The sequence below is a fragment of the Telluria sp. ZT3P39 genome, from assembly GCF_059685935.1.
This window is the reverse complement of sequence record NZ_JCASIH010000029.1, coordinates 1-43,581: the sequence shown is the minus strand read 5'-3', so window position 1 is coordinate 43,581 and position 43,581 is coordinate 1. Positions and strand designations below refer to the sequence as shown.

Annotated in this window: 39 protein-coding genes; 31 read left to right on the top strand and 8 right to left on the bottom strand. The window is 66.0% G+C overall.

Going from position 1 to position 43,581, the window contains the following annotated elements; translation table 11 throughout:
• Positions 1 to 157 precede the first annotated feature (157 nt).
• The 4 genes from moeA to AC56LR_RS19470 form a co-directional block, all read right to left on the bottom strand.
• Positions 158 to 2,029 carry a molybdopterin molybdotransferase MoeA gene (gene moeA / locus AC56LR_RS19485; RefSeq protein WP_497132810.1) on the bottom strand — a complete coding sequence of 624 codons (1,872 nt, stop codon included), beginning with the start codon at positions 2,027 to 2,029 and terminating at the stop codon, positions 158 to 160.
• 6 nt (positions 2,030 to 2,035) lie between these two features.
• Complete coding sequence (gene moaA, locus AC56LR_RS19480; RefSeq protein ID WP_497132808.1) at positions 2,036 to 3,145, bottom strand: GTP 3',8-cyclase MoaA; 1,110 nt, start codon at positions 3,143 to 3,145, stop codon at positions 2,036 to 2,038.
• Positions 3,138 to 4,457 carry a chromate efflux transporter gene (gene chrA, locus AC56LR_RS19475; RefSeq protein WP_497132807.1) on the bottom strand — a complete coding sequence of 440 codons (1,320 nt, stop codon included), beginning with the start codon at positions 4,455 to 4,457 and terminating at the stop codon, positions 3,138 to 3,140. The genes moaA and chrA overlap by 8 nt, the downstream gene beginning before the upstream one ends.
• Positions 4,458 to 4,553: 96 nt before the next feature.
• Positions 4,554 to 7,565, bottom strand: coding sequence for an Rne/Rng family ribonuclease (locus AC56LR_RS19470; RefSeq protein ID WP_497132805.1), 3,012 nt, complete (start codon positions 7,563 to 7,565; stop codon positions 4,554 to 4,556).
• Positions 7,566 to 8,260: 695 nt separating this feature from the next.
• Here AC56LR_RS19470 and AC56LR_RS19465 point away from each other — a divergent pair.
• The 4 genes from AC56LR_RS19465 to AC56LR_RS19450 are packed head-to-tail and all read left to right on the top strand — an operon-like array spanning position 8,261 to position 11,401.
• Entirely contained in the window at positions 8,261 to 9,244 is a 984-nt protein-coding gene (locus AC56LR_RS19465) for an RluA family pseudouridine synthase (RefSeq protein ID WP_497132803.1), read from the top strand.
• A gap of 59 nt (positions 9,245 to 9,303) precedes the next feature.
• A complete protein-coding gene (locus AC56LR_RS19460; protein ID WP_497132801.1) occupies positions 9,304 to 9,963 on the top strand; it encodes an HAD-IA family hydrolase in 660 nt (219 codons plus the stop codon).
• Positions 9,964 to 9,979: 16 nt separating this feature from the next.
• On the top strand, positions 9,980 to 10,363 hold the full coding sequence (locus AC56LR_RS19455) for a Rieske (2Fe-2S) protein (RefSeq protein WP_497132800.1): 384 nt from the start codon (positions 9,980 to 9,982) through the stop codon (positions 10,361 to 10,363).
• A 24-nt stretch (positions 10,364 to 10,387) separates the two neighbouring features.
• Complete coding sequence (locus tag AC56LR_RS19450; protein ID WP_497132798.1) at positions 10,388 to 11,401, top strand: S49 family peptidase; 1,014 nt, start codon at positions 10,388 to 10,390, stop codon at positions 11,399 to 11,401.
• Positions 11,402 to 11,544: 143 nt separating this feature from the next.
• On the opposite strand, the gene AC56LR_RS19445 is transcribed toward AC56LR_RS19450, so the two are convergent.
• Positions 11,545 to 11,913: a hypothetical protein gene (locus tag AC56LR_RS19445; RefSeq protein ID WP_497132796.1), complete on the bottom strand. Its 369-nt coding sequence runs from the start codon at positions 11,911 to 11,913 to the stop codon at positions 11,545 to 11,547.
• 246 nt (positions 11,914 to 12,159) lie between these two features.
• Between AC56LR_RS19445 and AC56LR_RS19440 the strand changes: the two genes are divergently transcribed.
• The gene (locus tag AC56LR_RS19440) at positions 12,160 to 12,873 is read left to right on the top strand and encodes a pseudouridine synthase (RefSeq protein ID WP_497132794.1); all 714 of its coding nucleotides are present in this window, start codon (positions 12,160 to 12,162) and stop codon (positions 12,871 to 12,873) included.
• Positions 12,874 to 12,945: 72 nt separating this feature from the next.
• Positions 12,946 to 13,941: a fumarylacetoacetate hydrolase family protein gene (locus AC56LR_RS19435; RefSeq protein WP_497132792.1), complete on the top strand. Its 996-nt coding sequence runs from the start codon at positions 12,946 to 12,948 to the stop codon at positions 13,939 to 13,941.
• A gap of 208 nt (positions 13,942 to 14,149) precedes the next feature.
• Here the strand turns inward: AC56LR_RS19435 and AC56LR_RS19430 are convergent, their stop codons facing one another.
• Positions 14,150 to 15,289: a hypothetical protein gene (locus AC56LR_RS19430; RefSeq protein WP_497132790.1), complete on the bottom strand. Its 1,140-nt coding sequence runs from the start codon at positions 15,287 to 15,289 to the stop codon at positions 14,150 to 14,152.
• A 280-nt stretch (positions 15,290 to 15,569) separates the two neighbouring features.
• On the opposite strand from AC56LR_RS19430, the gene AC56LR_RS19425 reads away from it, so the two are divergent.
• From AC56LR_RS19425 to flhA, 19 genes are all read left to right on the top strand, one after another.
• Entirely contained in the window at positions 15,570 to 16,721 is a 1,152-nt protein-coding gene (locus AC56LR_RS19425) for an MraY family glycosyltransferase (protein WP_497132788.1), read from the top strand.
• A 73-nt stretch (positions 16,722 to 16,794) separates the two neighbouring features.
• On the top strand, positions 16,795 to 17,856 hold the full coding sequence (rfbB, locus tag AC56LR_RS19420; protein ID WP_497132786.1) for a dTDP-glucose 4,6-dehydratase: 1,062 nt from the start codon (positions 16,795 to 16,797) through the stop codon (positions 17,854 to 17,856).
• Positions 17,853 to 18,758, top strand: coding sequence for a dTDP-4-dehydrorhamnose reductase (gene rfbD / locus AC56LR_RS19415; RefSeq protein ID WP_497132784.1), 906 nt, complete (start codon positions 17,853 to 17,855; stop codon positions 18,756 to 18,758). The genes rfbB and rfbD overlap by 4 nt, the downstream gene beginning before the upstream one ends.
• Positions 18,755 to 19,639 (top strand): glucose-1-phosphate thymidylyltransferase RfbA, encoded by an 885-nt coding sequence (gene rfbA / locus AC56LR_RS19410; protein ID WP_497132782.1) that lies wholly within the window; start codon positions 18,755 to 18,757, stop codon positions 19,637 to 19,639. The genes rfbD and rfbA overlap by 4 nt, the downstream gene beginning before the upstream one ends.
• Positions 19,636 to 20,178 (top strand): dTDP-4-dehydrorhamnose 3,5-epimerase, encoded by a 543-nt coding sequence (gene rfbC / locus AC56LR_RS19405; RefSeq protein ID WP_497132780.1) that lies wholly within the window; start codon positions 19,636 to 19,638, stop codon positions 20,176 to 20,178. The genes rfbA and rfbC overlap by 4 nt, the downstream gene beginning before the upstream one ends.
• A gap of 89 nt (positions 20,179 to 20,267) precedes the next feature.
• Positions 20,268 to 20,636: a hypothetical protein gene (locus AC56LR_RS19400; protein ID WP_497132778.1), complete on the top strand. Its 369-nt coding sequence runs from the start codon at positions 20,268 to 20,270 to the stop codon at positions 20,634 to 20,636.
• Between the two features lie 78 nt (positions 20,637 to 20,714).
• On the top strand, positions 20,715 to 22,685 hold the full coding sequence (locus AC56LR_RS19395) for a TonB-dependent receptor (RefSeq protein ID WP_497132776.1): 1,971 nt from the start codon (positions 20,715 to 20,717) through the stop codon (positions 22,683 to 22,685).
• A gap of 90 nt (positions 22,686 to 22,775) precedes the next feature.
• Complete coding sequence (locus tag AC56LR_RS19390; protein ID WP_497132774.1) at positions 22,776 to 23,159, top strand: hypothetical protein; 384 nt, start codon at positions 22,776 to 22,778, stop codon at positions 23,157 to 23,159.
• Between the two features lie 80 nt (positions 23,160 to 23,239).
• Positions 23,240 to 24,466, top strand: a complete 1,227-nt coding sequence (locus tag AC56LR_RS19385; protein ID WP_497132772.1) for a TolC family protein — start codon at positions 23,240 to 23,242, stop codon at positions 24,464 to 24,466.
• Entirely contained in the window at positions 24,463 to 25,020 is a 558-nt protein-coding gene (locus AC56LR_RS19380; RefSeq protein WP_497132770.1) for a hypothetical protein, read from the top strand. Before AC56LR_RS19385 ends, AC56LR_RS19380 begins: the two co-directional genes overlap by 4 nt.
• 2 nt (positions 25,021 to 25,022) lie before the next feature.
• Positions 25,023 to 26,138 (top strand): efflux RND transporter periplasmic adaptor subunit, encoded by a 1,116-nt coding sequence (locus AC56LR_RS19375; protein ID WP_497132768.1) that lies wholly within the window; start codon positions 25,023 to 25,025, stop codon positions 26,136 to 26,138.
• 6 nt (positions 26,139 to 26,144) lie between these two features.
• Positions 26,145 to 29,243 (top strand): efflux RND transporter permease subunit, encoded by a 3,099-nt coding sequence (locus AC56LR_RS19370; RefSeq protein WP_497132766.1) that lies wholly within the window; start codon positions 26,145 to 26,147, stop codon positions 29,241 to 29,243.
• A gap of 58 nt (positions 29,244 to 29,301) precedes the next feature.
• Entirely contained in the window at positions 29,302 to 29,676 is a 375-nt protein-coding gene (locus AC56LR_RS19365; RefSeq protein ID WP_497132764.1) for a hypothetical protein, read from the top strand.
• A 69-nt stretch (positions 29,677 to 29,745) separates the two neighbouring features.
• Positions 29,746 to 30,096: a DUF3147 family protein gene (locus AC56LR_RS19360; RefSeq protein ID WP_497132762.1), complete on the top strand. Its 351-nt coding sequence runs from the start codon at positions 29,746 to 29,748 to the stop codon at positions 30,094 to 30,096.
• Positions 30,097 to 30,385: 289 nt separating this feature from the next.
• Positions 30,386 to 31,654, top strand: coding sequence for a TIR domain-containing protein (locus AC56LR_RS19355; RefSeq protein ID WP_497132760.1), 1,269 nt, complete (start codon positions 30,386 to 30,388; stop codon positions 31,652 to 31,654).
• Positions 31,651 to 33,537 carry a hypothetical protein gene (locus tag AC56LR_RS19350; protein ID WP_497132759.1) on the top strand — a complete coding sequence of 629 codons (1,887 nt, stop codon included), beginning with the start codon at positions 31,651 to 31,653 and terminating at the stop codon, positions 33,535 to 33,537. The genes AC56LR_RS19355 and AC56LR_RS19350 overlap by 4 nt, the downstream gene beginning before the upstream one ends.
• Positions 33,534 to 34,010: a PGDYG domain-containing protein gene (locus AC56LR_RS19345; RefSeq protein ID WP_497132757.1), complete on the top strand. Its 477-nt coding sequence runs from the start codon at positions 33,534 to 33,536 to the stop codon at positions 34,008 to 34,010. The genes AC56LR_RS19350 and AC56LR_RS19345 overlap by 4 nt, the downstream gene beginning before the upstream one ends.
• Before the next feature lie 167 nt (positions 34,011 to 34,177).
• Positions 34,178 to 35,356, top strand: coding sequence for a flagellar biosynthesis protein FlhB (gene flhB, locus AC56LR_RS19340; protein WP_497132755.1), 1,179 nt, complete (start codon positions 34,178 to 34,180; stop codon positions 35,354 to 35,356).
• The gene (gene flhA, locus AC56LR_RS19335; RefSeq protein ID WP_497132753.1) at positions 35,356 to 37,473 is read left to right on the top strand and encodes a flagellar biosynthesis protein FlhA; all 2,118 of its coding nucleotides are present in this window, start codon (positions 35,356 to 35,358) and stop codon (positions 37,471 to 37,473) included. The genes flhB and flhA overlap by 1 nt, the downstream gene beginning before the upstream one ends.
• A gap of 24 nt (positions 37,474 to 37,497) precedes the next feature.
• On the opposite strand, the gene AC56LR_RS19330 is transcribed toward flhA, so the two are convergent.
• Both AC56LR_RS19330 and AC56LR_RS19325 read right to left on the bottom strand, forming a co-directional pair.
• Positions 37,498 to 37,761 (bottom strand): hypothetical protein, encoded by a 264-nt coding sequence (locus AC56LR_RS19330; RefSeq protein WP_497132751.1) that lies wholly within the window; start codon positions 37,759 to 37,761, stop codon positions 37,498 to 37,500.
• A complete protein-coding gene (locus AC56LR_RS19325) occupies positions 37,758 to 38,231 on the bottom strand; it encodes a DUF2778 domain-containing protein (protein ID WP_497132749.1) in 474 nt (157 codons plus the stop codon). Before AC56LR_RS19325 ends, AC56LR_RS19330 begins: the two co-directional genes overlap by 4 nt.
• A gap of 247 nt (positions 38,232 to 38,478) precedes the next feature.
• On the opposite strand from AC56LR_RS19325, the gene flhF reads away from it, so the two are divergent.
• The 6 genes from flhF to AC56LR_RS19295 are packed head-to-tail and all read left to right on the top strand — an operon-like array spanning position 38,479 to position 43,461.
• Positions 38,479 to 39,867 carry a flagellar biosynthesis GTPase FlhF gene (gene flhF / locus AC56LR_RS19320; RefSeq protein WP_497132747.1) on the top strand — a complete coding sequence of 463 codons (1,389 nt, stop codon included), beginning with the start codon at positions 38,479 to 38,481 and terminating at the stop codon, positions 39,865 to 39,867.
• Positions 39,860 to 40,669, top strand: a complete 810-nt coding sequence (locus tag AC56LR_RS19315) for a MinD/ParA family ATP-binding protein (protein WP_497132745.1) — start codon at positions 39,860 to 39,862, stop codon at positions 40,667 to 40,669. Before flhF ends, AC56LR_RS19315 begins: the two co-directional genes overlap by 8 nt.
• Before the next feature lie 32 nt (positions 40,670 to 40,701).
• Complete coding sequence (locus AC56LR_RS19310) at positions 40,702 to 41,439, top strand: RNA polymerase sigma factor FliA (protein WP_497132743.1); 738 nt, start codon at positions 40,702 to 40,704, stop codon at positions 41,437 to 41,439.
• Positions 41,421 to 42,164 carry a flagellar motor protein gene (locus AC56LR_RS19305; protein ID WP_497132742.1) on the top strand — a complete coding sequence of 248 codons (744 nt, stop codon included), beginning with the start codon at positions 41,421 to 41,423 and terminating at the stop codon, positions 42,162 to 42,164. The genes AC56LR_RS19310 and AC56LR_RS19305 overlap by 19 nt, the downstream gene beginning before the upstream one ends.
• Before the next feature lie 5 nt (positions 42,165 to 42,169).
• The gene (gene motD, locus AC56LR_RS19300) at positions 42,170 to 42,928 is read left to right on the top strand and encodes a flagellar motor protein MotD (RefSeq protein WP_497132740.1); all 759 of its coding nucleotides are present in this window, start codon (positions 42,170 to 42,172) and stop codon (positions 42,926 to 42,928) included.
• 47 nt (positions 42,929 to 42,975) lie between these two features.
• Positions 42,976 to 43,461: a hypothetical protein gene (locus AC56LR_RS19295; RefSeq protein ID WP_497132738.1), complete on the top strand. Its 486-nt coding sequence runs from the start codon at positions 42,976 to 42,978 to the stop codon at positions 43,459 to 43,461.
• Positions 43,462 to 43,581 lie beyond the last annotated feature (120 nt).

Sequence of the window (43,581 nt, the reverse complement as noted above, 5' to 3'; positions counted from 1 at the left end):
AAGAGAGGGCTAACACAGCCATGCATGCACCGCTTTTTTGACAGGGAAGCTAGCAGCAACCCGGCCCGCCTACAAGGAAAATATGTGGGGAAGGGTCAGGACCTGACCCCGATTTTGTTTGGAATGGTTAACGGGCGTGTCGAATGCCCGCCGCGGGTTACATCAAGCCTTCGAAGGGGATGATGTCGACCATGTCGCCCGACACGACATTGCCCTGCTCGTCGTGCAAGACGACCATGCAATTCGCCTCCGACATCGAGCGCAGGATGCCCGAGCCTTGCGAGCCGGTGATGCGCACTTCGGGCTGGCCGTCACTGCCTGCCGACAGGATGCCGCGCTGGTATTCGGTGCGGCCGGGCTTCTTGCGGATCGCCACGCTCGAGCGCGCGCGCAGCAGCGGCAGCGGGGCGTCGGCGCCCATCATGCGCAGCAGCGCCTCGCGCGCGAAGAAGTAGAAGGACACCATCACCGCGACCGGATTGCCGGGCAGGCCGAACAGGAAGGCGCTGCGGCCATTGGACTTGATGCGGCCGAAGGCCAGCGGGCGCCCGGGGCGCATGCCGATCTTCCAGAAGGTCACGTCGCCCAGTTTGCCCATCACCTGCTTGGTATAGTCGGCCGCGCCGACCGAGACGCCGCCCGAGGTGATGATGGCGTCCGCATTCTCGCAGGCGCTGCGCAAGGCGTCTTCCAGCGTTTTCGGGTCGTCGCGCACCACGCCCATGTCGATGAAGTCGCAGCCCAGGCGCTGCAGCATGCCGTAGATCGTGTAGCGGTTGCTGTCGTAGACGCAGCCCTCAATCAGCGGTTCGCCGACCGAACGCAGTTCGTCGCCGGTCGAAAAAAATGCGACGCGCAGGCGCCGCTGCACGGCGACCTCGGGCATGCCGAGCGACGCGAGCAGGCCCAGGTCGGCGGGACGCACGATGCGGCCGGCCTTGAGTGCCGGGCTGCCGGCCTTCAGGTCTTCGCCGGCGAAGCGGCGGTTATCGCCAGGGCGGATTACGCCGGCGGACAAGGTGATGCTGTCGCCATCCTGCTTGACGAATTCCTGCGGCACCACGCTGTCGCAGCCGACAGGCATGACACCGCCCGTCATGATGCGCACGCATTCGCCCGAGGCGGGAACAAGCCCGGATGGATTGCCGGCGAAGGCCGTACCGATCACGCGCAGCGTTACCGGCGCATCGGCCGGCAGGTCTTCGCCACGCAAGGCAAAGCCATCCATCGCCGAGTTATCGTGGGCAGGTACGTTTATCGGCGAGATGACGTCTGCTGCGAGCACGCGGCCCAGCGCAGCGCGCAGCGCGACCTTTTCCACTGAACGTACCGGCTGCACGAAGTCGCGAATGATGCGCTGGGCGTCGCGCACGGGTAGGGCGTCCGGGTCGTAGCCATCGAGGCAGCTGGTCACCTTCGCCAGCGTCGGCGGCAGCGTGTCGTCCAGCACGTGCAGCTCTTCGAGGGTATTGATGTTGCGGAAGGCGTCGGCGTCTTCGAACAGGACCTCCATTGCCTTGAGGTCCTTGTACCAGCCATCCATGCGCCGTCCACCCTCGGCAAGGTATTGCGACAGCACCGGCAGCCGGTTTGCCTTGACCAGGCAGAACACGGGATGCGCTTGCGGGCGCATGCCCGGCTCCTGGGTCACGGCGAAAGCCAGGTCGGCGTCCGCGTCTTCCACCGCGGCGGCCAGCCGGACGGCGAGATCATGCGGCAGGAAGGGCGAATCGCAGGGCACGGCCAGCAGCCAGGGCGTCACGCAGTGGCGCAGGCCCGCTTCCATTCCGGCCAGCGGACCCGCAAAACCGGGCGTCTCGTCGGCCCACACGGGCGCAGCCAGTTCCAGCCAGGCTTCCAGGTTGCGGTTGGCGTTGACCATGACCGAGCCGACCTGCGGCAGCAGGCGGTCGATCACGTGCTGGGCCATCGTGCTGCCGCGGAAAGGCTGCAGGCCCTTGTCCACATTGCCCATGCGCGAGCCGCGCCCGCCCGCCAGGACCAGTCCTGTGATGAGTTTTTTGTCCATGTTTTTTTAACCGCCGATGTAAGACATTTCAACCCGCTTGGCCCCCGGCGCCAGGCTGGACGTGTCGACCGTGCGCGTTTCCGAATAGCGGTCGGTGCGCCCGCGCCAGAGCTGGGCGACGGCGGCGGACAGCTCGGCATCGTCGCGGCCGGTGCGCAGCAGGGCGCGCAGGTCGTGGCCCCGGGTGGCGAACAGGCAGGTGTAGAGCTTGCCCTCGGTGGAGAGGCGCAGGCGCGAGCAGTCGTGGCAAAAGGCTTGCGTGACGCTGGAGATGACGCCGACTTCGCCGCTGCCGTCGAGGTAGCGCCAGCGCGCGGCCGTTTCGCCCGCATAGTTGGCCGAGGCGGGCGCCACCGGCAGCTCGGCCCCAATGCGCCGAATGACTTCTGCGGACGGAATCACCTCGTCCATGTTCCAGCCATTCGATGCGCCCACGTCCATGTATTCGATGAAGCGCAGGATGAAGGGCGAGCCCTTGAAGTGGCGCGCCATCGGCAGGATCTGGCCATCGTTGGTGCCGCCCTTGACCACCATGTTGACCTTGATCGGCCCGAGCCCGGCCGCGTGCGCGGCGTCCAGCCCGTGCAGCACGTCGGCCACCGAGAAGTCGACGTCGTTCATGCGCCGGAACATGGTTTCGTCCAGCGCGTCGAGCGACACCGTGACGCGGTCAAGGCCCGCATCTTTCAGGGCCTGCGCCTTGCGCGCCAGCAGCGAGCCATTGGTGGTGAGCGTCAGGTCGAGCGGACGACCGCTTGGGGTGGGCAGCGCGCGCAGCATGCCGACCAGGCGCTCGAGGTTCTTGCGCAGCAGCGGTTCGCCGCCCGTCAGGCGGATTTTCTCGACGCCGTGCGCAATGAAGATGCGCGCCACGCGCTGGATCTCTTCGAAGGAGAGCAGCTCGCTGTGCGGCAGGTAGGCGTAATCCTTGTCGAACACTTCCTTCGGCATGCAGTACACGCAGCGGAAATTGCAGCGGTCGGTGACCGAGATGCGCAGGTCGTGCAGCGGCCGGCCGAGCGCATCGAGCAGCTGTCCGATCGGTGCGTCGACCTGGCTTGGCACCGCCAGCATCGGCGAGCGCAAGTCGTTGATCATGATGATTTTTTCAGCCATGCCAATACGATAGCACGAGCCCCGCGAGCGCACAGGCGGCGATCAGGCGGATGGGCCCGAGCTTGAAGCGCAGCAGCGCGACGCTGGCGGCCGCGCCGATGAGCATCGCGGCCGGCTGGGCCGTGCCGCCTGCGAAGAACACGTGCTGCCCGAAGAACACGGCCAGGCTGGCGACCACCCCGACCACGGCGGCGGAGATGGCGGTCAGGGGCGCGGTCAGCCGCACGTTGCCGCGCCCGGACTCGACCAGCGGCCCGCCCGCCAGGATGAACACGAAGGAGGGCAGGAAGGTGAACAGCGCCGCCACCAGCGCGCCGGCGGCGCCGGCCAGGGGCAGCGCGTCGGGCCCGAACAGCGCATGGGTCCAGCCGCCGACGAAGCCGACAAAGGCCACGATCATGATCAGGGGCCCGGGCGTGGTCTCGCCCAGCGCCAGCCCGTCGATCATCTGGGCGGCGCTCAGCCAGCCGTATTGCTCGACCGCGCCCTGCACCACATAGGGCAGCACCGCGTAGGCGCCCCCAAAGGTCATCAAGGCCGCCTTGGTGAAGAACCAGCCCATCCGGGCCAGTGTGCCGTCCACGCCGTAGATCGCGGCCAGCACCAGCCAGGCGGCGAGCGCCAACCCGCTGCCGACCAGCGCCACCTTGAGCAGCCCGCGCAGCGAGAAGCGCGCGTGTTCGGGCGTCGGCGTATCGTCATCGATCAACGCCGGGCCGTAGTGCTTGCGCTCGAGGGGATGGCCGCCGCCGGGCTGGAAGCGGTGCGGCCAGATGCGTCCGCCGACAAGACCCGCCGTTGCCGCCAGCAGCACGATCAGCGGGAAGGGGACGTCGAACACGGCGATGCCGATGAAGGCCAGCGCGGCGATCGCGCACAGCAGGCCGTTGCGCAGGGTGCGGGTGCCGATGCGCCAGGCCGCGCCGATAACGATGGCGACCACGGCCGGCTTGATCCCGGCCATGATGCCCGCGACCGCCGGCAGATGGCCCCAGGCCAGGTACATCCACGACAGCCCGATGAGCAGCAGGAGCGAAGGCAGGATGAACAGCAGCCCGGCCATGATGCCGCCCAGCGTGCGGTGCAGCAGCCAGCCGATGTAGACGGCCAGCTGGGTCGCTTCCGGGCCGGGCAGCAGCATGCAGTAGTTCAGCGCGTGCAGGAAGCGCTGCTCCGAAATCCAGCGCCGCCGCTCGACCAGTTCGGCGTGCATCAGGGCGATCTGGCCGGCCGGGCCGCCGAAGCTGATGAAGCCGAGTTTGAGCCAGTAGAGCAGGGCTTGGCGGAAGGTGACGGGGGCGGGGGCTTGCATGAGAGTGATCGTAACCCATCCAGTTCGTGTACCCAGCACCCTGAAACGAGAAAGGGAAGCCGAAGCTTCCCTTTCTTACCTTCTATGCGACAAGGCTTACTGGCGGCTGGTATCCACCTGGATCAGCGGCTCGTCCACCGGTACGACCACCGGCTTGCGGGCGCGGCCGACGCGTTGGGTCGACGCGGCCTGGGCGGCGGCTTCCTGTGCGGCGCGCAGCTTTTCCGGATCGGTCGATGCCAGTTGCAGGCCGGCTTTGGACAGCACGTCGTCCATGTTGACCGGAGCCTGGACGGCGACAGGTGCAGGTGCAGGTGCAGGTGCGACCGGCGCCGGAGCAACTTCCACAGGCGCTGGCGCTGCAGCAACCGGAGCAGGAGCAGCAACAGGAGCAGCAACAGGAGCAGCAACCGGAGCAGGAGCAGCCTCGACAGCCGGAGCAGCCGCAGCTTGCGCAGCAGCCACCGACGCGGCGGTCGGGAAAGCCCATGCACCCGCTTCGCCGGCAGCGGTCGCCACCGGTGCGGCCGCAGGTGCAGCAGCCGGAGCAACAGCAGCAGGCGCCTCGGCTTGCGCCTTGGCAGCGGCGGCGGCAGCCACCGAGGCCGAGGTCGGGAAGACCCATGGCGCCGGCTCGGTCGATGCCGCAGCCTGCTTGGCCCGTGGCGGACGGCCCTGGGCAGCTACCTTGGCAGCTTCTTCGTCGGCAACCGGCGTGAACGCTGGTGCGCCTTCTGCGCCTTCCATGCCTTCGCTACCCTCCGCACCATCACGGTCGCGGCGGTTGCGGTTGCGGCCACCGCGGCGGCGGCGGCGGCGTGGCTCGTCGCCGTCGGCGTCGAGTTCCTCGCCGGCAGGACCGGTCGAGGCGACTTTCACTGCGTGCTCGAGCACGTCGCCGTGCGGCGTGCTGGTGGACAGTTCGGCTTCAACCGGCGCCGGGGTAGCGTGCAGTTTCAGTTCTTCCGCCTTGGCTTCGACCGGCTGGGCGGCGCGTTCGCCGCGCTCACGCGGCTGGCGCGGTGCGCGTTCCTTGCGCTCGCCCGGTTCCGGACGCTCGCCACGCTCGGCGCGTTCGCCACGCGGTGCGGCCTGTGCCGCCTCGGCGCCCTCACGCGGCTCGCGCGGTGGACGCGGTTCGCGTGGAGGACGCGGTGGACGTGCCGGCTTGCCTTCGAGCTCCGCGGCTTTCACGGTGTCGTCGGTTTTACCAGTTGCGTCACGCTCGCTGCGGTCACGGCCGCCCTTGGCGCCACGGCCGCTGCCGTTGCGGCCGCGCTGGCCGCGTTCGCCGCGCTCGCCCGTTGCCGCAGCAGCCGGCTTTTCAGCCACGACTGGAGCAGGAGCTGGCGCCGGTGGCACCGGCTCGCCCATGAAGAACTTGCGGATGCGGGCGAAGAAGCCGGTTTCGGCAGGCGCCGGGGCGACGACCGGGGCCGCTGCCGGAGCGGCGACCGGCTTGGCCGGCTTGGCTGCTTCGCTGCGGTCCACCACCGGGGCCGGCTGGGCCGGGGTGATGGTCTTGACCACGGCTTCCTGGCGCGGCTTGGCTTCTTCTTTCTGGCGCTTGGCGTAGGCCATGTCGGTGTCGGCCGATTCCGCCATGGTGTAGCTGGCGTGGGCGTCTTCCAGGCGCGGGTCGTCGTGCTTGATGCGCTCGAGCTTGTAGTGCGGCGTGTCCAGGTGCTTGTTCGGGATCAGGATCACGGTGATGCGGTGGCGGCTCTCGATCTTGAGCACTTCGCCGCGCTTCTCGTTGAGCAGGAAGGCGGCGACGTCCACCGGCACCTGCACGTGGATCGCGGCCGAGTTTTCCTTCATCGCCTCTTCCTGGATGATGCGCAGCACCTGCAGGGCGGACGATTCGGTATCGCGGATGTGGCCGGTGCCCGAGCAGCGCGGGCAGGTCACGTGCGAGCCTTCCGACAGCGACGGACGCAGGCGCTGGCGCGACAGTTCCATCAGGCCGAAGCGCGAGATCTTGCCCATCTGGACGCGGGCACGGTCGTGGTGCAGGGCGTCTTTCAGGCGGGTTTCTACTTCGCGCTGGTTCTTGGCCACTTCCATGTCGATGAAGTCGATCACGATCAGGCCGCCCAGGTCGCGCAGGCGCAGCTGGCGGGCGACTTCGTCGGCCGCTTCGCAGTTGGTGTTGAAGGCGGTGTTCTCGATGTCCGAACCGCGCGTGGCGCGGGCCGAGTTGACGTCGATGGAGACCAGCGCTTCGGTGTGGTCGATGACGATCGCGCCGCCCGATGGCAGCGGCACGGTGCGCGCGTAGGCGGTCTCGATCTGGTGTTCGATCTGGAAGCGCGAGAACAGCGGCACGTCGTCGCTGTAGCGCTTGACGCGGTGCGCCATGTCCGGCATCACGTGGCTCATGAACTGCTGGGCCTGGTCGAAGATGTCGTCGGTATCGATCAGGACTTCGCCGATGTCAGGCTGGAAGTAGTCGCGGATCGCGCGGATGACGAGCGAGGATTCCTGGTAAATCAGGAAGGCGCCGCCGGCCGACTTGCCGGCGCCTTCGATTGCGCGCCAGAGTTGCATCAGGTAGTTCAGGTCCCACTGCAGTTCTTCGACGTTGCGGCCGATGCCTGCGGTGCGGGCGATCACCGACATGCCCTGCGGCAGGTCGAGCTTGTCCATCGTCTCGCGCAGTTCCTGGCGTTCCTCGCCTTCGACGCGGCGCGACACGCCGCCGCCGCGCGGGTTGTTCGGCATCAGCACCAGGTAGCGGCCCGCCAGCGAGATGAACGAGGTCAGGGCGGCGCCCTTGTTGCCGCGTTCTTCCTTCTCGACCTGGACCATGATTTCCTGACCTTCGCGCAGCGCTTCCTTGATGGTGCAGTTGCGAACGTCGACGCCGTCACGGAAATACGTGCGGGCGACTTCTTTGAAGGGGAGGAAACCGTGGCGGTCTTCGCCATAGCTGACGAAGCAGGCTTCGAGGGAGGGTTCGATGCGGGTGATGACACCCTTGTAGATATTGGACTTGCGCTGTTCGCGTCCTGCAGTCTCAATGTCGATGTCGATCAGTTTCTGTCCATCGACGATCGCTACGCGCAGCTCTTCTTGCTGCGTAGCGTTAAACAACATACGTTTCATTTTTATTAACTCCGCGGCCCGGGGGCCGTGTCATGCCGCGTTTGTAAGACGCGGCGAAAGTACATGGGGGATGTACGCGGAGAAAGAATGTTGGAGGGGGGAATGCCCGGGCATGGGGCACGGCGACGCGTAGCGTCGCGGCCGCACAGGGCGCAAATGGAGCCGAACGTCATTGTCTACGCACGCCGCAACCTGCAACTGCTTCCGACTGCCACCACGTTGGGGTGGGCACGGCGGGAACAGCGAGGCGGTGTGCAAGAACGAGCCTGACCGCAGCAAGCGAAGAACCAGGATCTCGATAGCGGGCGATCAACCAGCCCGATTCATCAGTCCATCGTCTCAAGCCTTCAGGTGAAGCCACCATCGGGTCGGGCCACAACGACAAGCGTTATCGACACCATCAACCGGCGAGCCGCCAAACGGGGCGGCTTGCTGGTACTTATCCTTATAAATCCAAACAATCCAATCCTGCACTCACGCGCGCAACCCGATTACAACTGCAGGTGCAACCCTGATTCGCGCCTGAATGTGCGTACACGTTTTTTCCATCGATTTGCACTCTGGCGGGGCCGATGGAGCGCGCCCCTGTGTAAAATATCGTTTTAATTCTTACACCAGCAGAGGTTTGACCGCCGCCTGTCGATTATATATTCAAAATGAAGGACTTAGAGAGAATTTCTGGGAAGACAATGCGAATGGCGATACAAAACGATGTTGTTCCCCCTTCATCACAGCAAGCACTGCAGGCGCAGTTCCTCACCATCACCGAAGAAGAAGCCGGCCAGCGCATCGACAACTACCTGTTGCGCATCTGCAAAGGCGTCCCGAAGAGCCATGTCTACCGCATCCTGCGCTCCGGCGAAGTGCGGGTGAACAAGGGCCGCATCGACCAGCTCTACCGGCTGGTCGAAGGCGATGTGGTGCGCATCCCGCCGATCCGCATCGCTGAAAAAAGCAGCAGCCAGGCGGCGCCCGGCGCCGAATTCGACATCGTGTTCGAGGACACGCACCTGCTCGTCATCGACAAGCCGGCCGGCGTGGCCGTGCATGGCGGCTCGGGCGTGTCGTATGGCGTGATCGAACAGTTGCGCGCCTCGCGTCCGCAAGCCAAGTTCCTGGAACTGGTGCATCGGCTGGATCGCGAAACCTCCGGGCTGCTTCTGCTGGCAAAAAAACGTTCCGCACTGACCAACCTGCACGAGCAGATGCGCGACGGCCACACCGACAAGCGCTACCTCACGATGGTGCATGGCGACTGGACCAACAAGCGCCAGCATGTAAAGCTTCCTTTACATAAATACACGACGGCGGATGGCGAGCGGCGCGTGGTGGTGCAGGCCGGCGGCATGGAATCGCACACGGTTTTCAACCTGAAGCGCAAGTGGCAGGAGTTCGCCCTGCTGGAGGCCGAGCTGAAAACCGGGCGCACTCACCAGATCCGCGTGCACCTGGCTTCCAGCGGCTTCCCGATCCTGGGCGACGACAAATACGGCGATTTCCCGTTCAACAAGGCCTTGCAGAAGGGCACCGCCACCCGCGGCGCCCTGAAGCGCATGTTCCTGCACGCGCACCAGATCACCTTCACGCATCCGGACACCGGCCAGCCGATGACGCTGCGCGCGGCTTTGCCTGCCGAGTGCGACCGATTCTTGGTAAGCTTGGGGCAACCCGTGGCTTAACTGCCACATTTGCATACTGATCAATACATAAGGAGCCGGCAGCAACCCTGCCGACAACAATGCCAAGAAAGCAATTTGACCTGATCGTCTTCGATTGGGACGGCACGCTGATGGACAGCACGGCGACCATCGTCCGTTGCATCCAGTCGGCGGCGCGCGACCTCGGCCTGCCGGTGCCGAGCGACGCCTCGGCCGCGCACGTGATCGGCCTCGGCCTGTCCGAGGCGATGCAGGCCGTGATGCCGGACATCGAGCCGGCCATGTACCCGCGGATGGTCGAGCGCTACCGCTACCATTACCTGACGAAAGACCATGAACTGGTGCTGTTCAAGGGCGTTCGCGAGATGTTGCGCGAACTCAAGCAAGAGGGCTATTTCCTGGCCGTGGCGACCGGCAAGAGCCGCGTCGGCCTGAACCGGGCGCTGAACGCGGCCGGGCTGCTGTCCACGTTTGACGCCACCCGTTGCGCCGACGAGACCTTCTCCAAGCCCCACCCGGCCATGCTGCAGGAGCTCACCCGCGAGCTGGGCCAGGTCCTGCGCCGCACCGTCATGATCGGCGACACCACCCACGACCTCATGATGGCGACCAATGCCGGCGCCTCCGGCATCGCGGTCGAGTTCGGCGCCCATCCGGTGCACCAGCTGCAGGCTTGCCGGCCATTATTCTCGGCCAAGTCGATTCCCGAGCTGCATGCCTGGCTGCTGGAGAATGCATGAGGATGGCGGAGTAATCGTGGAAGATCGCGGCATGTTCGTCTGTGAAGCCGCCGCGCTGCGCGATGGCGGCAAGGGCGTGCGCTTCCCGGTTATTGCCTATGGGCAGCCCACCACCGGCTTTGTGGTACGTTATGATGGTAAACCTTTTGCCTATCTGAACCGTTGTGCCCATGTGCCGATCGAGCTCGATTGGTCGCAGGGCGATTTTTTCGAGTCCAGCGGGCTGTACCTGATGTGCTCCACCCACGGCGCCATGTACGAACCGGATACCGGCAAGTGCGCCGGCGGCCCGTGCCGGGGAGGGCGGCTGCGGCCGATCGCCGTGCTCGAGCACGACGGCGGCATCTGGTGGCAGCCCGACGCCATGGTGCAGGCCCCGACAGCCAGTGGGGCAGTTTAAGATGTAGAACCGATTTTGGAACCTATGAGCGACCAACCGAGTCACGATCATCAAGCCGAGCTGCCAGCCGAAAAACGGCTCGCCGCCAACCCCACCGCGGGCAACTGGGAGCGCGAGACGCTCGAAAAGCTCGTCTTCGCCACCGTGCGCGAACGCCGTGCCGCGCGCCGCTGGGGCATTTTCTTCAAGCTGGGGTTTTTGTTGCTGGGCATTATTGCCCTGCTGACCTACTACGATTCCACCTTCGGACTGGGCGGCGACGAAAACCTCGGACGTCACACGGCTTTAATCGAAATTAACGGCGAGATCGAGGCAGAAGGCAGCGGCGCGGCCGATACCGTGATTCCCTCGCTGAACAAGGCGTTCTCCGATTCCGGCTCGGCCGCGGTGGTGCTGCGCATCGATAGCCCCGGCGGCAGCCCGGTCCAGGCCGGCATCATCGTCGACGAGATCCAGCGCCTCAAGCGCGGCTATCCGGACAAGCCGCTCTACGTGGTGGTGGACGAGATGTGCGCCTCGGGCGGCTATTACATCGCCTCGGCGGCCGACCGCATCTATGTGAACAAGGCCTCGATCGTCGGCTCGGTCGGCGTGCTGATGGACAGCTTCGGCTTCACCGGCACCATGGAAAAGCTGGGCGTCGAGCGGCGCCTGCTGACGGCCGGCGAGAACAAGGGGTTCCTGGATCCGTTCAGCCCGCAGTCGGACAAGCACAAGGCGCATGCCCAGGCGATGCTCAACGAAATCCACCAGCAATTCATCTCGGTGGTGCGCGCCGGGCGCGGCAAGCGACTGAAAGAGACGCCCGACATGTTCTCGGGTCTGTACTGGACCGGGGCGAAAGCCGTGGAAATGGGCCTGGCCGACGGCTTCGGCACGGTCGACACCGTGGCGCGCGACATCGTCAAGGCCGAGGACATCGTCGACTACACCGCCCACGAAGGCTTGCCGGAACGGGTGCTGAAAAAGTTCGGCGCGGCAGTGGGCAACGGGGCCGTGAATGCCGCCTACCGCGGCGCGGTGCCGCAATTACGATGACATTTTGCTTGCATCCTGCGTTTCTTGTTCTATATTGTGTGTAGCGACTTGCGGGACGGGCAGGCCACACTTCCAGATCGTGTGAAGATCCCCAACTGAAAGACGCACCCCCCAACCGCACCCAGAGTGCGGCTCGAGAGAATTCAATTCCTCACAGTTGTGTTCCTTTTCAGGAATTGGAAACGACGGCTCCGGCCGTCGTTTTCATTTTGGCATGTCGTGGGTGTCTGGGCGCTCACCGGCACGTCGCCGGCCGGGTCCTCGGCCGCGTGGAAGCCGCCGCACGCGAGCCAGGCCTGGAAGTCATGCCGCGCTGCTGCGTAAAACGCGGCGCGTATTGCAGGCACGCCCGGATGCAGGTGGGGCGTCTCGCCGCCATATTGCCAGCGCGCCAGTGCAAGCTGGGCCGGAAATCCGGAAACGTGAAATTGGGCAATCCTGTGCCGGTCCGCGGTGTTATTGCGTGGCGGGAATGATTCGTTGGTCAGTTGCGCGTCGGTATGCACGGTCATGTCCTATTCTTCGATGCGAGGTAAGTCTGCTGTAACGATTGCCTCGGGCCGTTAGGCGGATTCCTAATGCGTTGAAGTCTATCAATAGGAAATTTCCGAAGCTTGACGTTTGTCAAATGAGCGTATGCACGAACCCCCGGGGGATAGTCCGGCAGCGGGGGTAGGAATCCTTACTCGGTTGGGGTAGGGAACTGCCGGGGTGTTCCGGCTAGTTCGGGCTAGTGCGTTCTGGTAAAGTGGCGCCCCATGAGCAAACTTTCCCTCGACCGTATCCTGCAATCGCAGGGTTTCGGCACCCGCAAATACTGCCGCGCCCTGATCGAGGACGGCGACGTGTCGGTCAACGGCACGCCTGAGAACAATTACAAGGCCACTTTCGATACCGCCGACCTGGTGCTGACGGTTTTCGACGAGGAATGGCGCTACCGCGAACACCTCTACCTGGCGCTGTACAAGCCGGCCAATTTCGAATGCTCGCGCAAACCCAGCCACCACCCCGGCGTCCTGACCCTGCTGCCCGAGCAGTTCACCTGGCGCGAAGTGCAGCCGGTCGGCCGCCTCGACCATGACACCACCGGGCTGCTGCTGATGTCGGACGACGGCCCCTTCATCCACGCCCAATCCTCGCCCAAGCGCCACGTCCCCAAGGTCTACCAGGCCACGACCGCCGAGCCGGTGACGCCTGAGCTGGTAGAGCAATTGCTGGCCGGCGTGCAACTGCACGACGAGCCGGCGCCGCTCAAGGCCCTGTCTTGTGTACAGCGTGGCGAGCATCTGCTCGAGATCGTGCTGGAGCAGGGCAAGTACCACCAGGTCAAGCGCATGCTGGCTGCGGCGGGGAACCATTGCAGCGCGCTGCACCGCTCGCAGATCGGCGCCCTGACGCTGGAGGCGCTGGGGCTGCAGGAGGGGGAGTGGTGCTTCCTCGAGAAGGAACAGCTCGACCTGTTGGTACCCTGAGCTGCCCCCTGCCCACGCGGTGATAATTACCCGGGCCGATTAGAATGGCGGGTTGCCAACGGAGCCTGCCATATGAAACTCGCCACACTCAAGGACGGTAGCCGCGACGGCCAGTTGCTGGTCGTCTCGCGCGACCTGAAAACCGCCCACGTCGCCGACGGCATCGCGCCGACATTGCAGGCCGCGCTCGACGACTGGGCCTTTATCGCGCCGCAACTGCACGACCTCTACCTGTTGCTCAACGAGGGCAGGGCCGAGGGCCGCGCCCGCCGCCCCTTCGATTTCGACCCCGCCAATTGCATGGCGCCGCTGCCGCGCGCTTACCAGTGGGCCGACGGTTCGGCCTATGTGAACCACGTGGAACTGGTGCGGCGCGCGCGCAAGGCCGAAATGCCGGCCTCGTTCTGGGAAGACCCGCTGATGTACCAGGGCGGCAGTGACGATTTCCTGGGGCCGACGGACGATATCGTGCTGGCGCACGAGGAATGGGGCATCGATTTCGAGGCCGAAGTGGCGGTCGTCACCGGCGACGTGCCGATGGGCGCCACGCCCGACACAGCCCACGGCCAGATCCGCCTGCTGATGCTGGCCAACGACGTCTCGCTGCGCAACCTGATCCCCGACGAGCTGGCCAAGGGCTTCGGCTTCCTGCAATCGAAACCGGCCACCAGCTTTTCGCCGGTAGCCGTGACACCGGACGAGCTGGGCGATGCCTGGCGCGGCGGCAAGGTCCACCTGCCGCTCCGTTCGACCTGGAACGGCCACCTGGTCGGGCAGCCGCATGCGGGCACCGACATGGTGTTCAACTTTCCGCAACTGATCGCCCACCTGGCCAAGAGCCGCAACGTCCGCGCCGGCAGCATCGTCGGCTCGGGTACGGTCTCGAACAAGGATACGAAAAAGGGCTATTCCTGTATCGCCGAGCAGCGCTGCCTGGAAATGATCGCCGACGGCGAAGCCAGCACGCCCTTCATGCGCTTCGGCGACACGATCCGCATCGAGATGCTGGACGAGAAGGGCAAGTCGATATTCGGCGCGATCGACCAGGCGGTGAAGCAACGTCCGTAGGGTGGGCGGCTACACCTCCTGCGGGGATGGTTCCGTGCCGTGTGCGCCGCCCGCGCGTTCAAGGAACCCATGAAAATCGCGGAGCGGGTTGATTACCGTGGTTTGAACGCGCGGGCGGCGCAACCGTGTGCGATGTTCATACAGACCGGTATAGCCGCCCACCCTACGCGCCGAAACTCGCGATCCAGGGCTTGACGGTGAAGACGGTCTACCGGCCCGACCAGAAGGTGTCCGGCGCGCTTGATCCGCGCAGGTCGATCTCGACCGGCCGGGTGATCCGGCGCAGCGCCTCGGCCTGCAGCAGCCGGCCATCCGGTTCGTGCAGCCGGTACCAGAGGAAGGCCACGCCGGACAGGCGCAGGTGCTGGCCGGTGAACAGGTTTTCCTTCACGATGCTCAAGCCTTCCAGCCGCAGGTCGGCGTCCAGCACCAGGCTGCCCGCGGTGCGTTCGCTGTAGCCGAGGTAGCGGACGGCGTTGAACAGCGGGCTCTTGTCGCTGGCTTCGCCGGCCTTGAGCGAGTCGACGAAGGTATCGACGACCTTGAGCTGCGCCAGCGCCGCCTGGGCCACGGCGGCGAATTCCTTCTTCTGCTCGCCTTTTGCGGCGTCGAGCAGGCCCTGCAGCTCGGCGATGCGCCCCGCGTAGGCCGCGCGGTGCCCGGCGAGGGCGCCGACCCGGCCCAGCAGCTTTTCGTAGCGCGTCCAGTCGAGCTCACCGAGATAGCCGGCGCCCAGCCCGCTGATGCGGCCCGGGCAGGCCTGGGCCAGCGCGCTGGCGAACAGGCTGCGCGCGCCTTCGCCATAGCCGATGCCGGCCGCCGTCACGTCGCTGCGCAGCAGGGCGGCGACATCGGCGCCGGCGCGCACGACCGCCGGCGCCACGGCCAGCACCGCCAGCGGCAGCGCGGCCGCACCCGAGCCGGGCGGGCGGTTGGTGTCCAGGTAATGCTGGAGTTCCTTGTTCTTGGCCGCCATATCGCCGGACAGGCGGGCGAGGGCGCTGTCCACGGTGCGCGCCGCCACCATGCCCTGGGCCGTGACTGGATCGTAGAGGGCGGCCTGGCGGTCGGTGGGCAGGCGCGTGCAGAGCTCGAGCGCAAGCTCGCGCGCCAGGTCGAAGGCGCGCACCAGCCCGGCGGCGCCGAACTGGCGCGTGTCGACGCTGCCGGCCAGGGCCTTGGACTGGCTTGGCGGCAGCCGCGCCAGCAGTTCGGCACGCTCGGCTTCCGCGGTCGCCTGGCGGGCTTCCGCCTCGAGCTGGCGGGTGCGCAGTTCGGCCAGTTCGGTAGCGGGCTGGGCCTGCGCCGCCGCAGTGAGCGTCAGAAAAAAGAGGAGAAAAAGGCGCAACGTGGCAGGACGCCGGAGACAGGAAGCCATGGACCAGCTTTCGTTAGTTGCTGCGCTACTCAGCAATAAAGTTTCTGCAAGAAAAGTGTAACAAATTGTGGGGAAATATTATGAGAAGTTTCAGGAAGCTTGATTGGGAATAATCAAACTCCTTAGAATCGTTTAATTGTTCTTTCACAATCAAGGACTTGCATTCACTGCATGTGAAACAGCTTGTAACATGATTGGGCCTTGGCGAATTTGAAATGCGATAGAATTGACGAGTTAACAAAGTGGTTCTATGAGTATTTTTAATCTTCCCTACGCCGGCCTCGAGCTCGGCTTCGCCATCACGCTGGTCTGTTCGCTGCTGCTCGTCCTGACGACGCGCTGGCACGGCCGCTATTCGCTCGACGCGACGCAAGGCGTACAAAAATTCCATATCACCCCGACGCCGCGCGTCGGCGGCGCCGCCATCATGCTCGGGCTGTGGCTGACGCTGTGTGCGCTGTCCGACGGCCAGCAGGAACTGCTGCTGCCGGTGCTTGTGGCCGCCATGCCCGCTTTTGTCTTCGGCCTGGCCGAAGACCTGACCGGCAAGGTCTCGGTGCGGGCGCGCCTGCTCGCCACCATGGCCAGCGGTGTCTGCTGCTGGGGCCTCACCGGCATCAGCCTGGTCGCCAGCGGCGTGGAGCCGCTCGACGCGCTGCTGGCCTGGCTGCCTTTCTCGGTGCTGTTCACGGCCTTTGCGGTGGGCGGCGTGGCCAATGCGGTCAATATCATCGATGGCTTCAACGGCCTGGCCAGCGGCACCGTCCTGATCGGCATGGCGGCGGTCGGCCTGATTGCCCAGAACGCGGGCGACGCCGAACTGGCGCAGTTGTGTTTCATCGTCTGCGCGGTCACCGCCGGCTTCTTCGTGGTGAATTTCCCCTTCGGAAAGCTGTTCCTGGGCGACGGCGGGGCCTACCTGCTCGGCTTCCTGTTGTCCTGGCTGTCGGTCATGCTGGTCTACCGCAACCCGGGCGTCTCGCCGTGGGCGCCGCTGCTGGCCTGCGCCTACCCGATCTTCGAAACCCTGTTCACCATCGGGCGCCGCCTGTGGTGCCGCCGCCATCTGGGCCATCCGGACAGCTGGCACCTGCACAGCCTCGTGAAAACCGCGATCGCGGCGCGCTATTTCCGCGCGCTGCCGGCGCCGCTGCGCAATGCCTGCGTGTCGCCGTTCTCGTGGGCGGTCGCGGTGGTGCCGGCCATGCTGGCGGTGCGCTTTTCCGACATGCCCGAAGCCCTGCTGCAGGGCGTGCTGGCCAGCTTCCTGCTGTACCTGTCGGTGTATGCCTTCGTGGTCTCGGCCTGGTGGGCGCGCCGCCGCCGCGCCAAGCGTCCGGAGCCGATCCAGAGCATCGTGCTCGAGCAGCAGAACTCTTCCTTCATCCAGCGCGGGCTCTAGCCCCACAAGTGGCGTAAAAGCGCCATAATCCGGGTTGGCGGGCGCATGCCCGGATTCAAAAACGGGTTAGCGTATGACCATCCTTGTCACCGGGGGCGCAGGCTTCATCGGTTCGAATTTCGTGCTCGACTGGCTGGCGCAGGGCAGCGAGCCGGTCGTCAACCTCGACAAGCTGACCTATGCCGGCAACCTGGCCAACCTGGCCGGCCTCACAAGCGACGCGCGCCACCATTTCGTGCGCGGGGACATCGGCGACGCGGAACTGGTCGGGCGCCTGCTGCGTGAACACCGGGTGCGGGCGGTGCTCAACTTCGCCGCCGAAAGCCATGTCGACCGCTCCATCGCCGGCCCGGCCGATTTCATCGCCACCAATGTCACGGGCTCGTTCCACCTGCTCGAAGCGGTGCGCGGGTACTTTGCCGAACTGCCGGAAAACGAGCGCGCGTCTTTTCGCTTCCTGCACGTCTCCACCGACGAAGTCTACGGCTCGCTCGCGCCCGATGCACCGGCCTTTACCGAAGACCATCCCTACGCTCCGAACAGCCCGTACTCCGCCAGCAAGGCCGCATCCGACCACCTGGTGCGCGCCTGGCACCATACCTACGGCTTGCCGGTGCTGACCACGAATTGTTCCAACAACTACGGCCCTTTCCACTTCCCGGAAAAACTGATCCCGCTGGTGATCCACAACGCGCTCGCCGGGAAACCGCTGCCGGTGTACGGCGACGGGCGCCAGGTGCGCGACTGGCTGTATGTGCTGGACCACTGCAGCGCGATCCGCCGGGTGCTGGACGCCGGCCGGGTGGGGGAGACCTATAACATCGGCGGCTGCAACGAGATGGCCAACATCGACGTCGTCCACGCCATCTGCGCCATCCTCGACGAGCTGCGCCCGCGCGCGGGCGGCGCGTCTTACGCGGCCCAGGTGAGCTTCGTGAAGGACCGTCCGGGCCACGACCGCCGCTATGCGATCGACGCACGTAAAGTCGAGCGCGAACTGGGCTGGCGCCCGGCGGAGACTTTCGAATCGGGCATCCGGAAAACCGTCGCCTGGTACCTCGCGCACCAGGACTGGGTGGCGAACGTCACCAGCGGCGCCTACCGCGAGTGGATTTCCGGGCACTACCAGGCATGAAGATCCTCTTGTTCGGCAAGGATGGCCAGGTCGGCTGGGAGCTGGGGCGTTCGCTGGCCCTGCTGGGCGAACTGCGCGCGCTCGGCCGCCTTGACGCCGACCTGCTGGAACTCGATGCGCTGCGCGCCTGCGTGCGGGCCTTCGAGCCGGACATCATCGTCAACGCCGCCGCCTACACCGCGGTCGACCGCGCCGAGCGTGATGAGGCGCTGGCCCGGCGCGTCAATGCGCTGGCGCCCGGCGTGCTGGCCGAGCAAGCGCAGGCCTGCGGCGCCTGGCTGGTGCACTACTCGACCGACTATGTGTTCGACGGCCGCAAGGAAGGCGCCTACCTGGAAACCGACGCCGCCAATCCGCTGTCGGCCTATGGCCGCAGCAAGTTCGAGGGCGAAGAACGCATCCGCGCCAGCGGCGCGCGCCACCTGATCCTGCGCACCGGCTGGGTGTTCGGAAGGCATGGGGACAACTTTCCGAAGACGATCCTGCGACTGGCCGGGGAGCGCCGGCCGTTCGACGTCGTCGTGGACCAGACGGGGGCGCCGACCAGCGCGGAACTGCTGGCCGATACGACGGCACTGGCGCTGCATCGCATCGCATCCATCGGCAGCGCCGCGCAAGCGCTGTCGGGCACTTATCATGTGGCGGCATCCGGCCAGACCACCTGGCATGCCTACGCCTGCCATGTCGTGGCGCAGGGATTGGCCCATGGCGCCCGCCTGAAAGTCAAGATGGACCACATCACGCCGGTCCTTGCATGCGACTGGGGCGCGGCAGCCCCGCGTCCCGCCAATTCGCTGCTCGACACGGGCAAATTCCGCAGCGCCTTCGGGCTGGCGCTGCCCGACTGGCGCCACCACGTCAACCGTTTGATCGCAGAACTGGCGCAACAAGGAAAACCATGAAGCGCAAAGGCATCATCCTGGCCGGCGGCAGCGGCACGCGTTTGTACCCGGCCACGCTGGCGGTGTCGAAGCAGCTGATGCCGGTGTTCGACAAGCCGATGATCTACTACCCGCTGAGCACCCTGATGCTGGCCGGGATCCAGGACATCCTCGTCATCTCGACCCCGCAGGACACGCCGCGCTTCGAGCAGCTGCTCGGCGACGGCGCGCGCTTCGGCCTCGACATCTCGTACGCGGTGCAGGCGTCCCCGGACGGCATCGCCCAGGCCTATCTGATCGGCGCGGACTTCCTGGCCGGCAGCCCCTCGGCGCTGGTTTTGGGCGACAACATCTTCTACGGCCACGACCTGTACCACATGCTGCACCGGGCGTCGGAGCGCGAGGATGCCAGCGTGTTTGCGTATCACGTGCAGGACCCGGAACGCTATGGCGTGGTGGAGTTCGGGCCTGACGGCCGCGCCATCAGCCTGGAAGAAAAGCCGCGCGCCCCGCGCTCGAACTATGCGGTGACGGGCCTGTACTTCTACGATGGCGAAGCAGTGGAGATCGCGCGCTCGCTCACCCCTTCCGCGCGCGGCGAGCTGGAAATCACCGACATGAACCGCACCTACATGGAGCTGGGCCGGCTGCAGGTCGAGATCCTGCGCCGCGGCTATGCCTGGCTCGACACCGGCACCCACGAGTCGCTGCTCGACGCCAGCCATTTCATCGCCACCATCGAGCGGCGCCAGGGCCTGAAGGTCGCCTGTCCGGAAGAGATCGCCTACCGCATGGGCTGGATCAGCGCCGCCCAGCTGGCCGAACTGGCCGCGCCGATGCAGAACAACGGTTACGGCCAGTACCTGATGCGCGTACTCAGCGAGCCGAACGTCATTCCATGATCGCCACGCCCCAGCCCATCCCCGACGTACTCCTGCTCGAGCCGCGCGTGTTCGGCGACGAACGCGGTTTCTTCTTCGAGAGCTTCAATGCGCGCCGCTTCGAGGAAATTCTCGGGCGGCCGGTGGAATTCGTGCAGGACAGCCATTCGAAGTCGGCGCCGAACGTGTTGCGCGGTTTGCATTATCAGATCGAGCACCCGCAGGGCAAGCTGGTGCGCGTGGTGGCCGGCAGCGTGTTCGACGTGGCGGTGGACCTGCGGCGCGGCTCGCCCACCTTCGGGCAATGGGTCGGCAATGTGCTCAGCGCCGGGAACAGGCGTCAGATGTGGATTCCGCCGGGCTTCGCGCATGGCTTCCTGGCGCTGGAGGAGGGCGCGGAGTTCGTCTACAAGTCGACCGATTATTATTACCCGGAGCATGAGCGCTGCATTGCCTGGAATGATCCGCAGCTGGGCATCGTGTGGCCGCTGGCGTTCGAGCCGTCGCTGTCGGCGCGCGATGCCCGCGGCGCGCCGTTCGCGCTGGCGGAGATGGGCTGACACGCCTGGGTGGCTTGCCGCGCGCATCGGACAGGCTATAATGCAGGGCCTCGCCACGCAGGCACACGCTTACTCGTATTGACATATCGATGGTTGTCCAGCGCTCACGCATTCGGTCTACCCGCTTCGCCATGGTCTGCATCCTGGCGCTGGCGCTGGCGATGGTGTTTGCGCACTGGCAGGGTCTGTCGCACCGGATCTCGCACGCATCGCAGACCGCGAGCGCCGCAGGCGGCTTGGCCTTTGCGGCCACCGCTGCCGACGCCGAACACCAGAAAGCCCTTCAGCACTCCTGCCTGGCCTATGACGCCGCCACGGTCGCACCGGCCCTGAGCACGCCCGGCTGCGTCGCCGGCATCATGCCGGGCGGCCAGGTGCTGGCCCTGTGGGCCGCGTTCGATTCGTGGGACGTCCCGTTCACCGCCTATTTTTCTTCCCGCGCTCCACCTGTCGCCTGACTGCCCTGACTTCCTGACCCGCTTGCGCCGGCTTGTGCCCGCACGCGCGTCCGCTCAATTTTCAATCAAGGAATCATCATGCATGTCCAGCGCACTCTCCTGGCGAGCGCGGTCCTGACCGCCTTCGCACCATTCTCGTTTGCCCAGACCACCACGGCGGAGCCGATCGCGACCGTCGTGGTCACCGCCACCCCGTTCAATGCCTCCGAAGGCGACCAGATCCTGACGCCGGCCAAGGTGCTGGCCGGCCACGAGCTGCGTAGCAAACTCGGCAGCTCGCTTGGCGAAACCCTGTCGAATGAACTCGGCGTCTCGGCCTCGGCCTTCGGCGCCGGCGCATCGCGCCCGATCATCCGCGGCATGGAGGGCAACCGGGTCAAGGTGCTGGAAAACGGCATGGCCGTCTCCGACCTGTCCGGCCTGTCGAACGACCATGCCGTGACGGGCGAACCGGCAACCGCGCGCCAGATCGAGATCCTGCGCGGTCCGGCCGCGCTGCTGTACGGTTCAGGCGCGATCGGCGGCCTGGTCAACGTGGTCAACGAGCGCATCCCGACCGAGCACCACGACAAGCCGGGCGGCCTGGTGGAAGCCCGTTACAGCACCGTCGACCATGGCCGCGCGGTGTCGTTCTCGGGCGACGCCTCGGCCGGCAAGATGGCCCTGCATGTCGACGGCAGCGGCCGCGACGCCGGCGACTACCATGTGCCGGGCGCACCGGCAGGCGATACCTTGCCCAATTCGGCACTGCGCCAGCACACGCTGGGCGCCGGCGCCTCCTACATCGGCAAGGGCGGCTACGTCGGCGCCTCGGTCAGCTCGCTCAAGAAGCAATACGGCATCCCGGGCGGCGAGGGCGCCCAGATCGACCTCGACCAGACCCGCTACGACATCGACAGCCTGCTCGACGCCCCGCTGCCGGGCTTCGAGACGCTGCGCTTCAAGGTCGGCTACAACGATTACGGCCACGTCGAATTGAACGCCGAAGGCGGCCCGGAAACCGTGTTCGCCAACCGGGCGCTGGAAACCCGGCTCGAGATGAAGCACAAGCCGGTCGCCGGCTGGACCGGCAGCTTCGGGATGCAGACCGAGCATGTGCGCTTCTCGGGCTTGTCCGCCGACAGCGGTGAATCGGTGACGGTGCCTGTCACGGTGTCGGACACCCATGCCGCCTTCCTTGTCGAGGAGCGCGATTTCGGCGTAGCGCGCGTCAACGCCGGCGTGCGGATGGAGTCGGTCAAGCGCGAACCGGAAGGCGCGCCGCGCCGCAGCTTTGACCTGCTGTCCTACTCGGCCGGTGCGATTTTCCCGATCACGGCCGGCTACAACGCCGGCCTGACAGCCTCGGTCGCCCAGCGCGCCCCGAGCGCCGACGAACTGTATTCGGGCGGCCCGCACGAGTCGACCCAGACCTTCGACATCGGCGACGCCGGCTTCAGGAAGGAAACCTCGCGCAATATCGACCTCTCGTTCCGCAAGACGACCGGGCTGGTGCGCTGGCAGGCGAACCTGTTCCAGAACCGCGTGCGCGACTATATCTACGGGGAAGTGAGCGACATCCTGGTGGACGACGAAGGCAATCCGGGCGACGAACTGCGCCAGCGTACCTTCCGCCAGGCCAATGCGACGATCCGCGGCGCGGAGGCCGAAATCAGCTGGAACCAGCATAACGAAGGCTTGTCGCTGCGTGCCTTCGGCGACCTCTCGCGCGGCGCGCTGGACGGCGCCGGCAGCCTGCCGCTGCAACCTGCCAGGCGCCTGGGCGTGGAAGCCGGCTACAGGCAGGGCCCGCTGCGCGGCGGCGTGTCGGTGCTGCGCGCCTTCGAGCAGGAGCGCCTGGCGTCCTTTGAGGCGAACCCGACCCCCGGCTATACCCAGCTCGACGCCAACCTGTCGTATACCCAGCGCCTGAAGCAGACCGACCTGACCTGGTTCATCATCGGCAAGAACCTGCTCGACAAGGAAATCCGGATCTCGACCTCGGTGCTGAAGGATATCGCGCCGCTGCCTGGGCGGAATATCACGGTAGGCGTGCGCGCGACCTTCTAAGCGGGCGTACGGTGCATGCCAGCCGGCCAGCCAGCCAGCCGGCAAGCGGGCTGCTATAATTCCGCCCACGTCACCCTGGATATGTGCATCTTGCGCCGGATCGTCTACCTCTTCCTGTTGTTGTGCCTGCCTTTGTATGGTTTTGCCATGCAAGGCGGGGTGTCGCCCACTGCCGGCGCGGCAACGCTCGTGCACACGCTCGAACACGATGAACGCATCCTGCATCACCATGACGATGACGGCAGCGTGCACTACGACGAGTCCGACGAATCGGTGGCGCATTTCCAGGAGCACGCCTCATGCTCCCAACCGGCGAGTGTCGGCCTGCCGCGGCTGACGCTGCCATCCTGCAAGACACCATCCGAACCCGGGCCCTATATCGCCCAGGCAGTCCCCGAACCTTTCCTCGACGGGCCCCACAGGCCTCCTGCGTCGTCCCCCGGCCACGCCGCCGGGGGGACGCTGCACGCATAACCGGCAGGTCCAGGCCCAAGCCTGGTTTGCGCCGGCGTGCTCGCCCCCGGTGATTTCGACGATCACCCGATGGAGAACACATGCGCGCTTGCCGCCTGTCGCTGTACGTTTTCAGTGCTGCCTTGATCCTGCCCGGCTGGGCCGGTGCAGCGCCCGCCACGCCGGCTGCCTCCGGCCCCACCCTGAAACAGGCCATCGACGGCGCATGGCAGCGTGTGCCCGCCGCCCGCACCCTGGAGGCGCGTCAGGACGAAGCGCTCGCCGCGCGCGCGATCGCCAGCTCCTGGGTGGCTGCCAGTCCGACGCTGGGCTTGTCGCAGCGCGCCGACCAGGGGCGCTCCGCACGCGCGCAGCGCGAATCCGAGCTGTCGCTGTCGTCCTCGTTCTACCTGCCGGGCCAGAAAAGCGCGCGCGAAGACATGGCCGCGCGCGGCGGCGAGGAAGTGGCGGCGCAGATCGGGGCGACGCGCCTGGCCGTGGCCGGCCTGGTGCGCGAGCGCATCTGGGAAGCCGCGGCCGCCCAGGTCAGGCTCGAGGAAAAACAGGACCACCTGGAACACCTGGAAGGGCTGTTGGGCGAGGTGCAGCAGCGCGTCAAGGCGGGCGACCTTGCCAGGAGCGACGCCTTGCTCGCCGAGCAGGAGGTGCTGGCGGCCCGGATCGACGTCTCGCATGCCCGCACCGCCGCCCTCGAAGCGCTGGCACGCTATCGGGTCCTGACCGGCCTGCCGGTCTTGCCTGCGCTCGAACCCGAACCCCTCTCCCAAGGCCAGGCTCCTGCCCATCCGCGCCTGGCAGCCGTCCAGGCTGCGCAAGAGCGCGCGCGGGCGGCGCTGCGCCTGGCGGTGGCATCGCGTGCGGCTCCACCGACCGTTGCCTTGTCGCTGCGCAGAGAAGAAGAAACAATGTTGCGCGAGCCGGTCAACAGCATCGGCCTGGCCCTGCAGATACCCTTGGGAAGCGCCGCGCGCAACCGGCCCGACGAAGCCCAGGCGCAGACCGGCATCGCGGCCGCAGCCGCGGAGGCGGCCGAGGCCCAGGCCAGTGCCGTGGCCGATCTCGATATCGCGCACATACGGCTTGCCAATGCGCGTACGGCCCTGGAGATCGCCACCGCACGCGCACGCGTCCTGCATGAACACACGGCGCTGTTCGAGAAGGCGTTTCGGCAGGGTGAAAAAGGGCTGGCCGAGTTACTCCGTTCGCGGGCGCTGACGCACGAGGCAGACGTCGCCGTCGCCCAACAGAAAGTCGCGCTGGGGTTCGCGCATGCCCAACGCAACCAAGCCTTAGGAATTCTTCCATGAGCCACCTGAACCTCTTGTTCGCCGCCATGCTGGTCATATCGCCGGCATCGGCCAATCCCGGCGCCCACGGCCCCAACGGCGAGCACCTCGATGGCCAGGCCGGCGCCACGGGCGCCGTCTCCACGCTGCCCCGCATCGAGACCTTCAGCGATGCCTTCGAGCTGCTCGGCCACCTCACCAGGGACGAACTGTCGATCATGGTCGACCGCTACGAGACCAACGAGCCGGTGCTGGGCGCTGCGCTCGAGGTGCAGTACAAGGAACTCAAGGCCACAGCCAGGTTCCACGCCGACCTTGGCGACTATGCCGTCGACGATCCGGCCTTCCTGGCCGCGATTTCGAAGCCGGGCAAGCATGCGCTGCTGTTCACCCTGGTCGCAGGCGAAGAAAGCGACCTGCTCGAAGGCACCCTCACGGTCACCCAGGCCGCCGACGATCATGGGCCCGGCCACGCCAGCGAGCGCCGCTGGCTGCTGGCAGGCGGCGGCGCCATCGTGGCCGCGGCCGCCGCAGCAGTATTCGCGCGGCGCCGCCGCCAACGCAAGGACATGTAACGATGAAAACAATACAACGCATCGCGGCCGGCCTGGCTTGCGCCCTGGCCACGACTTCGCTGCTGGCCTCGCCCGGCGCGCACGGTCCGAACGGCGAACACCTCGACGGCCAGGCCAATGCCGCCGTCGGCGGATTGGCGCGCCTGCCCGACGGCAGCGTCAACGTGCCGAAACTGGCGCAGCGCCGGATGGGCGTGCGCACGCTGATGGCCAGGGACGGCGACCATGCCCGCACGGTGCAGCTCAATGGCCGCGCGAGCATCGATCCGAACTTCGGAGGGCGCGTGCAGGCGCCGTTCGCCGGGCAGATCGCGCCGGGACCGAACGGTTTGCCGGTGGCCGGCCAGCGCGTGGCGAAAGGCCAGGTGCTGGCCCGACTGCGCCCGACTGGTGGGGCCATCGAACGCGGCAACCAGGCCGCCCAGCTCGCCGAGCTGCGCGCCAACCGGGGCATGCTGGCCAAACGGGTGGAACGCCTGCAGTCGCTCGAAGGCGTGGTGCCGGCCAAGGAAATCGAAGCCGCCCGGGCGCAACTGGCCGCCGTCATCGGCCAGGAGCGGGCGGTGGCCGGTTCGATCGCCGGCGTCGAGGCGATCGTCGCGCCTGCCGCCGGCATCATCGCCAGCGCCGCGGTGCTCAACGGCCAGATCGTCGAGCCGCGCGACGTGCTGTTCGAGATTGTCGATCCACAGCGCATGCTGATCGAAGCCTGGTCGCCGGATGCGGGCCTGGCCCGCAGGATCAGCGCCGCGACCCTGGTCGACCTGCCGGATGCCGAGCTGAGCTTGCTCGGGGGAGGGCGCAGCCTGCGCGACGGCGCCGTGCCGATTCATTTCCGCGCGCGGGCGACGGCGCTCGACCTGGCCGTGGGCCAGCCGGTGACGGTGCTGGCCCGGCTCGATACCAGGGTGAAGGGCATCGCCTTGCCGGCCGAGGCGCTGGCACGCAACCCGGCCAATGAAACGGTGGTCTGGATCAAGTCCGGCGCCCAGCGGTTCATTGCCCTGCCGGTCGAGGCGACCGCGCTCGATGCGCGCACCGTGATCGTGACGAGGGGGCTCAGCCCCGACAACCGGGTGGTCGTCGCCGGCACCTCCCTGATCAACCAGATCCGCTAGCCATCCATGTTCGATTCGATAGTGCGTTTCAGCCTGCGCAACCGCCTGTTCGTGCTGGCGGCGGCCCTGATGCTGATGGTCTACGGCGCCGTGACGGCCTGGCATACCCCGGTCGATGTCTTCCCCGACCTGAACAAGCCGGTCGTCACGGTGCTGGCCGAAGCCGGCGGCATGGCCCCGGAAGAGGTCGAGCAGCTGGTGTCCTTCCCGATCGAAACCGCGCTCAACGGCATGCCGGGCGTGACGCGGGTGCGCTCGGTGTCGGGCGTCGGCCTGTCCATCGTGTATGCAGAGTTCGACTGGGGAACCGATATCTACCGCAACCGGCAACTCGTGTCCGAGCGTATCACGCTCGTCAAGGAGCAACTGCCCGGAAATATCTCGCCCGTGATGGGGCCGGTGTCCTCGATCATGGGCGAGATCATGCTGATTGCCCTGCCGATCGACGTCGCCCGGACCGATCCGATGAAGGCGCGCGAATATGCCGATTTCGTCCTGCGCCCGCGTTTGCTCTCGATTCCGGGCGTGTCCCAGGTGATCCCGATCGGTGGCGAGGTGCGCCAGCTGCGCGTCGAGCCCGATACCGCGCGCATGGCCCAGTTCGGCGTGTCGCTGGAACAGGTGACATCGGCACTGCGCGGCTTTGCCGCCAACACCAGCGGCGGCTTCGTCGATCTCAACAACCGCGAATACCTGATCCGCAACCTCGGGCGCACCAACCGCCTGGACGACGTCAAGGGCCTGGCCGTGGCCTACCGCAACGGCGCGCCGGTGCTGCTCGACCAGGTCGCCGGCGTGCGCTACGCCGCAGCCTTCAAGCGCGGTGACGCCGGCCTGAACGGCAAGCCCGCGGTGATCGTGAGCGTGCAGAAGCAGCCGACCGGCGACACCGTGCGCCTGACGCGCGATATCGAGACCGCGCTGGCGGAACTCAAGCAGGGCCTGCCGGCCGGCATCGCAGCCCCGGTCGTGCTGTTCCGGCAAGCCAACTTCATCGATACGTCGATCGGCAACGTCGTCGAGGCCCTGCGCGACGGCGCGATCCTGGTCGCCATCGTCCTGTTCGCGTTCCTGCTCAGCGTACGCACCACGCTGATCTCGCTGATCGCGATTCCCTTGTCGCTGGCGGTGACGGCGCTGGCCTTCCACCTGCTGGGCCAGTCGATCAATGTGATGACGCTGGGCGGCCTGGCCATTGCCGTGGGCGAGCTGGTCGACGATGCGGTGGTCGACGTCGAGAACATCCTGCGCCGGCTCAGGCAGAGGAAAGCAGATGGCCGCCCGGTGCTGGACACCATCTGGCATGCATCGGTCGAGGTTCGTTCGGGCATCGTCTACGCCACCGTCATCGTCGTGCTGGTGTTCGTGCCCCTGTTCGCCCTGCCCGGTATCGAAGGCCGCCTGTTCGCGCCGCTGGGCATCGCCTACATCGCCTCGATCCTGGCCTCGATGCTGGTGTCGATGACGGTCACCCCGGTGCTGGCCTACTATCTGCTGCCGACCATGAAGCGCCTGCACCGCGCGGACAGCCCGATCGTGCGCCGCATGAAGCATTGGGACACGGCCGCGCTGAACTGGTCGTTCGCGCGCATCCGCCTGCTGCTCTCGATCGCGCTGATCGTCGTGGCCGCCGCCGCGGCATCCGTGCCGTTCTTCCCGCGCGCTTTCCTGCCTGCGTTCAACGAAGGCTCGCTCGTGATGGGCATGACCTTCACGCCCGGCACCTCGCTGGCGGAGGCCAACCGCATGGGCGCCCTGGCCGAAACCCTGATCGCCCAGGTGCCGGAACTCACGCGGGTCGGACGCCGCACCGGCCGTGCCGAACTGGACGAACATGCCGAAGGCGTGCATTCGTCCGAGCTCGACGTCGACCTGAAGCCCTCGAGCCGCTCGCGCGAAGCCATCATGGCGAGCATCCGCAACCAACTGGCCGTGATCCCGGCCGCGGTCGCGATCGGGCAGCCGATCTCGCACCGGCTCGACCACCTGCTGTCCGGGGTGCGCGCGCAGATCGCGCTGAAGATCTACGGCGACGACATCGACACGCTGCGCGGCCTGGCCGATGGGCTGCAGGGCCGCCTGCGCGCGGTGCCTGGCCTGGTCGACCTGTCGGTGGAGCGCCAGGTACTGATCCCGCAGATCAAGCTGCGCATCGACTACCGCAAGGCCGCGCAACATGGCCTGGCCGCGGGCGACGTGCTGCAGGCGCTGCAGGCCCTGGCCGAAGGCACGCGCGTGACCCAGGTCATCGACGGTCCGCGCCGCTTCGACCTGGTGGTGCGCCTGGCTGACGTCGACCGCTCGCCGCAGGACCTGGCGCGGGTCATGCTGGCCAGCCCGGTCGGAAGCATTCCGCTGTCGAGCGTTGCGACCATCGAAGAGGGCGACGGCCCGAACCAGATCGGCCGCGAGAACGGGCGGCGCCGGATCGTCGTGTATGCCAATACCGATGGCTCGAACATGTCGCGCATTATCGAGGGCGTGCGTCGGCAGGTCGCCGCCAGCCCGCTGCCGGGCGGCTATTTTGTGAGCGTGGAAGGGCAGTTCCAGGCGCAGGAGCAGTCGCAACGGCTCATCGCCGGCATGTCGCTGGCCTCGCTCGTGCTGATTTTCCTGGTGCTGTATTCGCGCTACCGCTCGTCGACGCTGGCGCTGGTCATCATGGGCAATATTCCGTTCGCTCTGGTGGGCAGCGTGATCGCCATGTGGATCGCCGGGGTGTCGCTGTCGGTCGCCTCGATGGTCGGTTTCATCACCCTGGCGGGCATCGCCACCCGCAACGGCATCCTCAAGGTGAGCCACTACATCAACCTGTGCAAGTTCGAGGGCGAGACCTTCGGCTGGCCGATGATCGTGCGCGGCTCGATCGAGCGTCTCACGCCGGTCCTGATGACGGCTCTGGTGGCCGCCTTCGCGCTGACGCCGCTCCTGCTGGCAGCGGACGCGCCGGGCAAGGAAATCCTGCATCCGGTTGCGGTCGTGATTTTCGGGGGCTTGATCAGTTCCACCTTGCTCGATTCGCTGCTCACGCCGCTCATCTTCTGGAAAGTCGGCCGCAAGCCGCTCGAGCGCCTGCTGGCGGAGCAGGGCGGCGACAGTTATTGATTCACCGGGGCCAAGTGGCGGCGCCCCTTGTCAGTCGCCACAGTTTCAGGAGCATCCAATGAAGAAGATTTTTGCATTAGCAGCCCTGGCAGCCAGCGTCGCCTGGTCCGGTCAGGTCTTGGCCCACGGCGCCAAGCCCAGGCATGGCGGGATCGTGCAAAGCGCGGGCGACCTGGCCTTCGAACTGGTCGCCAGGGATGGCGGCGCCACGATCTATGTCGACGACCACGGCAAGGCAATGCCGACCGCCGGCGCAACCGGCACCCTGACCGTACTCAAGGGCGTGAAGAAGACCGAGCTGCCGCTGGCATCCGGTGGTGACAACACACTGGTGGTCAAGGGCGATGCCGGTCTGGTCAAGGGCAGCAAGGCTGTCGCGGCCGTGACCTTCGCCGACAAGAAGACGGTCAGCGTACGCTTTTCGGTCAAGTAAGAACACCCTGGCGACCGTTGCGGCGTTCGCCGGCACAGCTTGCAACAATTGAAAAAAAAAGGAGAGCGGATGAAGTGGCTCATCACGAAATACCTGATCACGGCGGCGGTCGTGGTGCTGGTCTCGGAGGCCGCCAAGCGCAGCGACCGCATCGGCGGCCTGGTCGCGGCCCTGCCGATGATCACCCTGCTGACCCTGGTATGGCTGCATATCGAAAACCAGCCCGAGGCCAGGCTGGCGAATCACGCGTGGTACACGTTCTGGTATGTGGTGCCGACGCTGCCGATGTTCCTGGCTTTCCCATGGCTGCTGCAGCGCCTGGGCTTCTGGTGGACGCTGGGCGCCTGCGCCTTGATCACCGTGGTGTGCTTCGGGATGTTTGCGCTCGTACTGAAACGGTTCGGCATCACGCTGCTGTGAGCGAGGCTGACGGCAGGTGGTGACAATTGGCGGGTAAAAGGAGTCGGGGTCAGGTTTCCGCCTGACAATTTCGCCAGCACTCCCTCTATTTTTCGAATCCGGTCCCACACCTTTGCGTTGGCACAAAGTGTCGTCATATTGCAGGCGCAGTGTGACGTGATCTTTGGCGGGTTCCCACGCGGTGCGCGCACCCGGGAGAACAGCCGACAAGAAAACGAAGGGGACAAAGATGCAAGCAGATGCGTGGGACATGCTCGTGCGGGGCCAGGCTTGATCGCCCGGTGCTGCCATGACGCTTCACGCCGCCGGCGAGGCCGGTTCCGGCTCCGGCAATGAAGGCGGTACGCCGCCTCCCGCATCCGGCAGGGTCTTCTTCAGTTATGCGCGCAGCGACGCAGAATTTGTCCTGAAAATCGCCCGCGCGCTGCGGGTGGATGGCGTCGAGCTGTGGGTCGACCAGCTCGACATCCCCAAAGGCGCGCGCTGGGACGAATCGGTCGAAGGCGCGCTCAAGGGCTGTTCCTGCCTGGTGGTGGTGTTGTCGCCGGCCTCGGTCAATTCCTTCAACGTGCTCGACGAGGTGTATTACACCCTGGGCGAGGGCAAACGGGTCGTTCCAATCCTGCTGCACCCGTGCGAGATTCCCTTCCGCCTGAAGCGGATCCAGTACATCGACTTCAGCACCGGATACCAGCAAGGCTACGAGGAGTTGCTGGCAACGCTCACCCAGCGCTCGGCGCGGCAGCGGCCGGCGCCGCCGGCGGCGCCGGAGCCGGTGATCGAGCCGGTCACCGCGCCGCCGGCGCCGCCCGCGCCGCCGCGCGGCAGGATGCTGCGCCACATGGCCCTGGGCGGCGCGCTGATGTTCGTCTCCCTGCTGATCGTGGGCCTGGTGAGCCAGACAGGCAAGGATGGGCCGGTGAGCGCGCCGGCACAGGCCGTGTCGCCCCCGGTCGAGGCCGCGCCATCCGGGCCGGCCCCGGCCGATTCCGCGACCGCGGGGACCGAAGCCGGCCCCGGCACGGCCACCGGCGACGACACCGGCACCGGCACCGGCACCGGCGCTGCCGATGGCGCGCCGCCCGCCACGCAATCCCTCCCTGAACAGGCGGCGCCAGAGCTTGCGGCCCCGTCGCCCGAGCCTGATCCTCCGCCTGCGCCGCCGCCCCCGCCCCCGCCCCCGCCCGTCGACGCCGCCAAGCTTCCGCTGTTTGTCGCCAGCTTCATCGGCGCCCACAACCGCCGCGACGTGGGACAGATCCTGGCGCTCTATGCCGACGAGGTGGACTACCTCGGCGCCGGACAAGGCACACAGGCCGTGGCCAGCGACAAGGAGTTCATGTACGGAAAATGGACGGACATGCGGTTCAGGCTGGACAGCAAGATCGACTACGAACTCTCCGAGGATGGCCAGGGCGCCACACTGGCCTTCACGGTGGATTTCAGCGCCAGTAATGCCGAAACACAAGACCGGGGGCGGGTGCGCGAAGTGATGGAGCTGCGCATGGTCGACGGCACCCTGAAGATCGTCTCCGAACGGCATACGGTGCCCCCATGAAGCGCGCCCGGGACGAGGCGATGGGCATGCCGGCGGACGATGTCCCGCGGGGCAGCGCAAGCGTGGATAAGAAGCCGTCACGGCCGTTCAAGCGCGAGGCACGCAACCTGTGGGTGATGAGCCCGCGCGACCCGGGGCTGCCGGACGATGCGGCGCACGCGGAGCGCATCGTCGGCGCCCTCGGCCAGGCCATCCGCGCGGTCCGGCAGCTGGCCCGGGAGCAGGGCGCGCAGCTGCGGCTCATCACCGGCGGCGCCGGCGGCATGGACGCCAGCGCGGCGGGGATGGCAAGGAAATACGGCTGCGAATGGCATGTCGTGGCCCCGTCCTGGACTGAAGGAACGATGCAGCCCGAGCGCGTCGCCACGATCACGGAAACGCCTGGCGCCTCGCCGGAAGCGGCGCTGGCGGCCGCCGACGAAGCCAAGCTGGGATATGCCGACGCGGCGGTGGTGCTGGGCGAGGGCGCCCCGCTGCGCAATTATTCCGCCGAGCGCGACGGGATCCTGGTCGAAGCCCTGTGCCGGCATATGCCGATCGTGTGGATCGACACCAGCGCGCAGGGCGCGGGCGCCACCTGGATCCTCAGGCCCCAGGCCCTCGATGAACTGGCCGTGACCACCCTTGGCAAGGATGCCGAGCAGGTGCGGCGTATCGCCGGCTTCTTTTCCGAGGTCGATGCCGACCAACTGGCCGGCGAGATGGCGGAACTGCTGGCCATCTACTGGAATGCCGACACCACCGTGGCGATCGACGCGATGCTGCGCGGCGACTATGGCGATCCGGGCCGGGACGCCACCTGGAAAGGCATGTTCTACACGATGTTCCTGCGGCTGTTCGGCAACTGGAAGGTCAGGTTCTTCAGCCCGGTGGAAGCGCAGCGCGGGCCTGCGGAACTCGTGCTGGCCAGCCAGTTTTCGGCCGATACCTGGGATTGGTATGACCGGATCGACCGTGCAGCGACCTATGCGGCCTACAGCCATCGTGACCAGGTCGTGGTCGTCAACCTGGCGGCAAGCCTTGCCGTCTTCTTCGCGGTGGCAGGGGAGGTGTGGCCCCCCTGGAAAATCTGGCCGGTGGCCGAGCTGTTCATGTTGGCACTCATTTTCCGGGCGGTCTACGGGAACCGCCACCGGCAACTGAACAACCACGACCGGTGGCTGCATTTTCGCCAGTCGGCCGAAGCCTTGCGCCTGAGCGCGCTGCTTCATCCGCTGCTCGCCAGCCTGCCGCTGCTGCATCGCGGTGTGTGGAAATACGACGCCGCCGAGACGCCGCGGCCGGTGCTCGACAAGCCCTTCCATTGGCTCGTGATCCAGCTGTTGCGCGATACCGGCATACCGGGCCGGGAGGGCCCACACAGTATCGAGGCGCAGTTCCACGACCTCGTGGACAGCCTCGACGCCTTGATTCGCGACCAGGAACGCTACCACGAGCGCAGCAGCCGCCGTCTCCGGCAGACCCACCACCATCTGCGCCACTGGATCGAGCGGCTGTTCTGGCTGGTGGTGGCCTGGGTCGTCTTCCACCTGGTGATCGAATCCTGCCACGAGCCCGCCGCGATCCTGCGCCCTGCCTGCGAGCTGCTGCAGGCGGACCGCTTCCATGGCCTGCGCTGGCCGCTCTTCCTGACCGCATTCCTGCCGGCGCTCGCAGCGGCCATGCACGGCATTGCCTCCAAGGCGGAGCTGCAGCGGCTGGCCAAGAACTCCGATCGCATGCAGCGGCAGCTGACGATGCTGCGGCGCTCGATCGAAGGCGTGCGCCGCCATCATGATCCGCTGGCCCTGCGCGCCCTTGCCATCCAGGCCGCCGCGACCATGTATGCCGAGCACGACGCATGGGCCGAGCTGATGTCCGACCAGCCGCTCGAGCTCGTATGAACGCCTTCGACATCGCCAGCCAGCCGGGGGCCTTCCTGGCCGTCAAGCGGCCGCTGCCCGTGACCGTCGAATTCGCCGCGCGGGACGGCAGGCTCGGCACCCGCGAGGGCGAGGTGAGCTACCAGGCCGGGGATGCCATCCTGTCCGGCATCGAAGGAGAGCGCTGGCCGGTTCCGCGCGCCCGCTTTCTTGCCTCCTACGAACCGGTCGCGCCGGTGCAGGCCGGCGACAACGGGGCGTATGTCAAACGCCGCAAGGCGGTATGGGCCTGGCGCAGCAGCGCGCCCGTCGAGATCGCCCTGTCCGGCGGGCGCGGCGTGCTGCGCGCCGGCGCCGGCGACGTCGTCATCGACTATGGCGGCTGCGACCTGGCCGTGGTGGCCGCCTCGATTTTCGAAAGCAGCTACCAGCGCGCCGGGGAGACGGTGGGGCCGCCGGGCTGCGCCGGCAAGGCAGGGGATCCGCCCGGGTGAGGAATTCCTTGCCGGTCCGTCAATGTCCTGGCTCCGGCGCGTTTACTGCTGAGTAGCTTCTACGCACAACATGGCAAATAGAGGGTGTTTCGCAGCCTGTTTCGCTTCTAGCCGTACGGCAACACCTGCGATAATCCTGTTCTTAGTGGTAATTAACAGGAGCAGGGATGTCGGAAGACAGCGATGCAGAGAAGACAGAACCAGCGTCACCCAGAAGGCTTGAAAAAGCCCGTGAGGATGGCGACGTTCCCCGCTCGCGCGAACTGGCTACCTTCACCGTCCTGATGACCGCCGGCGCCGGCCTCTACATGACCGGCGGCACCCTTGCGGGCAAGCTCGGCCAGACCCTGCACTCCGGCCTGTCCCTCAGCCGTGAGCAAATCTACAACCCCGACGTCCTGATCCAGCGCATCACGAATGACCTGATCGACGTCCTGATCGCCTGCCTGCCGCTGGCCGGCCTGATCATGCTGGTCGCGCTGGCCTCGCCGCTGCTGATCGGCGGCTGGCTGTTCTCGTCCAAGGCCTTCATGCCGAACTTCATGAAGCTGAACCCGATCAAGGGCATCAGCAACATGTTCTCCACCAATGCCCTGATCGAGCTGCTCAAGGCCATCGCCAAGACCCTGGTGGTCGGCGCCGTGGCCTGGGTCGTCATCAATGGCCAGAAAGAAGCCTTCCTCGGCCTGGCGGTCGAACCGCTGAACGCCGGCAGCGCCCACGTGGGCGAGCTGATGGGCAAGGCCTTCCTGTTCATTACCGGCGCGCTGGGCCTGATCGCGGCCATCGACGGGCCGTGGCAGCTGTGGCACTACAACGACAAGCTGAAGATGACGCGCCAGGAAGTGATCCAGGAATCCAAGGAATCGGACGGCAATCCGCAGATGAAGGGCAGGATTCGCCAGCTCCAGCGCGAAATGGCGCGCGGCCGGATGATGCAGAATGTGCCTGATGCCGATGTGATCGTCACCAACCCGACCCACTATGCGGTGGCGCTGAAGTATGCCGACGGCCAGAAGGGCGCGCCGCGCGTGGTGGCCAAGGGTATCGACGACGTGGCGGCCAGGATCCGTGAACTCGGCGCCGAGCACAAAGTGACCCTGCTGGAAGCCCCGGCCCTGGCCCGTGCGCTGTACAAGCACACCGACATCGACGAAGAGATCCCGGAAAAGCTGTTCTCGGCCGTGGCCGAAGTGCTGGCCTATGTCTACCAGCTGCGCGCCTACAAGCTAGGGGACGGCCAATACCCGGATCGCCCGACCAGACTGGCGGTGCCGGCAGAGATGGACCCGAACGATCCGGCCTACAAGGGTCCGGGCAGCCTGAATAACGGAGCAACGCACTAATGAACAGCATCAGATTGCCGGCATGGATGAACGGCTTGGGCGCCCGCGGCGGCAACGCACTGGCCGCGCCGCTGCTCATCATCGTCCTGCTGGCGATGATGATCCTGCCGCTGCCGGCCTTCATCCTCGATGTGTTCTTCTCCTTTAACATCGCGCTGTCCGTCATCGTCCTGCTGACCGCGCTGTACACGGTCAAGCCGCTCGACTTCATGGCCTTCCCGGCCATCCTGCTGGTCTCCACGATGTTGCGCCTGTCGCTGAATGTCGCTTCTACTCGCATTGTGCTGACCGAAGGCCATACCGGCGGCGCCGCGGCCGGCAAGGTCATCGAAGCCTTCGGCCACTTCCTGATCGGCGGTAACTACACGGTCGGTATCGTCGTGTTCATTATCCTGACCATCATTAACTTCTCGGTGGTTACCAAGGGTGCGGGCCGTATCGCCGAAGTCGGCGCGCGCTTCGCCCTGGATGCGATGCCGGGCAAGCAGATGGCGATCGACGCCGACCTGAACGCCGGCCTGATCGGCGAAGCCGACGCCCGCAAGCGCCGCAACGAAGTCGCGCAAGAGGCCGAGTTCTACGGCGCGATGGACGGCGCCTCGAAATACGTCAAGGGCGACGCCGTGGCCGGCATCATGATCACCCTGATCAACATCATCGGCGGCCTGATCATCGGTATCGTGCAGCACGACATGGCATTCGGCAAGGCGGCCGAGGTCTACACGCTGCTGGCCATCGGTGACGGCCTGGTGGCCCAGCTGCCTTCGCTGATCATCTCGATCGCGGCCGGTATGGTGGTCTCGCGCGTGGCCAGCGACGAAGACATCAGCACCCAATTGACCAGCCAGCTGTTCGCCCGTCCGGAAGCGCTCTACATCACCGGCGGCATCATTTTGGCGCTGGGCCTGATCCCGGGCATGCCGAACCTGGTGTTCCTGCTGCTGGGCGGCGCCCTGGTCGGCGGCGGCTACATGATCGCCAAGCGCCGCAGGGACGCGCCGGCCCAGGAAGCGGCCGCGGCGCTTGAGGCTGCGGCGGCCGGTACAGCCGGCGCGGCGGCACCGGCCGAATCGGAAGAAGCGACCTGGCAGGACGTCATGGCGGTCGACACCCTGGGCCTGGAAGTGGGCTACCGCCTGATTCCGCTGGTGGACAAGACCCAGGGCGGCGAGCTGCTCAAGCGCATCAAGGGCATCCGCAAGAAATTCGCCCAGGAAGTGGGCTTCCTGGCCCCGCCCGTGCACATCCGCGACAACCTGGAACTCAAGCCTTCAGCCTACCGCATCACGCTCAAGGGCGTGGAAGTGGGCACCGGCGAAGCCATGAACGGCCAGTTCCTGGCGATCAACCCGGGCATGGCCAGCGGCACGCTGCCGGGCATCGTGACGGTCGATCCGGCTTTTGGTTTGCCGGCCACCTGGATCGACGCCAGCCTGCGCGACGAGGCGCAGAGCATGGGTTATACCGTGGTCGACGCCGGCACCGTGGTGGCGACCCACCTGAACCATTTGATTACGACCCACGCCTCGGAACTGCTGGGCCGCATGGAAGTGCAGGCGCTGCTGGATCACCTGGGCAAGGAAACCCCGAAGCTGGTGGAAGACCTGGTGCCGAAGATCGTGTCGCTGTCCACTTTGCAGAAAGTGCTGCAGAACCTGCTGCAAGAGGGGGTGCACATCCGCGACATGCGCACCATCATCGAGGCGTTGTCAGAGTACGCCACCCAGACGCAGGATCCGAACGAGCTGACCGCCATGGTGCGCGTGGCGCTGGGCCGCGCGATCGTGCAGCAGCTGTTCCCGGGCATGAACGAGCTGTCGGTGATGACCCTCGACAACCGCCTCGAGCGCTTGCTGATGCAGGCCATGGGCACGGGCGGGGACGGCGCCGGTATCGAGCCAGGCCTGGCCGACACCATCGCCCAGCAGGCGGCCAATGCCGCCCAGCAGCAGGAAGAGCTGGGCCTGAGCCCCGTGCTGCTGGTGCCGGCGCCGCTGCGCGTCCTGCTGTCGCGTTTCCTGCGCCGCGCGGTGCCGCAGCTGAAGGTGCTGTCGCATAACGAGATTCCGGAGACCAAGACGATTCGGGTGACGAGCCTGGTCGGCGTGCCGATGTGAGCAGGACTCGCCGCGCGTCATTGGTCAATGCCGGTATCGCCGGAAGATGAGTACGGCCGAATAGGTGACGACAAGGACAACGACGAACGCACTACCGAGCGCAAGCAGGGTTTCGAGATCCCGCAGTTCCTCTCCATTTGTTGAGCCGTAGAGTTCGACGAGCCAGACAGACAGCACTGGTGGAACCTGTGGGCCAAGGTCGGGACGGGCGAGCCACATCCATCCCAGGGCAGCGGTGCCGACAAGCACCCAAGCGGCAAGCATGACATGCGTGATAAACGTTTTCACTTTACTGTTACTTGGCCGTAAGCCTTTAAGGTACTGCCTGGGATGGCGATCTGACTGCTCGCCTTCAGGCGAGCTCGCAGAATGCGGAAATCCGTATGGCTGTCGATGGTAATGCAACCTTGGCTGATTCCCAGGCTTCCCTTCGGGTGGAGCCGAAAACGGCCTCGCTTTACTTTGTTACAGAAAGTTTCATCGTCAATTCTTCCGTCAGTCGCATAGAGGGCGAACCAGTCCCCTCGGTTACTGAAGAGGTCGCGCAGCGGGCCCAGCACGCCGCCTGACTGGCGATCGAGTACATAGTAAATACCGGGAGGAATGGGGCCAATTCCTGCATGACAAGCAAATTCTCGGCGGTTTGCATGGGCCCCCAAGCCTGAAAACGCTGGGAATTGCATAGTGTTCATTTTAAGCACACTCATCGGTTTGTCGTTCAGTTCAAATGAGCATTTAAGCATCTGCGTTTCTCCCAAAAAGGCTTCTTGTCACAAGTTTTCGAGCATAGGCAAGTATCAAGAACTGCTTGCTGAGATGTCACAACTTTGCATTGGCTGCTTACTCCGATCGGACACGGAGCCTGATCCTCGGGGAAATAGACCCTTTTCCCCTTCCTTCTCCCCAGATGGTTTCCGCACGGCATCGTCAATAATGTTGACTATGGACGGGCGATTGCGCCCGCAGAAAACGTAGAACAGACCAGTTGAAGTGCGGAGAACAACGATGAACGTGAAGAAATTTACAGCGGCTACCTCCCGTGACGCCTTGCGCAAGGTGCGCGAGGCGCTCGGTCCTGACGCGGTCATCCTGTCCAACCGTCCGGTCGACGGCGTGGTCGAGATCCTGGCGCTGGACAACGACGACGTCGCATCGCTGTCCTCGCCGAGCATCGAAGAAGCGCAGCCGCAGTTTGGCGCCTTCGACAACGGCTTCGACCCGGAACCGGTCTTTGCCCGCGCCCCGGCCGCTTTTGCCCCCGCCTTCACCGCTCCCGAACCACGGCGCGCAGCGCCAGCGCCTGTCGCCGAGGAAGTGCCGCCGACCTACGAAAACCGCCGCGCCCCGGCCCCGGCAGCCACCATCGACATGGCCGCCATGAGCTCGATGATGAGCGCCGCCATCGCCCAGGCCAAGGAATCGGCCACGCTCGAAATGAGCGGCATGATGAATGAAATCCGCGCCATGCGCGGCATGATGGAAACCCAGCTGGCCGAGCTGTCGTGGAATGCCGGCTCGCAGCGCGAGCCGCAAAAGAACGCCGTCCTGCGCGAGATGCTGGCCGCCGGTTTCTCGGCGACGCTGGCGCGCTACCTGATCGACAAGATGCCGGCTACCCGCGACGCGGCCGAAGCGCTGCGCTGGATCAAGACCGTGCTGGCCCGTAACCTGACCACCATCGCCAACGAAGACGACCTGCTCTCGCGCGGCGGCGTGTTCGCCCTGGTCGGCCCGACCGGCGTCGGCAAGACCACCACCACCGCCAAGCTGGCCGCGCGTTGCGTGATGCGCCACGGCGCCGACAAGCTGGCCCTGATCACCACCGATGCCTACCGTATCGGCGGCCACGAGCAGCTGCGCATCTACGGCAAGATCCTGGGCGTGATGGTGCACTCGGTGAAGGACGAAGCCGACCTGCGCATCGCCCTGAAAGAACTCAAGAACAAGCACACCGTGCTGATCGACACCATCGGCATGTCGCAGCGCGACCAGATGGTGACGGAACAAGTGGCCATGCTGAGCGAATCCGGCGCCGACGTGAAGCGCCTGCTGTGCCTGAACGCGACCTCGACCAACGAGACGCTGAACGAAGTGGTGCGCGCCTACCAGGGCACGGGTCTTGCCGGCTGCATCATGACCAAGCTGGACGAAGCCGCCTCGATCGGCAACGTGCTCGACGTCGTGATCCGCCAGAAGCTGAACCTGCACTACATCTCGAACGGCCAGCGCGTGCCGGAAGACCTGCACCTGGCCGACCGCGCGATGCTGGTCGACCGCGCCTTCCGCAGCAAGAGCGGCGCCAACGGCATCAGCGACGCCGACCTGCCGCTGATGATGGCCGGCACGGCCAACCTGCACAACGACCGCAGCCTGCGCGAGGTGTCCCTTGGCTAGTTTCGATTTCGACCAGGCCGAAGGCCTGCGCCGGATGCTGCAGGGCCCGCGCCCGCGCATCGTCACCTTCCTGTCCGCCACCCCTGAAGACGACAAGGGCGCCATGCTCGTCAACCTGGGCGCCTCGCTGGCCCGGACCGGCAACGACGTCCTGATCGTCGACGCCTGCGAGCGCGAGTACGGCGTCGCCCGCCGACTGGGCATCAGCCGCGCCGCTCTGCTGACCAACGTGGCGCGCCAGGAGTGCGGCCTGAACCAGGTGCTGCACGCCGTGCCGCAGGGCTTTTCGGTGGCGTCGCTGGGCACCCCGCAACGCGCGGACGATACCCGCCGCCTGGCCAAGACCTTCGACGTGCTGGTCAAGCAGGCCGGCATCGTGATGGTGGACGCCGAACTGGGCCCGGACGGCGAATTGCCGCTGCCGCTGATGGCCAGTTCCGAGATCGTGGTGCAGGTCGGTACCTCGGCCACCTCGATCACGAATGCCTATGCCTTGATCAAGCATTTGTCGCACCAGCTGGGCCGCCGTCCTTTCGGCATCCTGGTTACCGGCGCGACAGAGGCCGAAGCCAAGGTTGTATACGATAATATGTCTACCGCGGCAACACGCTACCTGGCGGTGACCCTCAATTCGATGGGCTCGGTACCGGCCGACGAATACCTGCACCGCGCCGCGCGCCTGGGGCGCGCCGTGGTCGATGCCTTCCCGCTGGCGGGTGCGTCGGTTGCTTTCCGCCAGCTGGCAGGCAAGTTCGCGCTGCACGCGATGGGCCGGGGAGGCAACGCACATTTCGGGTCCTGACCTGCTAGAGAAGAAGAGAAGACAAGCAACGCATGTACACGGTCAAAGGGAAAACGGACAAGAACCATTTGCTGACGGAGCACATGCCGTTGGTGAAGCGTCTTGCCCACCACATGAAGGCCAAGCTGCCGCCTTCCGTGGAAGTCGATGACCTGGTGCAGGCGGGCATGATCGGCTTGCTCGATGCGATCAACCGCTACGAAGACAATCACGGCGCCCAGTTCGAGACCTATGCGGTGCTGCGCATTCGCGGCGCCATGCTCGACGAACTGCGCTCGAGCGACTGGATGCCGCGCAGCACGCGCCAGAACATGCGCAAGGTCGAGGCCGCGATGGAAGCGCTGCAGCAGCGCCTGGGACGCCCGGCCAGCGAATCCGAAATCGCCAAGTCCCTCAAGATCTCGTTGTCCGAATACCAGGACATGCTGGGCGACGGCGGCGGCCACCAGCTGCTGTACTACGAAGACTTCCACGACGACGAAGGCGATGGCGGCAGCGCCGGCTTCCTCGACCGCTATGCGGTCGACGATGCCGACCCGCTGCGCTCGCTGCTCGACACCGACTTCCGCCAGGCCGTCATCGACGCCATCGACAAGCTGCCGCCGCGCGAGAAGATGCTGATGGGCCTGTACTACGAGGAAGAACTCAACCTGAAGGAAATCGGCGCGGTCATGGGCGTGAGTGAATCGCGCGTGTCGCAGCTGCACACCCAGGCGGTGTCGCGGCTGCGTGCCTCGCTCAAGGAGCAATTATGGACTGGGCCAGCGTAGCCGGGCTGGTGCTCGCGCTGGCGGGCATCCTGGTGGGCCACACGCTCGACGGCGGCAAGTTCGCGTCGCTGGTGCAGCCGGCCGCCTTCGCCATCGTGGTGGTCGGCACTTTCGGCGCGGTGCTGCTGCAAAGCGAGACCCGCAGCTTTTTGCGCGGCATGCGCATGCTGCGCTGGGTGTTCTTCCCGCCGAAGTCGAGCCGCGACAAGCTCTCGCGCGAGATCGCGCTGTGGAGTTTGACGGCGCGGCGCGACGGCCTGCTCTCGCTCGAGCAGTACATGGGAACGAACGATAAATTTATCCAGAAGGGCCTGCGCCTGGTGGTGGACGGCATCAATCCGGACAAGATCCGCAGCCTGCTGGAGAGCGAAATCAGCGCCTACGAATTCGCCCAGCGCCAGGCCGCGCGCATCTGGGAATCGGCGGCCGGCTATTCGCCGACCATCGGCATTCTGGGTGCGGTGCTGGGCCTGATCCACGTGATGGAAAACCTGTCCGACCCATCGCGCCTGGGCTCCGGCATCGCGGTGGCCTTCGTCTCCACCGTGTACGGCGTCGGGCTGGCCAACCTGTTCTTCTTCCCGGTCGGGAATAAACTGAAAGCCATCGTCAGCGACAAGGTGGCGCAGTACGAAATTCTGGCCGAAGTCTTCCACGACCTCGCCAGCGGCGACCACACCCGCGTGGTCGACGAACGGGTGGCGTCGCTGCTGGCGCGCCACTAAGCGGCATGGCGCGCAAACGCTACGACGATTCCAACGGCTCGGCCGAACACCACGAGCGCTGGCTGATTTCCTACGCCGATTTCATCACGCTGCTGTTCGCGTTTTTCGTCGTGATGTACGCGATCTCCATCGTCAACGAAGGCAAGTACGCGGTGCTGTCCGAAGCGCTGGGCGACGCCTTCGGCGGGCGCAGCCTCGCGCCGCAAGCCGCTACCCGGGTCGAACCGGCGCTGCCGCTGTCGCACATCGTCAACCGCAAGCGGATCGAGGCCGCGCGGCGCGACCGCCAGCGCCTGGAGACCCTGTCGAAAGACCTGTCGGCGACCTTGCTGCCGCTGGTGAAATCGGGGCAGGTGCGCGTGACGCAAAATGCGCGCGGCATCAGCATCGAGATCAATGCCAGCGCGCTGTTCGACCAGGGCGAAGCGGTGCTGCAGCCGGACGCGCGCGACGTGCTGCGCGAAGTGGCCGGCCTGCTCAAGGACGACCCGCACATGGTCGAAGTCGAAGGCCATACCGACAACCTGCCGATCGCGACACCGCAGTATGCGTCGAACTGGGAACTGTCGGCGGTGCGCGCGGCCAGCGTGGTGCGGCTGTTCATCGAGGGCGGCGTGCAGGAGGCGCGCCTGTCGGCGATCGGTTACGGCTCGACCCGGCCGGTGGCGCGCAACGACAGCCCGGTCAACCAGGCGCGCAACCGGCGCGTTGCCGTGATGATCCTGGCAACGACGCCGGAACCGCTGCCGGCCGCCTTGAAATAAAATGTCATTTTTGCCGTCTGTTTGAAATATTCTTTCAAGGAGCACGAATGCATGTCAAACGAATCCTCCCGCTGCTCTTGTTCGCCCTGGGCGGCCTGGTGAGCGCCGTCGGCGCCGTGGAAAAAGACGCGATCGTGCGCCATCAGCTCGAGGTCGAGACCACCGGCGGCAAGGTGAAAGTGCGCCTGACGGTCGAGAACCATGGCGAGACCACCATCTACGTGCCGCGCGAAGTGGCCGCCGGAGACGAACTTACCGGCCGCCGCTTCGAGGTGCTCGACAAGTCCGGCAAGCCGCTCGACTACACCGGCATGATGGTCAAGCGCGGCGCACTGACGGCCCAGGACTACCACCCGGTGAAGCCGCACACGATGCACATGAATACCATCGACATCACGCCGGCCTACGCGTTCAGGAAGGGGAAGAATAGCTACGAGATCCGCTACGACGGGCCGTGGCTGGCCGACCTGAAGCAGCTCGATGCGGTGAGTCACAGCCCGGCGGCGCCGGTGCGCTTCAGCTTTACCCGCTGAAAATGTAGGGTGGGCGGCTTCGCCGCCCACCCTTCTATGATGACTGTCAAGTGAGATTAGTAGTTTTAGGCTCTCCTGTACTTTGGTGCATTGAAGCGCTTGGTGATCTGTTCGTGAGAC

Excerpts from the sequence above, each read along its gene's own strand:
- AC56LR_RS19425 (WP_497132788.1), top strand. The coding sequence starts at position 15,570 with ATGAGTATTTTTAATCTTCCCTACGCCGGCCTCGAGCTCGGCTTCGCC.
- AC56LR_RS19450 (WP_497132798.1), top strand. The coding sequence starts at position 10,388 with ATGAGCGACCAACCGAGTCACGATCATCAAGCCGAGCTGCCAGCCGAA.
- flhB (WP_497132755.1), top strand. The coding sequence starts at position 34,178 with ATGTCGGAAGACAGCGATGCAGAGAAGACAGAACCAGCGTCACCCAGA.
- AC56LR_RS19465 (WP_497132803.1), top strand. The coding sequence starts at position 8,261 with ATGGCGATACAAAACGATGTTGTTCCCCCTTCATCACAGCAAGCACTG.
- motD (WP_497132740.1), top strand. The coding sequence starts at position 42,170 with ATGGCGCGCAAACGCTACGACGATTCCAACGGCTCGGCCGAACACCAC.
- AC56LR_RS19375 (WP_497132768.1), top strand. The coding sequence starts at position 25,023 with ATGAAAACAATACAACGCATCGCGGCCGGCCTGGCTTGCGCCCTGGCC.
- chrA (WP_497132807.1), bottom strand. The coding sequence starts at position 4,457 with ATGCAAGCCCCCGCCCCCGTCACCTTCCGCCAAGCCCTGCTCTACTGG.
- moaA (WP_497132808.1), bottom strand. The coding sequence starts at position 3,145 with ATGGCTGAAAAAATCATCATGATCAACGACTTGCGCTCGCCGATGCTG.
- moeA (WP_497132810.1), bottom strand. The coding sequence starts at position 2,029 with ATGGACAAAAAACTCATCACAGGACTGGTCCTGGCGGGCGGGCGCGGC.
- rfbC (WP_497132780.1), top strand. The coding sequence starts at position 19,636 with ATGATCGCCACGCCCCAGCCCATCCCCGACGTACTCCTGCTCGAGCCG.
- AC56LR_RS19370 (WP_497132766.1), top strand. The coding sequence starts at position 26,145 with ATGTTCGATTCGATAGTGCGTTTCAGCCTGCGCAACCGCCTGTTCGTG.
- AC56LR_RS19305 (WP_497132742.1), top strand. The coding sequence starts at position 41,421 with ATGGACTGGGCCAGCGTAGCCGGGCTGGTGCTCGCGCTGGCGGGCATC.
- AC56LR_RS19365 (WP_497132764.1), top strand. The coding sequence starts at position 29,302 with ATGAAGAAGATTTTTGCATTAGCAGCCCTGGCAGCCAGCGTCGCCTGG.
- AC56LR_RS19345 (WP_497132757.1), top strand. The coding sequence starts at position 33,534 with ATGAACGCCTTCGACATCGCCAGCCAGCCGGGGGCCTTCCTGGCCGTC.
- AC56LR_RS19435 (WP_497132792.1), top strand. The coding sequence starts at position 12,946 with ATGAAACTCGCCACACTCAAGGACGGTAGCCGCGACGGCCAGTTGCTG.
- AC56LR_RS19400 (WP_497132778.1), top strand. The coding sequence starts at position 20,268 with ATGGTTGTCCAGCGCTCACGCATTCGGTCTACCCGCTTCGCCATGGTC.
- AC56LR_RS19355 (WP_497132760.1), top strand. The coding sequence starts at position 30,386 with ATGACGCTTCACGCCGCCGGCGAGGCCGGTTCCGGCTCCGGCAATGAA.
- rfbB (WP_497132786.1), top strand. The coding sequence starts at position 16,795 with ATGACCATCCTTGTCACCGGGGGCGCAGGCTTCATCGGTTCGAATTTC.
- AC56LR_RS19395 (WP_497132776.1), top strand. The coding sequence starts at position 20,715 with ATGCATGTCCAGCGCACTCTCCTGGCGAGCGCGGTCCTGACCGCCTTC.
- AC56LR_RS19445 (WP_497132796.1), bottom strand. The coding sequence starts at position 11,913 with ATGACCGTGCATACCGACGCGCAACTGACCAACGAATCATTCCCGCCA.
- AC56LR_RS19440 (WP_497132794.1), top strand. The coding sequence starts at position 12,160 with ATGAGCAAACTTTCCCTCGACCGTATCCTGCAATCGCAGGGTTTCGGC.
- flhA (WP_497132753.1), top strand. The coding sequence starts at position 35,356 with ATGAACAGCATCAGATTGCCGGCATGGATGAACGGCTTGGGCGCCCGC.
- AC56LR_RS19310 (WP_497132743.1), top strand. The coding sequence starts at position 40,702 with ATGTACACGGTCAAAGGGAAAACGGACAAGAACCATTTGCTGACGGAG.
- AC56LR_RS19470 (WP_497132805.1), bottom strand. The coding sequence starts at position 7,565 with ATGAAACGTATGTTGTTTAACGCTACGCAGCAAGAAGAGCTGCGCGTA.
- rfbD (WP_497132784.1), top strand. The coding sequence starts at position 17,853 with ATGAAGATCCTCTTGTTCGGCAAGGATGGCCAGGTCGGCTGGGAGCTG.
- flhF (WP_497132747.1), top strand. The coding sequence starts at position 38,479 with ATGAACGTGAAGAAATTTACAGCGGCTACCTCCCGTGACGCCTTGCGC.
- AC56LR_RS19295 (WP_497132738.1), top strand. The coding sequence starts at position 42,976 with ATGCATGTCAAACGAATCCTCCCGCTGCTCTTGTTCGCCCTGGGCGGC.
- AC56LR_RS19385 (WP_497132772.1), top strand. The coding sequence starts at position 23,240 with ATGCGCGCTTGCCGCCTGTCGCTGTACGTTTTCAGTGCTGCCTTGATC.
- AC56LR_RS19380 (WP_497132770.1), top strand. The coding sequence starts at position 24,463 with ATGAGCCACCTGAACCTCTTGTTCGCCGCCATGCTGGTCATATCGCCG.
- rfbA (WP_497132782.1), top strand. The coding sequence starts at position 18,755 with ATGAAGCGCAAAGGCATCATCCTGGCCGGCGGCAGCGGCACGCGTTTG.
- AC56LR_RS19350 (WP_497132759.1), top strand. The coding sequence starts at position 31,651 with ATGAAGCGCGCCCGGGACGAGGCGATGGGCATGCCGGCGGACGATGTC.
- AC56LR_RS19360 (WP_497132762.1), top strand. The coding sequence starts at position 29,746 with ATGAAGTGGCTCATCACGAAATACCTGATCACGGCGGCGGTCGTGGTG.
- AC56LR_RS19460 (WP_497132801.1), top strand. The coding sequence starts at position 9,304 with ATGCCAAGAAAGCAATTTGACCTGATCGTCTTCGATTGGGACGGCACG.